Source organism: Polyangium jinanense (genome assembly GCF_028435365.1).
Genome location: NZ_JAGTJJ010000002.1, coordinates 228,793 through 286,463, shown reverse-complemented (window position 1 = coordinate 286,463; position 57,671 = coordinate 228,793). Strand labels below are relative to the sequence as shown.

Sequence of the window (57,671 nt, the reverse complement as noted above, 5' to 3'; positions counted from 1 at the left end):
TCCCCAGAGATAAATTTTATCCTCTGGGCTAGCCTCTCCTCCGGGCGCGGGCCGTCCTTGGCGAACCAGGTCACCAAATCCGCTCCGAAACGAGCCATCGTGGGGTCCAGACGGGCTTGGCACGCCGCCTGCTTCAAAGGGGAACACGAAGACGCCAGGATAGCTCAGTGGTAGAGCACGTAAAAACACCTTGGCCGGTATTCTCCGGCGACGGCAGTGATGGCCAGGGTTACTTCCATTAAAGGACGTGGTCGCGGGTTCGAATCCCGCTCCTGGTACCGCGAAGGGCTCGGGTTCCCCCTCGTTCCTTTCGCGCGCAAGCTCCTCGGGCAGTGAGGTTCGCGGTTCCTTCGTTTTGGGTACGAAAAAGACCCCGCGGCCAGTTTTCTCCCGAGGAGCGTGCGTTTTTCATGCGAGGGGCGTCAAGAACCGCGCTACAGCGGCGCCTCCGTTTTCAGTCGTCATCTCCCTCGTAGCCGCCGCTCTTTGGTCCGCAAGACGCGGCAATGTTGCGTTGCAGGTCCTCGCACTCGGACAGGCTCACCACCGCGGTCTTGACGTCCAGGCACGACTGCTGCTGGATCCGCTTCACGCACGCCTCCACGTCCACCTTCGGATTGCAATAAGCGACCTCGCTGCACGAGTCGGTCCCGTACCCGCAGACCTCGGCTTCCCCGACCGGAGGCTCGTTGCACCCTGCGAGCACGCCGTTCACCGCGTCGACGAGCTTCTGGCAAGCCTCCTTGCCATTGAATTCGTCCTCGTCGCAGCTACACCCCACGCCGATCAGGGCCGTGAGGGCGAGGGTGAACGCCAGAGCGAGCGCGTGGGTCAAGTTTTTCATTCGCATTGAAGCTCCTTACCTAAGTCCGGACTGGCCGGTGCGCCGACCCTACCCAAGAAGCCTCCGCCGGTAAAGCACGGACGCACGAATCCATCGCCGGTCAGAAACACAATGTCCGGCATTCATTTCTACCCCGACCACGTGCGCAGACATTCCGCCCGATCCTCGCAATGAGGATCGGGCGTTGTCGTTTCGAACACCCTGTCCCGGCGACGGCAGGCCCCGCCTGCGAGGAACTCGTCGAGCTCTACTGCCATGCGGGTCGTTCCACACCCCGTCCCCACGTTTGAGCATACAGGATAGTCTTTATCCCTCTGGATAATACGCCTCCCAGGCACCCGACGACCTTTGCGACCAGGACCCCAAAAATCCGCTCTGAGGCGGCTCTTTGTGGGGTCCTGGCCGGCTTGGCACGCCACCTGCTTCAAGGGGGGAACACGAAGACGCCAGGATAGCTCAGTGGTAGAGCACGTAAAACACCTTGGCCGGTTTTCTCCGGTGACGGCAGTGATGGCCAGGGTTACTTCCATTAAAGGACGTGGTCGCGGGTTCGAATCCCGCTCCTGGTACCGCGAAGGGTTCGGGTTCCCCCTCGTTTCCTTCGCGCGCAAGCTCCCCGGGCAGTGAGGCTCGCGGTTCCTTCGTTTTGGGTACGAAAAAGACCCCGCGGCCAATTTTCTCCCGAGGAGCGAGCGTTTTCAAAGCACAGTCAAGAGACGATAGATGCCAGGATAGCTCAGGGGTAGAGCGCGAAAAAACACCTTGGTCGGTATTCTCCGGCAACGGCAGTGATGATCAGGGTTACTCCGCTGTCAACGGCGAGGCCGCGGGTTCGAGTCCCGCTCCTGGCGCTTGGAAAGCTCGGAAGGAGCTTTCTGCCCGATCCCCGAGAATGGGGATCGGGCTTTGCTGTTTCGAATGGCAGCCCTCAGAGGACCTTCCTCATTCGAATCTTCTCCTCATCAAATCCGTGCCGCGCATAGAGCGCGCGAGCGCGCGTGTTCGCAGGCCACACGTGGAGCGTCAGCGCCGACAGTCCGCGGCCCCGCGCCCAATCTTCCGCCGCGGCCATGAGCGCGCTCCCCACGCCCTTCCCCTCATGCCCCGGCACCGTCGCGAGATCCTCGACGTGGCCCACCGGCTGCTGCGTGAAAGGGTCCACCGCCACCCTTACCCAAACGAAGCCAATCGCCTCGCCGGCTGCCGTCTCCGCAATCAACACGACCTCGACCGTGGTCGTTTGGGGCGGTGTGTCGGACAATGCCTGCCGTTCGAGCAGGGCCGCCGCGCTCTCGCGCTGGCGAGCGCCGAGTTCCTCGAGCGTGTACCACGCAGGAAAGCCGACACTCGTCGAGCGCTCGAAGAGGGCGAGCACGAGCCCGCGTTCGGCTTGGTTCTCGATTCGGAGAGGACGAATGGTCACGTCTGCCATGGGCTGAGCCATGCCGCCACGATACAACGTCGTGGGAGGGGTTTGGCAAGGCCGACGGCGAGGGGGACCGAAAGGAGCCGCCCGTTACGGCCGCGTCGTGGCGATCGGCCCGCGGAGCGCGGCCCCGGCGCCGAGACCAATCAAGATCATCGACGTCCCGCCGAGCAGCAGATCGATCCCGACCAGCATACCGAGCGCCCAGGCGGCCGTGCTCGGCCAGCCGGAGGCGATCAGCACACCGAGCGCCAGGGAGATGATGCCGTCGAAGAAGAGCCAGCCCCAGGCGGGGATCCGGCGGTTCTGCACGGCCCGTATGATCTTGACCACGCCATTGGCCGCGAAGAAGGCCGCGAGTGTGAGCGTCAACGTGAGCGTGCCCGTCAGCGGGAAGGCCGCGACGAGCGCACCGGCGACCACGAGCAGCGCCGAGCCCACGAGCGACCAGCCCGCGCCTTTCCAGCCGCGATTGCGGACTGCGTGAAACCCCTGGAAGATGCCGGCGATCACCATGACCCAGCCGATCACGAACGCCGTGGCCACCGAGGCGATCACGGGCATGAGGAGCAAGAGAACACCGAACACCATGAAAGCGACGCCGAGCCCGAAAAACCATGCGCGGTTTTTCCGCACCACATCCTCGACCTGCCCGACCACTGTTATGCGGGTCGTGCCAACCGGCCCTTCCGGAGGTTGCGTCATGGGAGTACCCTCCTTTTCCTGCGCGAAACAGGGTGCCACCCTCGGCGGGTGTCAAGGAGGTCGGCGCGCGTGAGGCGGCCCGGGCGATTGCAATGGCGTGCAGGCGCTCGCAAGCACGAGCCGGTTCAGGGCCCCGGAGGCGGGCCGCCGCCCGGGCCTCCCATTCCACCCGGCGCCTGACACAAGGTATCCGCGAGCGAGGAGCGAATCACGAGCGTCTTCCACGCGAGCAGCGCGCCGTCCGACATCTTCTTCGCCTGGAGCGTGTAATCGGCGGCGGCGTCGGCCGCGATCACCGTGTCGTTCTCGTTCGTCGTGTCGCGCGCGCCGCGGTCCTTGTAAATCGGCTGCGTCGCGATGATCTCGTCGCTGAGCTCGTCCGGGAAGAAGAGCTGGGACGTGACGTATTCGTTTCCGCCGACGCGCACCGTGAAGTGGATGTGGATCGTCCGGCTCGAATACCAGCCCGGGAAGCACGAATCGAAATCCACCCGACCGTTCGCGTCCGTGGTCTGCACGCCGCGGAACCAGCGGGCCGCGAGGGCCTCCGCGTCGTTGCCCGTGCACATCTCCACGGAGTCGTCGCCCGAATAAAGGCCCGTGGCGGACGTGTGCCAGACGTCGACCTCCGCGCCCTCGACAGGCTTACACGACTCGTCGACGACGCGCAGCGCGAGCCGCATCGGCAGGCCGGCGGATCCCTCGCTGATGTCTTTCCGGACGACCGTCTCGGCATAACAAGGCCCGAGCGTCATCGCGCAGACGAGCGCACACGCCGCGCCCGGGTCGTCGGTGAACGGATCCACGTAATCGCCGGACATCGAGGCCGTACCGCCCGTGGCCCATTCGCCATTCCCGGCGCCGCCCGTGCCCCCGCTGCCGCCCGCGCCGCCGGATCCGCCGGCGCCGCCGGCACCGCCCGTCCCGCCCGTGCCGCCGGAGCCTGTGTTTTCGTTCGTTCCTCCGCAGCCGGCGAACGCCGCGAGCGGCGCGGCGCAAAGGGCCGTGCCAATGCCGCGGAGAACGGCTCGGCGCGTGATGGTTTCCTGGGAGCGGTCCTTCTTCGTGTGGCGAGGCATGCGCGTTCCTCCTGGACTCGTATGTAGATCCGAAATCTTACGAATTCCTTACGTGCCGGGACACGCCTTCCGTCCTCGGCTACGATGGGGCTCGCGCCGTCGGCGAAAGCGATCCACAAGAGGGGACGATGGGAAAGAAGGTGCTCGTCATCGAGGATGATCAAGAGCTCGGCGCGCAGATCGTCAAGCGACTCCGCGACGCCGGCTACGAGCCGACCTGGTGGAAGGAGGGGCGGCGTTTGTCCCGAGAGACCTTGCTCAACGTTGATCTCGTCGTGCTCGATCTGATGCTGCCCGGAACGTACGGAATGGACATCCTGAAGGACCTGCGCGTGCTCTCCGAGGTTCCGGTGCTCGTGCTCAGCGCGCGCAACGACACGGCCGACAAGGTCCGCGCGCTCAGGCTCGGCGCCGACGACTACATGACGAAACCTTTCTGGCCCGAGGAACTCGTCGAGCGCGTGCGTGCGCGCCTGCGCAGGCCCACGCTCGGGCGCGGGGACGTCGTCGAGGTTGGCGCGCTCCGGATCGATCGCGGGCGGCGCGAGGTCTCCGTGCGCGGGGAGCGCGTGGAGCTCACGCGACTCGAATTCGAGTTTCTCGCGGCGCTCGCCGAGCGGCCGGGCGAAGCCATGACACGCGGCTCGCTCGCCGAGCGCGTGCTCGATCCGGAGCGCGACGGGACCGAGCGGACGCTCGACGTGCACGTCTCGAGATTACGCAAAAAACTCGGGCGTGGCGCGTTCGTCGAGACGGTGTGGGGGATCGGCTATCGGCTGGGCGACGGGCGCGACGAATGAAGCTCCGCGCGCGACTCGCGGTCGCCACCATTCTGGTGATGGTCCCGATGACGTTCGCGCTGTTCTGGTACGACGGCGCGGCGAAGCATCGTGCCGCGGAGCAGAACCTCACGGAATTCGTGCTCGGGCAAATGCCCACGGTGCGCGAGGCGTGCGAGGCGGCCCCGTCGTCGTTCGGCGGCGAACTCCGGCCGAGCCGGCTTCCGGGGCCTCCACGCGGCAATCGTCCTCCGCCCGGACCTCCGCGGCCCCGCGGCGCGCGGCCCGCGGTCGTACATGCCTACGACGAATCGCTTCATTCGGCGAACCCCGACGCGCCTACGATCCCCGAGGCGCTCGCGCGCGACATCCGGGAGCAAGACGTCGCCATTGTGGCGTATGTTTTGCCAACCTCGTCGGTCGAGATCCTCGCGCGCATGCCCTGGGGCACGGGCCCGTGCGCATACGTGCTCGCCCGCGGGACGACCGATCCGACCTGGGGCGCGGTGCTGCCCGAATCGAACATTTGGCTCTTGCCCACGGTCGCCGTCTTCGCGGCCATGCTCCTCGCCCTGGGCCCGGTGGTCCGACGCATTCGCAAGCTCACCGAGGCCGTGGAGCGTTCGGCGTCGGCCACGTACGCGGACGCCGTCCTGATCGAGGGCGACGACGAGATCGGCGTGCTCGGGCGGGCCTTCAATGCGGCGGGCCGCGAGATTCGATCCCAGCTCGAAGAGAAGGATCGGCGCGAGCAGGCGCTCCGCCATTTCCTGGCCAATACGACACACGACGTGATGATCCCGCTGACGGTGCTGCAGGGTCACCTCGCGACCTTGCGCGAAGATGCGGCCGCGGGAAAACCCGTCGACGTCGACGCGCTCGTCTCGGCGATGGACGAGGCGCATTACATGGCGTCGCTCGTGCACAACCTCGCGGCCACGGCGCGGCTCGAAGCGGCGGACGTAAACCTCCAGCGGTGCGAGGTCGATCTCGAAGCGCTCGTGAAGCGGGTCGTCGGCCGGCACAAGCCCATTGCGAAGCAGCTCGGGGTGTCGGTCGAGACTGCCGTGCCCGGAGAGCCCGTCACCGTCTCGGCCGACGTGACGCTTCTCGAACAGGCGATCAGCAACGTCACCTACAACGCCGTTCGTTACAATCGCCCCGGCGGCCACGTCGCGGTCATCCTGGAGCGCGTTGCGAAGGAGGGATTCCGTTTGCGCGTGGTCGACGACGGCCCCGGCATCCCGGAGGCCGAGCTGTCGCGGCTCGCGGAGCGCGGCTTTCGTGGCAATGAGGCGCGTTCACGCGCTCCGGACGGACAAGGGCTCGGACTCCACATCACGCACCGCGCCGCGGAGCTGCACGGCTTCCGGCTGACGCTCCGGCCGTCCGAGTATGGCGGCCTCGAGGTCGAGCTCGAAGGAAAGCTCGACGCTCCTGTGGGATAATGATTTATCCAACCGTCTACACGCCGCGCTCCGCTTCCTTCCCCTGACGGCCGCATTCCCACGAAACCCGCACGAACGCCGTCTTTCTCGGTCTCACGAGGCGCTGGCACGCCCGCTGCAATGCCCTCGCCCCGAGCACCCTCCTCGCGAGGGCCGCTCCCCCGAGCCCCGGGCAGTGAGGGCGGCGGTTCCTTCGATTCCAACGAAACAAACCCGCCGCCCATGGTCCTCCCGGGCTCCTCGGGCGTTTTTTTCGATCCGCGCGGCGCGTGCCGAGCGGAGAACCGGTAGGTTCGTCATGGCGTTTTTCAGCTTCATCAAGAAGGAGAAGGCTCGCGCGAAGGCGGCGTCCCAGACGCCCCCGGCCTCGGGACACCTGAATTTCATGGCCGGCGTGTCGTACGACCTCTCGTCGCCGCTCCTGCGCCTCCGCCTCGCGGCGTCGACGTGCTTCTTCGGCGAGCCTATGTATTACCATCGTGACGAGAAGGACGCGCGTCCCGTGAAGGCGGCGAGCTCGTCCCGGCTCTCGAACAAGGAGGTCGATTACCTGCGCGAGACGCTCGACGCGGTCGACCCGCAGGCGTGGCGCAAGATGTCGCCCGCGGAGCTCATCGAGAGCGCGATCGACGAAGCGCTCGAGCACGACGCCGAGGCGACGCTGGAGGAGGCGGCGCGATTGCGCAATGAGGAGCATATCCGCACGACGCCGCAGGTCATCCTCGTGCGCGCGGCGAACCACCGCGCCGTGAAGGGCACGGGCCTCGTGCGCAAGTATGCGCCGCGCATCGTGAAGCGCGCGGACGAGCCGGCGGTCGGCCTCGCGTACCAGATGTTCCGGTACGGCAAGCCGATCCCGAATGCGCTGAAGAAGGCGTGGCGTGACGCGATCACGCGTTTCGATACGTACGGGCTCGCGAAGTACCGGCTCGAGGACCACGCGGCGAAGACCGTGGACGTCGTGAACCTCGTGCACCCGAAGAGCGAGGCGGCCCATAAGCTCGTGAAGGGCGAGGCGAAGAACACGGGCCGCACGTGGGAGGCGATCGTGAGCGCGCGCGGCTCGAACCGCACGGCGTGGAAGAAGGCCATGGCGGTCATGGGCCACATGGCGATGCTGCGCAATATCCGCAACATGCTGGAGGCGGGTATCAAGGCGGACGAGATCATCCCGTCGCTCCTCGCGGGCGCGAAGGATGGCAAGCAATTGCCTTTCCGGTACTTCTCGGCCTACAAGGCCGTGGAGGACAAGGCGCCGGGGCCGCTGCTCGACGCGATCGAGAAGTGCCTCGTCACGTCGCTCGGTGAATTGCCCCATTTCCGCGGTCGCGTGATGGTGCTCGCGGACAACAGCGGCTCGGCGCAGGGGACGACGACGAGTGCGATGGGCACGATGAAGGTCTCGACGATCGGCAACCTGACAGGCGTGCTCGCGGGTATGCGCGCGGACGAGGGTCACCTCGGCGTGTTCGGTGACAAGCTGGAGACGTTCGCGATCCGCAAGGGCGCGTCGATCTTCGATCAATTGAAGCGCGCCGAGGCGCTCGCGAAGGACATCGGTCAGTCGACGGAGAATGGTATCTGGCTCTTCCTCGACCGGGCGATCCGGATGAAGGAGCACTGGGACTCGATCTTCGTGATGAGCGACATGCAGGCGGGCCACGGCGGGCTGTACGGTACGAACAAGGCGCATTACCGCGAGTACGGCTGGGGCGCGGGCGGGCAATACATCGACGTGGCGAAGCTCGTGTCGACGTATCGCAAGCGCGTGAACCCGAACGTGAAGGTGTTCCTGGTGCAAATCGCGGGCTACAAGGACACGCTCGTGCCGGAATTCTACGACCGTACGTACATCCTCGGCGGCTGGGGCGAGGGCCTGCTCCGCTTCGCCGCGGAGATGGAGAAGGCCTCCTCCGGGAAGGCCGCGTGATCGCGGGGGCGGGGCGCATCTTGTGCCTCGCCCCTCGATCTGCTCTCCTCTTTCGCATGGCTCCTCCGCAAGATCGAAGCTCCTACGTCCTCGAGCTCTCCGTCGGGCCCGGCGGTTCTCGCTGGGCCGAGCTTCACGCCTATTCCAGTCTCGATCACATCCGCGCGTGCCTCGACGTCTTCCTCGAGAATGGCGGCGGAATGAGCGCTTACCACGCGATCTGGTACGGCGCGACGCTCGGCATCTGGACGGTCCAGCGTGGGAAGGTGGTGGACTTCCTCGACCTGCATTCCTTCATTCAGGTTCGCCTCGGCGACCGACCTCCCGTGCCGCTTTCGGACACGGCCGCCGCGCGAGCCCTCGTGTACGAGAGGCGCCGGCAGCGTTATCTCGACGATGGAGAGGACGAGGAGGACATCCCCGGCGAGGACGACCATGATGATGATGATTGGACCTCCTACGAGGCGATGACGATGGAGGTCGACTGGGGCGCCGTCACCCCGCGCCTGCCCGCGCTCGAACCGCCGATCCTCGCCCCTGGCGAGCGCGCGAACATCGATTACAGCAAGTGGAGGAAATCGCCGAAACGCATGTATGCCGGTGAGGGGAGCATCCGGTTCGGTTCGTACGATCCCGAGAACGGTGAGCGGCTCGATCCCCCCTTCAAGATCGAGATGCCCGAGCCGGACGACGAGAACGAGGACGAGGATGACGACGATTGAGCGTCACTCCTCGCAGCGCGTCTGTTCCACAGAGGCGCATTTGCCGCCAATGCAGACGAGCGAGGCGCAGGCGAGGGTCAAGCCGTCGACGGCGCAAGGCTCGCCCGCGGCCGCGGGCAGCACGCAGGTGTAATCGGCGAGGATGTCGCAGAGGCCCTCGGCGCAGGCGAACGGGGTGACGTTCGCGAGCATTTGCTCCTGGCAGCTCGCGCCGAGGCTTGGCGCCGGCAGGCAACGCTTTTCGGTGCAGCCCTCGTTGTCGCAGGTGCAGGCCGTACCGAGCGGACAGGCGCCGCTCTCGACGCAGCTCTGACCCTCTTCGAGCAGCGGGAGCTCGGAGACGATCGGCGCCTCGCCCGCGCATGTCCCGTCGACGCACGTGAGCGGATGCTGGCAGGCGCCGAACGAATCGCCGCACACCGCGCCGAGCCCGCCGCGCTTCGAGCAGCGGCCCTCGTCGTCGAAGTTGCAATAGAGGCCCTCGCCGCAATCGAGCGCCATGTGGCAAGGTTCGCCCTCGGCGCGCGCGGGGCGGCAAGCATAATCGGCGTCGCTCGTGCAATTCGCGGGGTCCGCGCAGAGGCAGGCCGCGCCTTCGCCGCACGCGTGGAGGTTTGCCCCGGCGCACGACGCGCCCGCGTCGAAGTCGGCCACGCAGACGGAATCCTGACAATGGGCGCCGGCCACGCAAGGGTCGTCGTGCAGGTTCTCGAAATCGACGAGCGTCTCGTCGCACGCCTCGCCGAGCGCCGCGCGGTCCTTGCACGCGCCGTCCGAGGCGCAGAACGCATTCGGGCCGCAGGAGCCCTCGCTGCAACGCTCGGGCGCGCGCGTGCAGGTGCCCGGGCATGTGTTGCCCTCGAACACGCAGGAGAGGCCCGTGGCGCAATCGGAGACGGTGCCGCCGCGGCAGCTCTCGCCCTCGGCGCGCGTGCCGACGACGTAATGCTCGCACGAAGGGTCGATGCCGAGGCCCTGCGCGGCGAGCGCTCCGCAGCTCGCGGCCTCGATCGCCGCGGCGCAGCTCTCGACGGCGTCGGGGTCGACCACGACGTCGGGCGAGGTGAGCACGTCGGCGACCGATTCGCAGCGCTGCGCTTCGAGGCAAGCATCGACGTCGCCCGGCGTGTTGTTGACGAAAGGATGCCCGCACGCGACCTGCCGCTCGCACGCGGCGCGCATGAGATCGCAGACGAGCGCCACGGAATCGTCGGGTTTGGCGGGACCACCTCCCGTGCCGGAATCGCTGGGGCCGGGGTCCGAGCAAGCGGGAAGGAACGACGCGAGGAAGAGAAAAGCAAGCGAAGATCGCAAGGGTTTGGCTCCGCAAAAGGGTTCGTCCGGCCGCATTGCAAAGGGAAGGCCAAGGTGGAATCGTCGGCGCGCCCCGGCATTCGAGGCCCCGGTTGCGCCAGGGCTGCTCGACTTGTGCAGGGGCGGCGCCGTCGTTTCGTTCACACTCCCCCGAGCGACCCGGATCCACCGGCCCAGCGCCCCGGACGCCTCCGCACACGATCATGCGAGGCGCCTGTAAGGTTCGCCGGACGCCGCCGTTCCTTGGGCGAAACGCCACTCGGAGGAACTTCTGCCATGTTGCGCTCCCGCCCCGTCGTCGCCCTCGTCGCCCTCGTCACCCTCGCCCAGACCCTCGCCGGTTGCAGCGCCAGCTCCGCCTCGTCGGGAGGCGCCGCCGAGCCGAGGACCACCGCGACGGCGGTCAGCGATTCCTCCTACCCGCAGCAATACACGGCTGCCGAAGCAGCGCCGGCCGCGGACGAGGCCGCGCCCGTGGCCGCCGGCGCGGCCGCGCCGATGGCGCAGCAGCCCGTGGTGAACCCCTCGCCCACCATGATGGCCCCGCCCCCGCCTCCGATCGTGCCCACGGCGCCCATGAAGAAGGCCGAGGTCGAGCGCAAGGTCGCCGTCGCCACGCCAAAGCCGTCGCCGCAGCAGCCCGCCCCGATCGCCGTCGCGCCGCCCGAGCCGAAGGGCACCGAGGATTACAAGGATTACGGCGTGAACCCGGTCGTCGACCCGGCGAAGGATCGGCTCTCGACGTTCGCCATCGACGTCGACACGGCAGCGTATTCGATCGCGCGCCGAAAAATCATGGAGGGCACGCTGCCGCCGTTCGCCTCCGTCCGCGCCGAGGAGTTTTTAAATTACTTCGATTACAACTACGAGAGCCCGAAGAGCGGTCCGTTCGCCGTGCACTTCGCCGCCGCGCCGTCGCCGTTCACGAAGGGCCATCACCTCGTGCGCGTCGCCGTACAAGGCAAGCGCGTGCCGGAGAGCGCGCGCAAGCCCGTGCACCTCGTGTATCTCGTCGACACGAGCGGCTCGATGGAATCGGCCGACAAGATCCCGCTCGCCAAGCGAAGCCTGAAGCTGCTCACGAATTCACTGAAGAAGGGCGATACCGTGGCGCTCTGCACGTACGCGGGCAACGTGCGCGAGGTGCTCGCGCCGACCGGGATCGAGGAAAAGGACAAGATCTTCCGCGCGATCGACGACCTCTCGGCCGCGGGGTCGACCGCGATGGCGAGCGGGATCGAGCTCGCGTACAAGCTCGCCGAGCGGACGCTCGTGAAGGGTCACGTCAATCGCGTCATCGTGCTCTCGGACGGCGACGCGAACGTGGGCGCGACGTCGCACGAGCAGATCCTCGACATGATCGGCCGCTACAAGGAGAAGGGCATCACGCTGAGCACGGTGGGCTTCGGCACCGGCAATTACAAGGACACGATGATGGAGCGCCTCGCCGACAAGGGCGACGGAAATTACGCGTACATCGACAGCGAGGTACAGGCGAAGCGCGTGTTCCAGGACCAGCTCTCCGGCATGCTCGAGGTCATCGCGCGCGACGTGAAGATCCAGGTGGAGTTCGACCCGAAGGTGGTGAAGGAGTACCGGCTCATCGGCTACGAAAACCGGGACATCGCGGACAAGGATTTCCGCAATGACAAGGTCGACGCGGGCGAGATCGGCAACGGCCACGCGGTGACGGCGATCTACGACGTGGTCCTCAAGGACACGAAGGCCTCGCCGATCGTGCTGCGCCTCCGCCACAAGCCGGCGCTCGCCGGGGATACGGCGACGGAGAGCGAGTTCAAGATGGATCCCGGGGCGATCGCGGCCTCGTTCGACGCGGCGGGGCGCGATTTCCGGTTCGCCGCGACGGTCGCGGCGTTCGCCGAGGTGCTGCGGCAGAGCCCGCACGCACGTGATTGGTCGATGAAGGACATCGCGCGGCTCGCCGATCAGGCCGCGACGACGCAATCCGATCAGCAGGAGTTCGTGAGCCTCGTGCACCGCGCGGAGAAGCTCGCGACGGGCAATCAGGGGCCGGCCGTGGCGCGCTGAGTGGCGAGAGGCGGACCGGGGCCGTCGGGGGCGGTCCCGGCCGCATGGTTGCCCGCGCGGGGGCGTTGCGGTAGGGTGCGCGCATGCCGCGGGCAACGACGCTGGAGGACGCACGGAAGGTCCTGGATCCGAGGCCGCTCGATTTCTCGGGGAAGGTCCACGAGAGGGCGAGCGATCCGGAGTTCCACGTTCCGTTCCCCGAGCAACAGGCCGGCTCCTTCAAGCTCCCCGGCCCGATCACCCGGCTCGAGAAGCGGCTCCTCACGGGCACGCGCGACACGAAGCTGTTCCTCTCCGGCCACATCGGCAGCGGCAAGAGCACCGAGCTGAACCTGCTCATGGTCAAGCGCGAGATCACGGAGCGGTTTGCCGTGGTTCCACTGCGCTTCGAGGAGCAGGAATGGGCGACGCTCGATTCTTCGCAAGTGCTCTTCCGGATCGCAGCGGAGCTATTTCACGCGCACGCGGACAAACTGGCCAAGAACACGGACGGCTTGAAGAAGAAGCTGGCGACGCTGAACGAGCGCGTCTTCGCCCCCGTCGGGATCCAGATGAACGAGGGGACCGTCGGGCTCGAGATCAACGCGATCTTTATCAAGGTGAAGCAAGACCTGAAGCTCAGCGCGAAATTGCGCCAGCAGTTCCGCGAATTCGGTGAGACGAACCAGAGCTTCCTTCAGGACCTCATCGCGAACCTCGTCGATGACATCGAAGAGGCGCTCACCAAGGAGGACGGGCCGAACGATCTGCTCGTCGTGGTTGACGATCTCGACAAACTTCGCAGCACCGAACAGCACACGGACGTCTTCGACACGAACCTGGCGGCACTGATGGCTCCGCCCCTGCGCGTGCTCTATACGGTCCCGACAGCCGTGCGCTTCAGCGCCGACGTGCGCGCCGAGATTCGGAACAACGCCGAGGACCTCTTTCCTGTTCGCGTGCTCAAAAAGGCCGTCGACACGTGGAACCCCGAGGATGCGTTCGACGACGAACGGATCGGATTCTTCCATGCCCTCGTGGACCAGCGGGTCGCGCGTCCGCTGATCGACCGCGCGGCGATCCGGCTCGCGGCGATCTACTCGGGCGGCGTCCTTCGCGATTTCTTCCGGCTCCTGCGCGAGGGCGTGCTGCTGGCGACGTACAATGGTTTGCCGGCCCTCGACGGCACTGTGATGCGGTATGCCGTCGAGGAAGAGCGCCGCAAGGAATCGGTCGGGATGTACGCGCCCGACTACGATGCGCTCGTCCACGTGCACCGGACGAACAGCCTACGCTCGGCGGCGGATCGGCGTTATCTGGCGCTTTCCCGGGTGATCGAGGCGTTCAATGGCACCGTGTGGTTCGAGGCGAACCCGGTGCTCTGGCACGTGCTCGAAGAGCACGTGAAGAGGCACCAGCAGGCGGAAAGTGGCTGACGCGCACCTGCTGCACGCGGACGAGGAGCAGCTCGATCGGGCGTCGATCGCGTTGGGAGATGGTACGGCGTTCGTCATCGCCGTCTGTCCCACGGAGGCAAGGAACGCGGCGCTCTCGCGCCTGCGCGGACGGGTAGCGGGGCTCTCGCTGCCGGATCCGATCGAGGTGGGGACGCCGGACGAGATTCTCGCGGCGCTCGAGGAGCAAGCAGGGCGGAAGGACAGGGTTTTATCGCTGACGGTCGAGCGCGATGGGGTTGGGGCGCTCGATACGCTGAATTTGCACCGGGAAAAGCTGCTCGCCGGCGGTCCGGTGGTCCTGTGGGTCGAAGACGTGGAGGCGCTCCGACGATTGCGGGAGCGTGCGCCGGACGCGTATTCGTTCCGGACGACGATGGTGCTGGTGCAGGGGGATGGGGGTCCGCTTCCCGTCTCGGCGTCGGAAGAAACCCAAGCCGTCCTCGTCGCGAGGAAGCGGCTGAGACGGGCACGAATGCCTGCCGACAAGGCGTCAGCCGGACTCGAGCTCGCGCAGGCGCTGCACGCTGCGGGCCGACTGGAGCAGGCCGAACAGGCAGCGCGGGCAGGGCTGCTTGCACTTCCTGCAATCGCCAACGACATCGATCGCGAGCTACGCGTTTGGCTTTGCGCGACATTAGCAAGCATTCAAGCGTCTGCTGGCAAGAAGACGCAGGAACAGTATTGGCATCGGCGCGCGATGGCCGAGCTTTCTCTAGAATCGTTCACCCATGAGCTGGCTGTTCGCGTTCAGATAATGCCGCGATGCCCAGGGCCGTTTCACGGCTACGATCGGAGGGCCGTGGACGAGGCCCTTGGGCTCGTCAATCGGTACGGGCTGGGGCCAAGTGATGCTAAAGAGGCATACTCTGCAGCCACACTGCTCGCGATTGTTCAGGGCGACAGTCGTCGTGCTCGTCGCATGTCGAGCCTTATTCGCGTGGAGGATACGGCCGACTCGATGACCGTGCTAGAGCTGGAGGGCCAGCGACATCTCCTCGAAGGCAGCATCTTGGAGGCTGAGTCGTGCTTTCGTCAATGGGCCACTCTCGCAGCCGAACAATCGGTTGACCTCGACTCGATGACAGAAAATATTGCCAATTGTTTGCTGCTGCGAGGTGAATGCGAGGCCGCAGAACGGCTGCTCGAGGGCAGCAGCAAGACATCCCCCGATGCATACTCCAAACAGTTACATCACTTGCGGACCTCTACGGCCCTCGAGCGCGCCGGTCTCCGCGCGGCTCTTCCAATCTGCATAAAAGCTCTGCGGGCCGCAGAGGCAAAGCATCAAGATCAGTGGATTTTGATGCATTACGAGGCCCTTGTCCTCGCGACGGCACGCCTTGCGGATTCAACGCTTTTGAGGACCGATCTCCTCAAACGAATTCTCACCGAACTCGACCTTGCGCGGGAGATCCTCCAGACAATCACATCCGATGGCGATGGTCCGGCGTGGTTCCCTATTCAACTGCTCGTCCTCATGACCCACCTGGACGACTACGCAGACGAGACACAGGAAGCGTGCATTGTTCATGCACGGGATGCTTTCAGCCAGGCCCGCACCACGTACCCCGATCTGGTGCCTCACACGGCCCGCGTCCTCACGGATCACATGATGCACGGCAGCGACCTCGAAGAGGCCCTAACGCTCATCAAAGAGGTTGAACCCCTCGCCCTCGAAACCGGCTTCCTTGAAGAACGTGCCCTCCTCCTCGCCAACCGCATCCTCGCGCTCGTCCTGATGAACGTCCCCGCGCCGGATCTCGAACCCCACATCGCGACGTTCCGCGAAGCCCTCGCGGCCACCGAATCGAAGCGCACCACGGCCGAAACTTTGCGCGACCTCGCGAGCCGCCTTCCCCCGACGGCGACCACCCCCGATCCCTTCGCCCTCGCCGACGAGGCGCATCGTCTCTTCGTTGCCATGCCCATGCCTACCGAGGAGTCACGCTGCCTCGAGATCATGGGCGACGTCCTCGTCGCACGAGGACACAAGGACGAGGCAAGAACCCGATACCTCACGGCCCGTGCTCGCCTCGAACGGTATGGCCTCGGGCTACGAATTCCTCTGCTGAACGAAAAGATCGCCGCTCTCGGCTGAACCCTCTTTCCATGCGCGTGCTCCTCGCTCTTTCGCTCCTCGCCCTCACCGGTTGTCCCCACGAACCGGCCCCGCAAACCCCTGCGCCCGCGCCCCCACCCGCGCAGCCGATCGCCGCGGCGCCGCCGATCGAGCTCGTCGAGACCCCGCCGACCGAGACCATGCTCGATCATCCCGACGTGCCGAACGCCGCCGACGTTTGGCTCGCGATGATCCAGGGCGCGAAACGGTCGATCGACATCGAGCATTTTTACATCAGCAATGCGCCCGGCGGAAAACTCGAGCCGGTGCTCGCGGCGATCGAAGAGGCCGCCTCGCGTGGGGTGCGCGTGCGGCTCCTCGTCGACATGAAGTTTTACCAGCGATACCCCGAATCCGTCGATCGGCTTGCCTCGCACAAGGTGATCGTCCGCAAGATGGATCTTCGGGCGCGCGACGGCGTGCAGCACGCGAAATACATGGTCGTCGACGATTCGGACGCGTACGTCGGCAGCCAGAACATGGATTACCGCTCCCTCGAGCACATCCAGGAAATCGGGGCGCGGGTGCGCGTGCCCGAGGTCGTCGCGGCGTTCGCGCGGGTCTTCGAGCAAGATTGGGCGGCGTCCGGCGGAGAGCCGAATGCCGAGCCGACGAAAACGACGCCGCTTCAGCTCCCCGCGCGGGTCACGCTCGGCGGCGAGGAGGCGCGAATCCTGCCCACGGCGAGCCCCAAGGATCTCCTGCCCGCAGGCGTGCCGTGGGAGCTGCCCGAGCTGCTCGCGCGGATCGATGGCGCCGAACGCACGCTCGACCTGCAGGTCCTCACGTACCGCACGAAGATGCGAAACGGCACGCCGTGGACGGACCTCGACGACGCGCTCCGAAGAGCGGCGAAGCGCGGCGTGCGCGTGCGTTTGCTCGTCGCGGATTGGAGCAAGCGCGAGGCGTCGCTCGAAGGGCTGCGGGAGCTCGCGCGCGCGTCCGGGATCTCCATCAAGTTCATCGTGATCCCGCAGAGCTCGTCCGGCTTCATCCCGTTCGCGCGCGTGGCCCACGCGAAATACATGGTCGTCGACGGCAAGCGCGCCTGGATCGGCACGAGCAACTGGGAGGGCGACTATTTCACGGTGAGCCGGAACGTCGGGCTGTTCATCGACGGCAAGACGATCGCCGAACGGCTCGGGCGCATCTTCGAGGACGGGTTCGGCAGCACGTACACCGAGGCGCTCGATCCCGATCGGAAGTACGAGCCGCCGCGCATCGAATGAGATTGACGGGCGGGCGCATTTCGTTTTCTCATCTGCGCGTGCACGACTTCCGCCGCGTAGCCCCGCTCCTTCCCCTCGTCCTCGTCGCCGCGTGTGACCGCGGGTCGAGCGACATCACGCCCACCCCGACGCCCGCGCCCTCGGCCGCCGCAGCGACTTCCGCGGCGCCGCAAGGCTCGACCACGCCCGCCGTCGCCGCCGCGGCCACCACGGCCGCGCCGATCAAGCCCCCGGAGGGGCCGCCCGCGTGCAAGGTGGGCGAAAAGAAGGTGTGGGGCGCGGGCGCGAACAAGCTGACGGGCCTTTCGGTCGTGAACCTCGGCGAAGGCCGGCACGGCGTGGGCCTGGCGATGGGCTACGACCCGCACGTGCTCGTCGTCGAGAAGTCGGGCGAGGGTCGGCTCGTGAAGGTCGCCGTGGGCAAAAGCTCGCCCCTCGCGAAGCCGCCGAAGGCCGAGGAAGGGACGCGCAAGGTCATGCGCGTGACGCCGTCGAAGGTCGATGGCGACAAGGTCTACGCGTTCGTCGATTACCACGACGAATACAAGGACAAGCGCCGCCGCGTCGCTTGCGGCCCGGCCGATACGAGCGACGCCTGGAACCATTTCGACGGCACGCCCTGGCTCGATCGTCCGGAAAAACCCACGGGCGAGGAGCGAGCGAAGCTGCTCAAGGGCCACGATTACGATCGGGGCCACGCCGAGGATGACGCGAAGGCCAAGGTCGACGAGGCCGAGGACGAGAAGGGTTATCACGAGCTGCGCGATTGCCGCACGTTCTCGGACGGCGGCGGCAGGGCGTGGATCGTAGGCTCCGAGCTCGAAGCGGACGAGAAGGCCGAAGGCGCGCTCGAATGGAAGAGCACGCTGATGGTGGATACGGGGAACAAGGAGAACGAGGTCCACCTGCACGAGATCGTGCTCAAGGGGGATCCGCCCGCGCTCGCCTCGTTCGAGGTGCCGATCTCGCGCGCGTTCGACGACGGCTCGCTCCTGCTCGCGACGCGGTTCAGCTCGACGCTTCGCGTGGGGATCCTCGGCAAAAACAAGCGCCTGAAGAGCAAGCTCGTGAGCTACCCGGGCTTCCCGACGATCCCGTACGCCGCGGAGGACGGCGAGGATGTCGTGATCGTGACGTCCGTGGCCAAGGAGAAGGGCCATTTCGCGCTGCGGGCGCTGCGGGTGCCGAAGAGCCAGGAGCTACCGAAGAAACTCGTCGCAATCGACACGCACATGGGCGACGCGGGGCACGACCACGCGCACGGGCACGACGACGAGGCCGACCACCACGACCATTCCGAGACGGATCCGACCTTCCTGCGCGATACGCAGGGGCGACGCTGGCTCGCGTTCATCGAGGGCAAGCGCGGCAGCGGCGACCTCGAGCTCGTGCCGATCGACGAGAAGTTCCAGGCGATCGGCAAGCGCTTCTCGGTGCTCGACGACAAAGCCCTGGCCTCGGAGGTGCGCCTCTTGCCGCTTCCCGACGGGAAGATCCTCGTGGTCTCGCTGCGCGAGGGCACGGGCGGCACCGAGCTCGTCTCCGAGGAGCTCACGTGCGATATCGTGAAGGAGTGAGCGGCTAAGCGCCGGCTTGCTTCTGTTCGAGCTCTTCCCACCGCGCAAGCAACGTCGCGGCGCGGGCCTTCGCCTCGTCGAGGCGCTTTCCGAGCACCGGGACCTCCGCGCCGCGTGACGAATACAGCGTCGGATCCGCGAGCTCCTGTTCGAGCGCCGCGACCTCGCCCTCCGCCTCCTCGATCCGGCCCATGATCCCTTCGAGCTCGCGCTGTTCGGCCCAGGTGAGCCCCTTCGATTTCGGCGCGGCCGGCTTTGCGGCGGCGGGTTTGTCCTTGCTGGTCACCTTCGCAGCCGCCGCCGCAGCTTTGGCCGCCTCCTCTTTCGCCGCCTCCGCGGCTGCCTTTTGCACCAAATAATCCTGGTGCCCGCCGGCATACCGCACGACGCGGCCGTCGCCCTCGAACACGAGGAGCGAGGTCGCCACGCGATCGAGGAACCACCGATCGTGCGTCACGACGAGCGCGCTGCCGCCGTATTCGGTGAGCATTTCCTCCAGCGCCGAGAGCGTGGGCAGGTCGAGGTCGTTCGTGGGCTCGTCGAGAATCAGCAGGCTATGACTCTGCGATAACATCTTCGCCAGCACGACCCGCGCCCGCTCGCCGCCGGAGAGGGATTTTACGGGTTGTCGCTGCGCATGTCCGTCGAAGAGGAACCGTTCGAGGAACGAACGGACCTCGATCGGCTGGCCGCCGAGCTCGATCTTGTTCCCCGCCGCCGCGACGTTGTCGTAGATCGATTTGTCTTCGTCGAGCCCGCTCCGGTGCTGATCGAAATACCCCACGCGGGTGTTTTTCCCGACCACCACCTCGCCGCGCGCCGGCGCGACGTCGCCCAGGACCGCCCGGAGCAGCGTGGTTTTTCCCGTGCCATTCCGCCCCACGATCCCCACACGCTCGCCGGCCGCGAGCACGAAATCGAGATCCTTGACGAGCGTGCGGCCCCCCATGTCGAGCGTGAGCTTGCGCAATTCGAGGACGGTTTTCCCCGTAAAACTCGACTCCGCCACGAGTTTCGTGGTTTGCTCGGCGCGCGCGGGGACGGCCGCCTTCGCGGCCTCGGCCCGCTGGATCCGCGCCTTCTGCTTCGTCGTGCGCGCCTTCGGCTGGCGCCGCAGCCATTCGAGCTCGGTCCGGAGCAAATTCTGCCGGTTTTGCTCGGTGCGCGCCTCGAGCGCGAGCCGCTCCGCCTTCGCTTCGAGGTAGTCCTCGTAGCCGCCCTCGTACGAATACACCTTGCCGCGGTGGAGCTCGATCGTCCGATCGACGACGCGGTCGAGCAAATACCGATCGTGCGTCACGATGAGCAGCGCGCCCTTGTACTCCTCGACGAGCCAGCCCTCGAGCCAGTCGATCGTCTCGGTGTCGAGGTGGTTCGAAGGTTCGTCGAGCACGAGGAGCGAAGGCGGCGCGATGAGCAAGCAAGCGAGCGCGACGCGGCGTTTGTCCCCGCCCGAGAGCTCGGCCGTGGGCGCGTCGGGGCGGGTCACGCCGACATGGCCGAGGATCTCGTCGACCTTGTGGAGCTGATCCCAGCCGCCGAGGCGCTCGATCTGCGCAGCCGCCTCCGCCTGCTCGGCGAGGAGGGCATCCTGATCCCCGTCGCCATGGCCGAGGCGCGCCGAGATCGCCTCGTATCGCGCCTTCGCCGCGGCCCACGGGCCAAGGCCCTGAACGACGAGCTCGCGGCCCGTTTTCACGGGGTCGAGCGCGGGCTCCTGCGCGAGATACGCGACGTCCGCGCCGCGCCGCTGCGCGACCGTGCCCGTGTCGGGCTTGTCGAGGCCCGCGAGGATACGTGCGAGCGTGCTCTTGCCGCTCCCATTGGCTCCGACGAGCCCGACGTGTTCTCCGCTGTGGATGGAAAGCGAGACGCCATCGAGGATGCGTCTCTCACCAAAGGACTTCGTTAACTCCTGCGCAACGAGGACGGGCACGGAACCGAGCGTAGCACTGCGGCGAACTTCTGGTGCGACAGGAACGACAGACCTTCCGTCATGGAGCCTCGAACGGCGCGTTGACGACGCGAGGGACCATCGGCTAGAGTCGGGAAAATCCTCATGTCCCAGCGCTTCATCGCCGGCAAATACGAGCTCGTGCGGCAGATCGGGCGTGGGGCCATGGGCTACATCTGGGAGGCGCTCGATCAACATCTGCGCCGGCGCGTGGCGCTCAAGCTCATGTCCCCGGACCACGTAGCCTCGCCCACGGCGCGGACCCGGTTCGACCGAGAGGCGAAGGCGATTGCGCAGCTCAAGAATCAGCACGTGGTGCAGATCTACGATTACGGCATTGATGAGGGTTCGCCGTACATCGTGATGGAGCTCCTCGAAGGCGAGGACTTCGAGAGCCGACTCGAACGGATCGAGCGTATCCCGCTCGGCGCGCTCGTGCCAATCGTGACGCAGGCGGCGATCGGCCTCGCCGCCGCGCACGCGAAGGGCATCGTGCACCGCGATTTCAAGCCCGCGAACGTGTTCATGGCGCGCGGCGAAGCCGACGAGACGGTCAAGATCCTCGATTTCGGCGTGGTTTCGATGCTGACCAGCGAGGACGATCCAACGGAGGACGAGCTTCAGCTCACGTCGGCGGGCAGCATCGTGGGAACGCCGCTCTACATGAGCCCCGAGCAGATCCGCTGCGGCGCCGTGGATCTACGGAGCGATCTGTGGTCGCTCGCGGTGCTCGCCTACCGGGCCCTGACGGGGCAACACCCATTCCCAGGGCAATGGCTGGGAATGCTGATGGTGCGCATTTGCACCGATCCGTTCCCGGCACCGTCGACCCTTTTGAAGGAGCTGCCGCCGGAGGTCGATCGATTCTTCGAGCGGGCGCTGGCAAAGGACCCGGACAAGCGTTTCCGCTCGGCGCGGGAATTCGCCAGCGCATTCGCAGCGCTCGCCGAGCGCAAGGAGCAGGGGACGGCGAAAATCCTCGTCGTCGACGACGAGCCGGACGTCCCGCACCTCATCAAGCAGCGCTTTCGTCAGCAGATCAAAAAAGAGGTCTACCATTTCGTCTTCGCGACGAACGGCGAGAGCGCGCTCGAGGAGTTGCGCAAACACGGGGACATCGACGTCGTCCTGACCGACATCAACATGCCGGGCATGGACGGGCTCACGTTCCTCTCACGCGTGGGCGACGTGAACCCGATCGTCCGGACGATCATCGTCTCGGCCTACGGCGACATGACCAACATCCGCACCGCGATGAACCGCGGCGCGTTCGATTTCCTGGTCAAACCGATCGATTTCAAGGACCTCGAGGTCACGATCGAGAAGACGCTGAAGCACGTGACCGAGCTCCGCACGAACGTCCGTTCGACCGAGGAAAACAGCGTGCTGCGCATGTTCGTGAGCCCGAGCCTGGTCGATAGGCTGCGCTCGGCGTCGCCGTTCGGCGCGATCGATACCTGGCAAGGCACGGTCGTGTTCATCGACGTGGCAGGCTTCCACGCGAACTCGAAGACGCAGGCGCCGAATGAACGCGTGCGCACGCTGAACGCGAATTTCGAGGTGATCGTGCCGGCCGTGACGAACCGCGGCGGCGTGGTCGACAAGTTCCTCGGCGACGCGGTGATGGCGACGTTCCGGGGCGACCATCACGTGGCGCGCGCGCTCGAAGCGAGCCTCGACGTGCGCATGCAGCTCCGGACGCTGGCATTACGCGCCGGTCAGGATTCGCCGTTCGCGCTCGGCGTGTCGATCGGCGTGGCGACGGGGGAAATGCTGTCCGGCGAGATCGGGTCGAAGGCGTTCGGCCGCCTCGATTACACGATCCTCGGCGAGGTGCCGCGCACGGCGGCGATGCTGCAAGCCGCGGCCACGAAGAATCAGATCTTGATGAATCGCAGCGCGTTCGACGTCGCGCGCGATTCATTCGATTGCGTGCCCATGCACCCGAATACGAGCGAGCCGATCGAAGCATTCGAGCTCGTGCGGCGGGCGGGCGGGGATCTGATCGGCGGCAGGGGTGGGCCGAATTCGATGGCCGAGACGATCGACCTGTCGGGCGGCCCGTCGGGAGGGAACGCGGCGACCGGGGGCGGGTCGCCGCTGATCTGATTCACGGATGCTGGCTGCGCGCCGCCTCACGCTCCTGGCGCATGCGGCGGTGCTTGAGCTCGGGCGACTCGGCGACGGCCATGCCGATGAGGCGGAAGGCCTCGAGGAAGTGCTTGATGCCGATCCGGATGAGCTCGGGGCTCACCTCGCCGACGTCGGGGTAGCCGCGGCCCTCGGCGTCAGGCTGGACCTTGCCCCAGTTCGCGAAGAGCCGGCCCCACTCGCTCGCGAGCACGCGCTGCACGTTCTTCTGCGCGTACATCGGGTACCAGAACGCGTCGTGGTACGCGACGGACGCGACGTAGGCCCACGGCGCGAGCCACGTCTTCAGCGACCACTCGATCGGCTTCTTCAGCGGGCCCCAGTAGATCCGGTGCTGGTTGCGCGAGGCGAAGGTCATCTCCTTGAACGGGCCCTGGAAGTCCCACTTGTCGTTCAGCGCATCGACGTCGCCGACGATCTCGATGTCGCGCACGTCGCCGCAGCCGAGGCCGAGGTCGTGCGCGAGGCGGACGAACTTGAGATCACGCAGCGGGTCGAAGCCCATGAGCTTGCCCGCGACCGCGTCGATCGCGACCTGATCGGCCGACGCGAGGATCACGTTCTTCACGTGCGGGATCATGCAGCGCGGCCCCGGGCCGTCGCCGGCGAAGGTCCCGTCCATCACGGCGAAGACGCCGCGGTGGATCTTCTTCTGGATCATCAGAAGATCGACGAGCGTCTCGTGGATGACCGGGTGCGTCCAGTGGCGGTGCTCGTTCAAGAGGCCGCCGAACGCGTTCTTCATCGCGCCCGTGGTCGTGGTGAAGATGTGCGTCTTCACCGTGGGCAGGTGGATGATGTTCTCGCCGATGAAGCGCTTCGGGATGCTGAAGCCCTTCGGGTAGACCTCGTTCAAGCAGAGGAACTTCTTCGTCAGGTCACCGACGGCGTCGCGCACGTCGATCCACTCCTCGCCCTCGTAGAGGTGGACGTTGCGCAGGCCGTGGGCCTGGACGACGTCGATCTGCTTGTTCTCGCGCTCGCCGAGGTGCGCGTCGATCACGACCGTGCGGTTGTGGCAAGCGTGGATCAGATCCTTCGCGTAGCCGTCCCGCTCCATCGCGCGGATGACGCCCTCGAGCTGCCAGGGCACGGTGGACGAGCCCGGGAAGAAGAAATGCCAGGAGATGTTGACCTTGAGGGCAGTGTCCGCGTCCTTGGCGACGACGTCCTGGTAGCCCGCCAGGTTCATCAAGCGGTGGTAGTCCTCGAGGACCGTCCCGGGGGACGTTCGCAGGATCGCGACTTTCGACTTGCTCATCTAGACCTCGGCACTTTCGGGGCGTGCATATAGCATGGGGGGCGCAGCGGGCCGCCGATGCCGCCTCGGGCGTTGCAGATCGCCTCCGGGGTGAGTAGAGTCGGGGTCCAAGACGAGCCGAAGTGGCGGAATGGCAAACGCGGTGGATTCAAAATCCACTGTCCTCACGGGCTTGTGGGTTCGAGTCCCACCTTCGGTACCGAGTTCGTCGCCGCGAAGCAGGCGGTAGCAGCGCGAAGAGGCGAGTTTGAAGCGGGGAAGACGGCGTTCGGGGATGGAGCCGCTCGTCGCGGTGCTCGCCCGCGAGCACGGGATCACGCCGCCGTCGGACACGGCGCGCGCGCCGGTCCACGCACGAGACTGGGAGGCCGCTGTAGGTTCGCGCATCGCAGCGCGCGCGCGGCCGGTCAAGCTGGAGCGCGGCGTGCTTCACGTGCGCGCGGCGAGCGCGACGTGGGCGCAGGAGCTCTCGATGCTGTGCGAGCCGATCCTCGCGCAACTCAAGGCGCGCGGCATCGCGGTCGAGTCGCTGCGCTTCCGCGTGGGGCCCGTGGACCCGCCCGAGCGCGCGAAGACACGGAACGACGTGCGCACCGCGCCGCCGGCCGTGAAGCTGCCCGAGCCGCTTGCCGCGGAGATCGAGCACGTGGCCGATGAAGCGCTGCGCGAAGCGATCCGGCGCGCGGCGGCGAAGAACCTCGGATGGCAACGCATGCGCGCGAGCCGCAAGCGGACGGCGGCGCCCGAGGCCGAGACGGCTACGACGACGCGAGCCGCTCGAGGCCCTCGACCCGCTGCACCAGAAAACGCTCCGCAGGACCGAGCTGGGGCGCAATCTTCTGCAGCTCCGCGACGTACGCGCGGATCAACCTGATGTCGTAGCCCTTGGCCTTGCGCACGATCGTGTAGAGCTCGTCGATCACGGAGCCGGGCAAGGGCGCGCTGATCGTCGTATAGAGATCGAAGACGTAGTCGATCCACGAGCCCTTCGCCGTCGCCGCGGCGAGGCGCGCGGCGTAGAGCGCGGCGTACTCGGCGACGCCGCCCTTCGGGCGCTGGCCCGTCTTGGCGCGCTTCAGGATGCCCTGCAGGAGCGAGGCGAGGATGCGCTCGGCCTCGTCGGCGCGGCCCATCGCAAGCGCCTTGTCCGCGACGCCGCAGAGCAGGCGCACCGACTGGAAACGTCGCGACGTCTCCGATCGACCGCCGAGCCGGATGTCGACCTCGCCCTTCGAGTCGATCGCCGCGGCCTCGATGGAGGCATGAATCTCGGCGACCTGCATGCCGCCGATCGTCTGCATCGCGCGGCGATGTTCTTCGTCCGCGAGCGGACCCGAGCGTGGCTCGTCGGTCTTGTAGATGATGATCTCCTGGTTGCCGATGCGGATCTTGTCGCCCGGCACGAGCTCGCGCGGACCGTCGATGCGCACGCCGTTGACGAGCACGCCGTTGCGGCTGCCGAGGTCCTTCGCGATGACGCCGTTCGAGCCCACGACGAGCGCCGCGTGCTTGCGCGACACCAGCGGATCATCGACCGCGAGCTGGCACTCGGGCCCGCGCCCGACGACGAACTCCCCGAACGGGAGCTCGAGGTCATGCGCGAGGTAGCGGATCCTGAACGGCATGTCGCAACCTCACTTGAGCCCGCCGAGGCGCTCGAGGCCCTCGAGTCGTTGCTGCACGAAACGCTCGCTCGGGCCGAAGCTCGCAGAGCGGCTCCGAAGCGACTCGGTGTACGCCCGCATCTTGCCCATGTCGAGCGTCTTGACCTTGCGCACCGCCGAGTAGAGCTCGTCGACGACCGTGCCCGGCACGAGCTGATCGATGCGCGTGTAGAGATCGAAGATGTAGTCGATCCAGATGCCCCTGCCCGTGGCCGACGCGAGCTTCGCCGCGTAGATGGCGGCCGTCGACGCGAGGTCGACCGGCGGCGCATGACCATCACGCGCCTTCTGCAGCACGTCGTTCAGCGAGCGAAGCAAGATGCGCTCGGCCTCCTCGGCGCGGCCCATCGCGAGCGCTTTGTCCGCGACGCTGCCGATGAGCGAGAGCGCGTTGACGTGCCGATCGGGCTGCGCGTTCGCGGAGACCGTGGCGAGGTTCGCGCTGTTCACGCTCGGCGTCGGGGACGTGTTCTGCTGCTGCGACGCGACACCGGGCGTCGTGTAGTCGGTCCAGAAGTCCTCGCGCGTCTCGAAGCCCTCGTGGCCCGCCACGGTCGGCATGCGCGCCGAGCGCGCGACGCTGCGTGGATGGCCGAACGCGATCGACTCGGGCACACTCGAGAGACCCTCCTCGGGGATGTTCTCGAGCACCATCTCCTGACCGCCGATGGTGATGTGATCACCGTGCGAGAGCTTCTGCGGTCCCTCGATCTTCGTGCCGTTCAAGCTCACGCCGTTGCGGCTGCCGAGGTCCTCGATCGTCACGCTGTCGCCGCGCACCGTGAGGAGCGCGTGCCTGCGTGATACAAGCGGATCGTCGAGCGCGAGCTGGCAGTCTGCGCTGCGGCCGATCACGAACTGGCCCAGCGGCACTTCGAGCTCGTGCGACAGATACCGCAGTCGGACCGCCATGTTCGAGCCATACCAATGGCGCAGAACGCCGTCAAAGCGGCTCTTTTCGGTCCGGCCGATGGGCCCCCGAAAGACGGCCTACCCCCAACCCGGACCCTCCTCGGACAGAACCCGCACGAGGAAGACGAGCAGCCGCGGATGCGAGAGGAGCCCGTAAATCGTGAGCTTCTCGTCCGCCATGGCACGCGCGATATCCCACAATGTCGCACCACCCTCCGCCGTGCGCATGAACACCTTCGGGAGGCGCAACCAGCGGGAGAGGCCGACGTTCGCGAGGCGCCGCAGGACGGCTTCGTCGCCGCAGAGGGTCACCGAGGGGATGCCCACGGTGCCGTCGTGGATCGTCAGGCGGCCGTGATCGAAGCGCATCGTGAGCGTATGCGTCGTGTCCTGCGCCACGATGAGCACGGAGCCACGGAGCGCACGGAAGTCCTGCATTTTCCGGGCGGTGCGCGTGACGTTTTGCCGGATCCGGTCGGCGAGCAGGATCGCGAGGGTGTTTTCTTCCGTGCCTTCGGCGAGGTCGATGATCGGGTCCACGGTGCCGCTCGTCCCGCGCTTTGACGCGCCGGGTGAGAGGAGCATGACGAAGGCGCGCCGCGCGGTCGAGCGCTACCGCGCGCCGGGGAGGGCCGAGGCGCCGATGTCGGCGCGGAAGTGCGCGCCCGCAAAGGAGATGCGCCCCGTCGCCTCGTAGGCGCGCTCCCGCGCCTCCACGATCGAAGCCCCGACGGCCGTGACGGCAAGCACGCGCCCGCCCGCGGTGACGATCCCCTCGGCGGTCCTCTTCGTGCCCGCATGAAACACGACGACACCGGGCACCTCGGCGGCCTCGTCGAGCCCGCGGATCACGTCGCCCGCGCGTGGCGTGCTCGGATATCCGGCCGCCGCGAGCACCACGACGACCGCGCTTCGCCCCGGCGCGACACGCACCGCCGTGGGATCGAGCTTGCCGCTCGCGACCGACGCGCACATCGCGGCGAGGTCGCCGTCGAGGAGCGCGACGAGCGCCTCGCACTCGGGATCCCCGAAGCGGACATTATGTTCGAGCAGCAACGGATCGCCGGCCGGCGTGATCATGAGCCCCGCGAAGAGCACGCCCCGGAAGGCACGGCCCTCCGCGCGCATGCCGTCGATCGTCGGTCGCAAGATCTCCCGCTCGATCCGCGCAAGCAGCTCCGGCCCGACGTGCGGCGACGGCGCGAACACGCCCATGCCGCCCGTGTTCGGGCCTCGGTCGCCGTCGAAGACACGCTTGTGATCCCGGGCGACGGGCAGCACGAGGAGCGACGTTCCATCGGTGACCGCGAGGACGCTCGCCTCCTCGCCGACGAGCGCTTCCTCGATCACGACCGTGCGCCCCGCATCGCCGAAACGACGCTCGACGAGCATCGCGCGCGCCGCCTCGATCGCCTCCGCCTCGGTTTGCGCCACGACGACGCCCTTGCCTGCGCAGAGGCCATCGGCCTTCACGACCACGGGCGCGCCGCGCCGACGGATCTCCGCCTCGGCCGCGGCCATGTCCGTCACGATCTCGAAGTCCGCCGTGGGGATCCGGTGCCGCGCGGTGAACTGCTTCATGAACGCCTTCGACCCTTCGAGCCGCGCCGCCTCCGCGCTCGGCCCGAAGACCCGGATCCCCGCCGCTTCGAGCGCGTCCGACACGCCTGCGCAGAGCGGACCTTCCGGGCCCACGACGACGAGGTCCACCGCCTCGCGTCGCGCGAGCTCGACGACGTCCGCGGCATCGAGCCGCGCGCCTGGGATGGAGCGAATCGGCGCCGCGCCCGCCCCGCCCTCGTCCACGGTGCCTGCGTTGCCCGGCGCCACGAGAACCTCGGCCGTCGTGCTCGACCTCGCAAGCGCCCTGGCCAAAGCGTGCTCTCGCGCACCCGAGCCGAGCACGAGCACCCGCCGCCCCGACGACCGCTCCGATCCGGAAGCCCGCTGATTCACGGTGCGCCGGCTACCACGCGCCCCGACCTCGCGCGAACGAAAAGTGGCCCCGCGCGCCGAACGAGCAGGGACGTGCGGCCGCCCCTCGCACGCACCCCGATCTTTTTTTCGGACGGGCGCTCGACAGGCGCGTTGGGATGCAGTACGACTCTGGCCGTTCGGGACCCGTCCCGTTGTGGGTCCGCCGACAGCGCACTGTGAACCCCGCCAGGCCCGGAAGGGAGCAACGGTAGCAGGAAGCGGGTGTGGCGGGCCCTTTTGCTTTTTGTCCCTCGAAGTTCCGCGGGGGTTGCTCTCCCGACGCCTGGCCGTACGCTACGGTCGTCGTGGATTTTCTGTCCCCGGGCAACGGCGAGCCGCGCGAGAGCCGTGTCTTCCGATCGGTCGCGTTCGTCGCGTCCGCCGCCCTCGCCGCTGCAGGCTTGCGGTTTGCCCTGCACGAACCGCTCGCTGCCGTCGCCGTGATCGGCATCGTGCTCGCCGCGCTGATCGGCCGGTGGGTCTCGCGAAGGCGACTCCGGCGCGTGCTGCGATCGGGCGACGTGATCGCGGTGCTGCGGAGCTGGGCGGGCGCGCTCGAGCGGATCCCCTACCCGGCCACGATGGCGCCGCTCATGGCGGCCACGGCGTTCGCCGCGTGCGGCTGGATCGACAAGGCGCGCGCCGCGCTCGCCGCCGCCGAGCGAGGGCCCGTGTGGGAAGCGGCGCTCGAACATCGCCTCTTCCTCGACACGCTCCTCCTCACGTTCGAGGGCGACCGCGACGCCGCGCTCGAAAAAGCTCGTCGTCTCGTGCATTTGCCCTTGCCGCGTGGCCAAGGCGCGCTGCGCGATCGCGTCCTCGCTTTGCGCTCTGCGGCGTTCGCGCTCGCGCGCGCCTTCGCGCATCAGAGCGAGCCCGGCGACGACGAGCTCCTCGAACGAGCGAGCGAAAACAGCCCGCTCGTTTTCTGGGCGATGCGCTATGCCGCGGCCGTCATCGCGATCGACCGTGGCGACAACGACAAGGCCACGCGCCTGCTCGCCGGCGCGCCGCCCTGGCCAGAGGAGTCGATCTTCCGCGCCTTCCACCTGGAGATCGAGGAGCGCGCGCGGCTCTCGCCGTCCGCTTGTTCGTGAACGAACGAAGGATGCACGAGGTCGTTCGGCAGCCGAACGGCGGTCGTGCTAGAGCGAGCGCCTGATGTCCGGCCTCGAAGTCTTCAAGCACGCCGACAGCTGGGCGAGCCTCGCGACGCTCACGGGTCTCGAGGTCGTGCTCGGGATCGACAACATCGTCTTCCTGACGCTCACGACGAACAAGCTACCGCCGAAGCAGCAGCCGGCGGCGCGCTCGCTCGGCCTCGCGCTCGCGCTCTTCATGCGCCTCGGCCTGCTCTTCGGGCTGACGTGGGTGATGAGCTTGACGAGTGATCTCTTCTCGCTCCTCGGCCATGCGTTCTCCACGCGCGACCTCATCCTGCTCGGCGGCGGTCTCTTCTTGATCGCGAAGAGCACGCACGAGATGTTCGAGCGCCTCGAGGTCGAAGGCGGGAAGGACGGCAAGCCCGTCAAGCACATCTCGTTCGGCTTCGCGGTCGCGCAGATCGTCTTGCTCGACATCGTCTTCTCGCTCGACTCGGTCATCACCGCGGTCGGCATGGCGCAGCACCTGAGCATCATGGCAACGGCCGTCGTCATCGCCGTCTTCGTGATGCTGCTCTTCGCGGGTGCGATCGGCCGCTTCGTCAACCGTCACCCGAGCATGCGGATCCTCGCGCTGAGCTTCCTCCTGCTCATCGGCGTGCTGCTCGTGGCCGAGGGCATGCGCCAGCACATCAACAAGGGCTACGTCTACTTCGCCATGGCCTTCTCGCTCGGCGTCGAGCTCATCAACATGAAGCTGCGCGTGCGCCAGCAGGCGCCCGTTTCGCTGCACAACCCGTACGAGGATCGCGCGCCGTGACACGCGTCTTGCACCTCGCCGCGCTCGCCGCATCGATGTTCGCCCTCGCGGGTTGTCCCGAGGGCTCCGCCGTCGCGCAAAACGCCGACGCAGGAGCGCCCGTCGACGCGGGCGCCTCCGACGCACAGGGCACGATCCCCTGGCACGCATCGTCGTCCACGCCGTCGTCCCCGCCTGCCGAGCCGACGAGCGAACGTGCTTCGCTCGAGTTGCTTCAGCTCACGCTCACGTCCGACGTGCAGAAGAAAGAGCCCGTCGACACGCTCGACGTCGCGCCTCCGGGGACGCGCGTCTACGCGCACCTCAAGCTGCGCAACCGCTCGCAGGACAAGCGCAAGGTGCACCTCGACTTCCTCGTGAACGGCAAGCTCCGCACGCCGATCGACCTCACCGTCGAGCCTTCGTGGTCCTTCCGCACGTGGGGCTACAACACGATGCAAGCCGGCGACACCGGCGAGCTCGAAGTACGCGTGCTCGACGACGCCGGCGCGACGCTCGCCACGGCGCGGCTGCCCATCAAGGCCAAAGCGAAGGCCAAGTAGGCGCCGCGCGCGTGGCGCGCTGCTTCAGTTAGCCGCAACGCCTCCAGTGGAGCCGCAGGATCTGCACGCCCCACGCCGGCGTGAGCCGGATGCGACCCGAGCCGGAAGGGTTGCCGAGCGTGCTCACGTTCACGGCGGTGCGGATGTTGAGCGGCCGCTGCGCGCCGCACGGCGAGAACGGACCCACGGCACCTTGCGGCTCGCGCACCACGAAGCGGTCGGCGAACGGGCCGCGCAGCGTCGTCTGGATCGGGTTCTCGCCGAGTTCGCCCGTGAAGTAACGCTCGACGTCGAGCGTCGCGGTCACGCCGGCGTCGAGCTCCGCGTGGCCGCGGAAGCCGTACTCGTTCGTCACGGCGTACGAGTAGCCGGGCGTGTGATCGAGATCGAGGATGACCTGGCAAAACACGCGTTGCTCCGAGGGCGGCACGCCGGGCCCCGCGGAGGCCGAGAGCGCGCCGTCGGCGAGGGCGATGTGCTGACCATCGTTCGCGACGATCGCCCGCACCGAACCGAGCGGACATCCGGTGCCGAGCGCCGTGACCGAGCGGAGGGAGACCTCGGGCGGCACCTCAGCCTCTGCGACCGCGGGCGCGAACAACGCCGAGAGCCCGAGCCCGAACAACACCCGAGCCAACGTCTTTTTCATGGAATCCTCCCCTGGGGCCCGCGCCCCGGAATCGATGTGGGCGGCGCAAACGTGGTGCGCCGGTCGTGAGCACTTCGAGCCGATCGAGCTCGACGGCAAGGCGATCCGCGCCGGACTCGTTCGCTCTGTTCGCCACGGATTCCCGAGGAAAACCGATTCGCCTGTTCGGCGTCATCTTCGTCTTCGGCCCGGCGTACACTGCGCAGTATGAGCCGCGAGGTCGACGCACCGCTCCGCTCCGACGTCCGTTTCCTCGGTCGCCTGCTCGGCGAGGTGCTCGTCGAGCAAGAGGGCGAGGCGCTCTTCTCCGTGGAAGAGGTGATCCGCAAGCTCTCGATCCGCAGACGTCGAGGGCCACGCGCGGGGAGGGCCGAGGCGCAGAAGGAGCTCGTGCGTCTGCTCGAAGCGCTTCCGATCGAGCAAGCCGAGCCCGTGCTCCGCGCCTTCGCGATGTACTTCCGCCTCGTCAACATCGCCGAGCAACACCACCGCATCCGGCGCGCGCGGGCGCATGCGAGTAGCCCCGGCGAACCGCCGCAACGCGGCTCGCTCGCGGCCGTGATGATCGCCGCGAAGAACGCGGGCATCTCGGCCGAGGCCATGCGCGAAGCGCTCGCGCGGCTCGAAGTCACGCTCACGCTGACCGCGCATCCGACGGAGGCGGGGCGGCGCACCGTGCTCGAAAAACTCTACCGCATCGCGCGGCGCCTCGAAGAGCGCGACCGATGCCGCCTCTTGCCGCGCGAGGAGGAGGAGGCACGCGCGGCCGTCCGCGAGGAGATCACGGTCCTCTGGCAGACGGACGAGGTGCGTCGAGAAAAACCGACCGTCGGCGACGAGGTGAAGAACGTCCTCTGGTACGTCGAGGAGATCCTCTGGGACCTCTTGCCCGAGCTGCCGCAGGAGCTCGGGCGCGCGTTCGAGCGCGCGTACGGCGAGTCGCTCGGCACGTTGCCGATGCCGCTCCGCATCCACGCCTGGCCCGGCGGCGACATGGACGGCAATCCGAACGTCACGCCCGATGTCGTCGAGGACGCGATCCGCGCCTATCGCGCCCGCGGCCTCAGGCGCTGGCTCGGCGCGGCACGCGAGCTCGGCGGATCGCTCTCGCAGTCGGCGCGGCACGTGCGCGTGCCGAGCGCGCTGATCGAGTCGCTCGCGGCCGACGCGGTGGTCATGCCCGGTGTCGCGGCGCAGGAGAGCGCGCAGACCGAGGGCGAACCGTGGCGGCGCAAGCTGCGCTTCGTGGAGGCGCGACTCGCGGCAGCGCTCGAAGCCGTGGAGCAGGAGCGGCAGGTGGCGAGGCAACGCGCGCCACGCGTAGGCAGCGTGCCACCGCCGGCGCGAGGCCTCGCGGGCGCGATCGGCAGTCACGCAGAGCTCGGCGTCGCGTACACGACGAGCGACGAGCTGCATCGCGACCTCTTGCTCGTCGCCGACACGCTGCGCGAGGCGAACGCATCGAACGCGGGGGAGAAGCGGGCGCGCGCGCTCGCCGAGCGGGTACGTGTCCTCGGCCTGTCGATCGCCGAGCTCGAGCTCCGCGCGCCTGCGGAGGACGCGACGGCCGCGGCGGCGTGGCTCGCGGGCGGCGGCGAGGAGACGCCCGGCGCCGCGCGCCTACTCGCCGCGCTCCGCAAGCTCGCCGAAGCCCAGCGCCAATACGGCGAACGCTCGGCTCGCACGTTGATTCTCTCCATGACCCAGCGCGCGGAGGACCTGCTCGCGGCGCTCACCCTGGCGCGAGCCGCGGGATTGTATGACGTCGACAAACAGGCGGTCACGATTGACATCGTCCCGCTGTTCGAGACGCACGACGCGCTCGTCTCCGCGCCGACCATTCTGCGCACGCTGCTCGCGCATCCCGAGTATCGGCGCCACCTCGAGGCCCGCGGCGCGCAGGAGGTCATGGTCGGCTACAGCGATTCCGGCAAAGAAGTGGGCCTCCTTTCGGCGGCCTTCGCGCTCCGCAAAGCGCAAGCCGAGCTGACGAAGGTCTCGCGCGAGGCGGGCATTCCGCTGCGGGTCTTTCACGGCCGCGGCGAATCGGTGGCGCGCGGCGGGGGCCCCGCGCAGCAGGCCATTCTGGCGCTGCCGGCGGGGAGCGTGGCCGGGCGGTACAAGGCGACCGAGCAGGGCGAGGCGCTCGACCACAAATATGCGCGCCCCGAGCTCGCCATGCGCACGCTCGAGCTCGTGGTCGGCGGCGCCCTCTTGCATACCCTCGGCGCCGAGGAACGACCTTCCGAGGAGGACGAGCGTCGTTATGCGGAGGCCTTCGAGGAGCTCGCCGAGGAGGGGCGGCGCGTCTATCGCGCGCTCGTCTGGGAAAACCCACGCTTCGTCGATTTCTTCACCACGGCGACCCCGGTCGACGAGATCGCGCGATTGCCAATCGGCTCGCGCCCGAGCAAACGCAAGGCCGGCGGCCTCGAAGCGCTCCGCGCGATCCCCTGGGTCTTCGGCTGGACGCAGACGCGCGCCATCCTGCCCGGCTGGTATGGCGTCGGCAGCGCGCTCGATGCGTTCGCCCGGCGCGAGGGCGGCGCCGAGCTGCTCGTCGAAATGACGAAGCGCTGGCCCTTCTTCCGGACCGTGCTCGACAACGTGCAAATGGTGCTGGCGAAGAGCGACATGGAGATCGCCGCCCGGTATGCCGCCCTCGCCTCGCCCGCGACGCGCAAAGCCGTCTGGCCTGCCATCCAGGAAGAGCACGCGCGCACGGTGGAATGGATCAAGCGCCTCTTCGGCGTGAAGCGATTGCTCGACGAAAACCCCACGCTCCAGAGGTCGATCGACCTCCGCAACCCGTACGTGGACCCGATGTCGTTCTTGCAGGTGGCGCTGCTTCGGCGAAAGCGGGCGGGGGATGGGTGCTGCGACCGGGCGATCCTGCTTTCGATCAACGGGATCGCCGCGGGAATGCGAAATACCGGCTAGAAAAGACGGTTTCCGTCAAGATCGCAGCCGGGCTCGCCGGGCAGACACTTACCGCCCTGCTTCGGGCCCTCGTTTTGCCTCGGCGCGGACACCTGGCGGCCGCCGGGACGCGTCGCCGGGGCCTCGTTTGCCGCGTTCTTCGCCTCTTCGAGCTCGCGCGCCCGGCGCTTCTCCTCTTCGAGCCGCGCCGCGGTCTCGTCGAGACGTTTTCCATTCGCGTCGAGCTTCGCGCGCAGCCGCGCCGCCTCCTCGCGCGTCGCCTCGACTTCGGCCGACTGGTTCGCCAAATACGCGTCCTGGTCCGGCTTGATCTTGCCGAAATACAGGCCCATCCCGCCGCCGATGAGCGCCGCCGCGCCGATCACGGACGAGACCAGGGCGCGCTTCAGCTTCTTCTTCTTCTCGTCCTCGCGCAGCGCTGCGAGCGCCCGCTCGTGCTCGTCGGCCTTGCGCATCATCTCCATTCGCGCCTGGGCCTCGACCTCGGCGCGCGCGCGCTCCACCTCCGCGAGCCGCAGCGCCTCGAGCCGCGCTTCCTCCGCGCGCCGCGCCGCGTCTTCCCTGGCGATGCGCTCGGCCTCGGCCCGCGCCTTTTGCTCGAGCGCCTCTGCCTCGCGCCGCGCCGCCTCTTGCCGGGCGACGCGCGCGGCCTCGGCCCGCGCCCGCGCGGCCTCTTCTTCCTCGCGCATGGTCTGGTCGTGCAGAGAAAGGAGCTGGTTCAGCGAAAACAGGACGGAGTTGTCTCGCGTGGCGGACATGGGGGAATGCCTCCCGATAGGGCAAAAGATCACGACACCGACGGGCACCGCCGAGAGCGGCCATCACGTCGTGCGCATGGATTGGACGCGCATCCCCCATGGAACTTTGAACCCACCCGGTAAATTTTTCGCCGGGTGGGTTCGTGTGCGCTGGGCGCCCCGGGACGTCCTCAGTGGAGGCACATGTCGCTGGAGCGACAGGCCGCCATTTGGCTCAACGCGTCGAAGGCGGAGTCGCAATCGGCCGTGTTGATCTCGCTCAGACACTCCGAGAGCTCCTTCTGATCGATGCCCCCGGCGCATTCGTACAGGTTGATGTCCTCGCGCTCGTCTCTTCGCACGGACTGAACACACGCGTCGCGGCTCGCATAACGTTGCCCGCCGCCGATCTGGTTGCAGCGCATGGCGCGGTCGCAGCGCGCGTCGGCCAGCGATTGCAGGGCGCGGTTGACGTCGCTGCGGGGCGACTCGCCGAGGGCGCGGTTCTCTCGGCTGCAGGCGCCGAGCGCGACACCCGTGCCGAGAACCACGAACAGGAGAGCCGGAGCGTAGCGGGTGCGGGTCTTCTTCATGCCGCAAGCTCCGTGCAATCGGAGCGCCAGGCCGCGGCCACGCCGGACGGCACGGGATGTAACGAACGGACGGCGCGAACGAGTGTGGACGGATCGAGCGAGCAGGGCCACGGATCTCTTGAATGCGCAGCCTTTCGCCGCTACGGGTGGGAACATGCCCGACGTCCTTGCCCAGGCTACCTTGCCCGAGCTTTCGTTGATCGTACTCGCCTTCTTCGTGGGTTTGACGCTCTTCAACGTGCCGATCGGGTTCGCGCTCGAACGCCTGCTCCCGCGCCGCCGCATTTTCGACGTGCCCCTCGCGGAGGGTCAGTACCGCTTCGAGCTCGTGGGAAACCTCGTCTTTCTCGCGGTCACCGTGACGACGTTCACGGCGGTGCTCTCCTCGGGCCTCGTGCGCTTCGGCGAGACCTCGCTCCTCCGCGACGGCCTCACATTCTTCGTGATGGCCGCGGGCTTTCAAGTTTATTATTACTTCCTCCACCGGGCCATGCACCACCGGGCGCTCGTGCGGTTTCATCGGTGGCACCATCGCTCCCACGTGACGACGCCGCTCACGGGTCAATCGATGAGCTTCGTCGAGTCGTGCGCCTGGATGATCGGGTATGCCGGGATGCCGCTCGCCATGTCGTACGTCGCGCCGATCGGCTTCTGGGGCTGGGCCGCGTATCTCGTGGTCAACGTCGGCGGCAACATCGTCGGGCACGCGAACGTGGAGATCACGCGCTCCATCAAGGGCATCCGCTGGCGCTCGATCAACGCGAATCCGTTCGTGTATCACGCGCTCCATCACGCCCGCTGGACAGGCCATTACAGCTTCCAGTCCTCGATCATGGATCGGCTCTGCGGTACCGAATGGAAGGACTGGCCGGCCCTCGTCCAGCGCGTCATGGACGGCCGGCCGCTCCGGAGCCTCAAGGAGCGCGCCGAACCCTCTTGACCCGGACGTCCGGGTCCTCCGGTGGCGGAAAAAGCACGACCACGCCGCTTCGCTCCCTCGTGCCGGCCAAACGCAAATCGGATAGTCTGCCCCCGTGCCGGAAAGCCTTCCCCTCGACAGGAACTCCATCGAAGAGCTCGAGATCTCGGACGCGGAGATCGCCTCCCTCCGGAACGCGCCTCCTCCGCCGCCCCCCGCGGTGCGCCCCGCGCTCACCCCCGCCTCGCTCCCGGTCGTCCAGCGCACGGCCTACGCCGTGAGCGGCGCCTTCGCCGAGGGCGGGATCGGCCGCATCCTGAAGGCCCGTGACACACGGCTCGACCGCACGGTCGCCATCAAGGAGCTGCTCTCCACGGACGCGGCCGAGGCCGAGCGCTTCGTGTACGAGGCGATCATCACGGCGCGCCTCCAGCACCCGTCGATCGTCCCCGTGCACGAGGCCGGCCGCTGGCCGACGGGCGAGCCCTTCTACGCGATGAAGCTCATCACGGGCAAGCCCCTCGGCGACGTGATGAACGATGCACACTCGCTCGAAGAACGCCTCGCCCTGCTCCCGCACCTGCTCGCCGTGGCCGACGCGATGGCGTATGCGCATAGCCAGCGGATCGTCCATCGCGACCTCAAGCCGGCGAACGTTCTCGTGGGTCGGTTCGGCGAAACCGTCGTCATCGATTGGGGCCTCGCGAAGGACCTGAACGACGAATCCGCCGAGCCGCTCTCCGGCAAACCCCGGCCGCCGGCGTCCGAGGAGAAATCGGTCAGCAGGAGCGCGCATTTGACGTCCGTCGGCGCGATCATGGGCACACCCGCGTACATGCCCCCGGAGCAGGCCATGGCCAAACCCGTGGACGAACGCGCGGACGTGTATGCGATCGGCGCGCTGCTTTATCGCGCGCTCTCCGGCGTGGCCCCGTACGATGTCCCGGGCGGGGACGTGATCGACGTGGCCCTCAAGGTCCTCGAAGCGCCGCCCGTGCCGCTCGCCGAGCGGCAAAAAGGGATCCCCGAGGACCTGCTCGCCATCGTGGAAAAAGCGATGGCCCGCGACGCAGCGAAGCGATATCCGACGGCGAAGGAGCTGGCGGACGACCTGCGCCGTTTCCAGATGGGCCAGTTCGTCGCGGCACACACGTATTCGCGCGGCGAGATCGTCCGCCGCTTCATCAAGCGCCGCCGCACGCCGCTGCTCGTGGGCCTGGTCGGCGTCGTGGCCCTCTCGGTCGTCGGCATCTTGAGCCTCACCCGCATCATCCAGGAGCGCAATCGGGCGCAGGCGAACGAGGTCGAGGCGCAAAGGCAGAAGGCCGAGGCCCAGGCGCAGCGCCTCGAAGCCCAGCAAAAGCACGCCGAGGCCACGAAACGCGCGGACGAGCTCACGATCTCGCAGGCCCGCGGCCTCATGGATCGGGACCCGAGCCAGGCCATTGCGTGGCTGAAGACGCTCTCGCCGAACAGTCCACGTTTCCCCGCCGCGCGCACGCTCGCGGCCGACGCGCTCTCGCGTGGCATCGGAAAGGTCTTCCGGGCGCACGGCGGCGGCATCAATGCGGTCGCGTTCGCGCCCGACGGCAGCACCATTGCCACGGCGAGCGACGATCGCACGGTGCGGGTCTGGGACCTCGAAACGGGCACGCACAAGGTCCTCACGGGCCACGGCGACGAGGTCTGGGCCGCCGCCTTCTCGCCCGACGGAAAACGCCTCGCCACGGGCGGCAAGGACAAGTCCGTCCGGATCTGGGACCTCGCGACGGGCACCTCGCGTGTCCTCGCGGGCCACGAGAAATGGATCACGAGCATCCGGTTCTCCGCGAACGGCCAATGGCTCACCTCGCAGGGCTTCGGCGACGGCGTCTTCCTCTGGAACGTCGCGGCCGGCACGGGAAAGCGGGTCGCCGAGAACAGCGGCGTCGAATTGAGCCGCGGCGCGGTCTTTTCGGGGGACGGCCGCACGCTCGTCCTCGTCGAGAAGGGAAAACTCGTCGTCTGGGACCTCGCGACCGACAAGAGCCGTGATTTTTCCGGCCAAACCTCGACCTGCTCCAGCATCGCGGCTTCCTTCGACGGCATGTTCGTGGTCACGGGCGGCGTCGACGGCTCGCTCCGGCTGTGGAACACCTCGAAAGGCGCGCTCCGCACGTTCCCCGGCCACACGAAGGAGGTCACGGCGCTCGCGTTCTTGCCGAATGGCACCGCGTTCGTCTCCGGGGCGAAGGACCGCGCCGTTCGTTATGCCGATCTCTCGAACGGCGCGACCCGGCTGCTCGGCCAGTATGGCGGCGAAATCAAGACGCTCGCGCTCTCGCCCGACGGGAGCCGCGTCGCCGTCGTCGGACAGGATCGCAACGTCGTCTTGTGGGACGTCGCCAATGGCCAGCGCCGCACGCTCGGCGGGTTCCAGGACTGGCTCGGGCTCCACGGCGTCGCGTTCTCGCCCGATGGAAAACGCCTCGCCGCGGCGGGGTTCGACCAGACGATGCGCGTCTGGGAGCTCGGCACGCAGGTCGATCGCGTGGTCGGCGAGCACGACGGCGCGTCGACGACCGCGGCCTTCCTGCCCGACGGAAAACGCGTCGTTTCGGCCGCGGACGACGGCACGGTGCGCCTCTTCGACCTCGCCTCCGGCGCGCCGCAGATCGTCGATCGGCATGGCGCCAAGGTCAGCGACCTGCGGGTTTTTCCGGATGGAACGGCCGTCGCCTCCGCCAGCGAGGACGGCGCCGTGCGAATCGCCTCGCTCGCGGGCGAACCGCCCAAGGTCCTCCGGGGCCATAAGGGGCGCGTGGCACGTCTTGCCATTGCACCCGACGGAAAACACCTCGCCTCCGGCGGCGCCGACAAGAAGGTCCGGCTCTGGGACGTGGCCACGGGGCAAGCCGAGGTCCTCTTCGAGCACGAAAAACCCGTCGAGACGCTCGCGTTTTCGCCCGACGGCGCGGTCCTCGCGACGGGCAGCGCCGACAAGACCGTGCGCATCTATCGATTCGCGACGAAAGAAGCGAAGACGCTCGGCACCTACGAGCTCCCGGTCCGCGCCGTCGCGTTTTCGCCGGATGGAAAGACGCTCGCCTCGGGCAGCGCCGACCATACCATCGGGCTCTGGGACCTCGCGACGGGCCAGGGTCGGGTGATCGACGCGAGCGGCAATGGCGTCACGCAGATCGTGTTTTTCCCGGACGGCGCCACATTCGCCTCGCTCGGCTCGGAACCCTCGGTGCGGCTCTGGGAGACGGCCACGGGCAAACCCCGCAACATCCTGCGCGGGCACGGCAAAACCGTGGCGAGCATTTCCGTCTCCTCCGATGGAAAACGTATCGCCTCGGCGAGCCTCGACGGCAGCGTCCGCATCTGGGACCTCGAGAGCCACGAGGATCGGCCGCTCGCCGGGCATGCGGGCGGCGTCTCGTTCATCGCATTCTCGCCGGACGGCAGCGCGCTCGTCTCGACGGGCCAGGACCGGACGGTGCGGCTCTGGGGCGACGACCTTCCCGCGGACGAGGCGGGCCTGCGGGCCTGGCTCGACGCGGCGACGAAGGACGTCGTGCACCTGGACGATCGCCCGGCGTCGCCCGAGCCCACGCGCTGACATCCTCCCCTACCGCCGCGCCGCGGGAGCCCTAGCCTCAAGGCGGGGGTTTTCGTGGCGCATTGCGCTTCACATCGACGTCGCGTCTGGGTCCTCGTGCTCGCTTCATGGGCGCTCTTGCTCTGTGCGTTCGCGCGCGGGCAAGCGGCGCGGCCCATCGTGTATGTCGCGCCCATTCGCGGGGAAATCGACAATGGCCTCGCGCCGTACGTGCAGCGCGCCGTACGCGCGGCCGAGCAAGCCGGCGCGGCCGCGCTCGTCTTGCCGATCGATACCCTCGGCGGGCGCGTGGATGCGGCGCTCGTCATGCGTGACGCCCTGCTCGACGCGCGGATCCCCACGATTGCCTTCGTCGATCCGCGGGCGATCTCGGCGGGCGCGCTGATCGCGCTCGCGGCCGAGGACATCGCGATGGCCCCGGCCGCGACGATCGGGGCCGCCGCGCCCGTCCTTGCCGGGCCCCAGGGGCGACCGGAGCCCGCCGGCGAAAAGGCGACATCGTTCGTACGCAAAGAATTCCGGGCCACGGCCGAAGCGCGCGGCCGCCCGCCCGCGCTGTTCGAGGCCATGGTCGACGCGGACGTGGAAATGCCGGGCGTCGTGGCGAAAGGCAAACTGCTCACGCTGACGACCGAGGAGGCGCTCGCGCTCGGCGCCGCGAGTTACCGCGCCGAGACCTTGGACGACATCCTGGCCAAGCGTGGTTTGTCCGGCGCGGAGATTCGCACGCTCGCGCCGAACTGGGCGGAGGAGCTCGTGCGGTTCGCGACCTCGCCCATCGTCAGCTCGCTCCTCCTCGGGCTCGGCTTGATGGGCCTCTTCGTGGAGATCCGCACGCCTGGGTTTGGCGCGCCAGGCATCGTTGGGCTCGTTTGCCTCGCGCTCTTCTTCTGGTCGCACGCGATCCTCGCGCTCGTGGGCTGGGAGGAGGTCGTGCTCGTGGGCGGCGGGGTCGCGCTCCTGCTCCTCGAAATCTTCGTGATCCCAGGGTTTGGCCTGGCAGGCGTCCTCGGCGTCGCGGCCATTCTCGCGGGGCTCGGGATGAGCTTCGTCGGGCCCGGCGTGACCACGGCGGGCGCGGTGCAGGCGGCGGCCGAGGTCGCCGTCGCGCTCGTGGTCACGCTCGTCGGGGCGGCCCTCCTTTTGCGGTTCTTGCCTCGATTGCCGTTCGCCCGCAGCCTCATCCTCGAAACCGGGCGGCCCGAGCGCGCGCTCCCATTCGCGGCCTCGCCCCTCGACGCGATCCTGCCCGGCGACCTCGGCACGGCGGCCTCGCCGCTCCGGCCCTCGGGCATCGCGGAGATCACGGGCGCGCGGGTCGATGCGCTCTCCGAGGGAGAATACATCCCGGCCGGTACGCCGCTCGAGGTTTTGCGTGTGGAGCGGAGCTACGTGATCGTGCGACCGGCGGGTCAGAAGGAAAAAGGGTGAATGGACATGTTCGGCGTGGAGCTCGGGATCATCGGGATCGTCGGCCTCGTGCTCGTGGGCCTGTTCGTGGTCCTCTATCTGATCCCCGTGCCGCTCTGGATCGCGGCGTGGGCTTCGGGGGCGTACGTGGGACTGTCGTCGCTCATCGGCATGCGGTTTCGCCGGGTGCCGCCGGGCGTCATCGTGAACGGTCGCATCAGCGCGGTGAAGGCCGGGCTCGACGTGTCGACGAACGACCTCGAAGCGCATTACCTCGCCGGCGGCAACGTGACGCGCGTGGCCAATGCGTTGATTTCGGCCGACAAGGCGAACATCCATCTGCCGCTCAAGCGCGCCGCCGCGATCGACCTCGCCGGGCGAGACGTGCTCGACGCCGTAAAAATGTCCGTGTTGCCGAAGGTGATCGAGACGCCGCGGGTCGCCGCGGTCGCGAAGGACGGCATTCAGCTCATCGCGATCGCGCGCGTCACGGTGCGGGCGAACCTCGATCGGCTCGTCGGCGGCGCCGGGGAGGAAACGATCATCGCGCGCGTCGGCGAGGGCATGGTGAGCACGATCGGCTCGGCCGCGAACCACAAGGAGGTCCTCGAAAACCCCGATCACATCTCGAAAAACATCCTCGCGCGGGGGCTCGACGCGGGGACGGCGTTCGAGATCCTGTCGATCGACATCGCGGACGTGGACGTCGGCGCGAACATCGGGGCGAAGCTCCAGATCGACCAGGCGAACGCAGACAAACAGATCGCGCAGGCGAAGGCGGAGGAGCGCCGCGCGATGGCCGTGGCACTGGAGCAGGAGATGCGCGCGCGGGTCGTGGAGGCGGAGGCGGACGTGCCGCGCGCGATGGCCGAGGCGTTCCGGTCGGGCAACCTCGGCATCCTGGATTATTATCGAATGCGGAACATCGAAGCGGACACGGCCATGCGGCATTCGGTCGCGAACGACGTTTCGACCGACGTGAGGCCGGCGATCGGGCAAGGACAAAGGTGAGGCCGTGGACGGGCTCGTCTCCCTGCTCGTCGTGATCCTGTTCTTGATGATGCCGATCGTGCCGGCGCTTCTCGACCGAGTCGCCCGCAAAGCCCAGCAGCGCGCCGTGCAAAAGCTCGCGGCGCGCCGGCAAGTTTTGCTTGGAATGGCAAAGGACTCGGCGCTTTCAGCGCCGTCGCGCCCGCTGCCCGATCGTCGCTCCCCGGTGGAATATCGTTCGCTGGAGGAAATCCCCGCGCGCCCGGTCTCGCTCGAAGAGACGCGCTTTGCGCTCCCGAGCCCGCTCGAAAGCTCACGCGCCGCGCCGCGCCCAAGGCGCACGTCCCGGGTTCTTCTGGAAAAACCCGAGGACGTGCGTCGTGCGATCCTGCTTGGTACCCTGCTCGGCCCGCCGCGCGGCGCCGATTGAGATCACTCCGCCGGGGGCGGCTCGGGCGCCTTCTTGATGCCGAAGATGACCTCGATCGAAGTCGAGTACGTCACCTCGCCCATCGAGAGCGGCGGGCCGCCGCCAAATTTCGCCTCGGCCGTGGCCATCATCGGCATCGGGCCGATCGGGCCACGCCCGATGACCTCGCTCACGCTGATCACCGGCCCGAGCTCGAGCCCCGAGAGCTTCGCCAGCACCTCGGCCCGCGCCTTCGCGTCCGCGACCGCCTTTTCCCGCGCCGTCGCTTCGAGCGCCTTCGTGTCGTCGATCCCGAAGTTCACGTTCCACACGTTGTTCGCTCCCGCGTCGACCGCCGCCTGCACGACGCGGCTCGCCTTCGACACGTCGCGGATCGTGACCTCCACGGTGTTGCTCACCCGGTATTTCAAGGACGGCGGCGGCGGCACCATGGGGGCCGCCGCCCCCGCCGTCGTGGCCGCCGCGGCCTTTCCGCCCTTCGTCGCGGGGAGCGCCTCGGGCATGGGCATGGCCATGGGCACGGGACCCTCGAAGGGCCGCTCGATCGAGATCGAGAAATTGGCCGTCTGGATGTCCTTCTCCTCGAGGCCAAGCTTCTTCAGCGCGTCGAGGATTGCCTTCATCCGCGCGTTCGTCTGGTTCATCGCCTCTTCGACCGTCGGCGCCGAGGCCTCGACGCCGAGGCTCGTCCGCGCGATGTCGGGTTTGCCCTGGGCCTCGCCGTGGCCGACGACCGTGATGTGACGGACCGCCTCCTGCGAGGCGCGCGCGCCAAAGCCGCCCCCATGATGCGGACCGCCACAGCCGATGAGCCCGAACGAGGCGGGGACGAGCAAGACGAACGCGAGCACAGAACCGAAGCGCATACGAAAGATCCTCCTGACGAAGAAGATAACGCCGAACGACCGCCCAACTTACAGGCGGCGGCCCCGACTCTGGCAGATGGTCCGGCGGGTGTCGAGTTCTCCCATTGTTCCCGAGACCGCTCGATCCGAGTGGAAGGGATCATGCAACAGGGATGAACCGTCCCCCCCGCGCGCAATGTTCGTACCCGACACGCACGGGGGCCGCTGAGCGACGAAACACGAGCGTCGCCAAACTGCACCATGTTAGGGCGATCCAAGCATCACGAGCGAAGGCAGCCCCCGCGAGCGTGCGCCGACGGGCGGAACGGGGCATCCTGCCCAGCCACCGCCTCCCGGACGAGCGAGCCCGATTTCCGCGCGCTCTTCGAGTCCGCGCCCGAGAGTTACCTCGTCCTCGACCCGGACTTCCAGATCGTGGCCGCGAGCGACGCTTTCTTGCGGACGAGGCTGGTCTCGCGCGAGGCGACCGTCGGCCGCAACCTGTTCGATGTCTTTCCCGATAACCCGGACGATCCGAACGCCACGGGGACGCGCAACCTCCGCGCCTCGCTCGAGCGCGTCTTTTCGACGGGGGTCGCCGACACGATGGCCGTGCAGAAGTACGACATTCGCCGGCCCGCGTCGGAGGGCGGGGGCTTCACGGAACGCTACTACAGCCCGACGAATACCCCGGTCCTCGACGAGAACGGGACGGTCACGCACGTCATTCACCGCGGCGAGGACGTGACGGAGTTCGTGCTCCTGAAGAAGCTCGGCGGCGAGCAGAGCCGGCTCGTCGAGGAGGAGCGGACGCGCGCGGAGCGGATGGAGTCGGAGCTCTACCATCGCGCGCAGGAGATCCAGCGAGCCAACGAGCAGCTACGTATCGCGAACGAAAAGATGAGCCGCCTCGACGAGCTCAAGACCCGCTTCTTCTCCAACGTGAGCCACGAGTTCCGCACGCCGCTCACGCTCATGCTGGGCCCGGTCGAGGAGCTTATCCGCGGCGCGCACGGCCCGTTGAGCGACGAGCAACGGCGCGAGCTCGACGTCGTACGGCGCAATGCGCGGCGCTTGCTCAAGCTCGTCAATACATTGCTCGATTTCTCCCGGATCGAGGCCGCGCGCATGCAAGTGGCCTACGAGCCGACCGATCTCGCGACATTCACCGCGGAGCTCGTCAATACGTTCCGCTCGGTCGTCGAGCGGGCGGGGCTCCGGCTCGTCGTCGATTGCGCGCCGCTGCCGGAGCTCGTCTACGTCGACCGCGAGATGTGGGAGAAGATCGTCCTCAACCTGATCTCGAACGCCTTCAAGTTCACGTTCGACGGGTCGATCGAGGTTTCGCTGCGCTGGACCGGCGATAGCGTGGCGCTCTCGGTCCACGACACCGGCACGGGCATTCCCGAGGAGGAGCTGCCGCGGCTCTTCGAGCGTTTTCATCGCGTGCAGCGTGCCCGCGGGCGTACGTTCGAGGGCTCCGGCATCGGTCTCGCGCTCGTCCGCGAGCTCGTGGGGTTTCACAAAGGAACGGTCTCCGTCACGAGCACCGTCGGTCAGGGCAGTACGTTCACGGTCAGCATTCCGGCGGGCGCGGCGCACCTGCCCGCCGAGCGCATCGGCGCCGAGCGCGAGCTCGGACTCTCGGCGACGAACGCCGCGGCTTTCGTGGAGGAGGCGGAGCACTGGGTCGAGGCGCCCGCGCGGGTTGCGAGCGAGGGCCCGCCGTCGTCGTGCCCCGCGCCCGAAGGCGAGGGCGGCGTCCGCGCCCGCGTGCTGCTCGCCGAGGACAACGCCGACATGCAGCGCTACATCCGCCGCCTGCTCGAGCCATACCACGACGTCGACGCGGTCTCGGATGGGATCGAGGCGCTCGACCACGCCCGCGTCCATGTGCCCGATCTGATCCTCACCGACGTGATGATGCCGGGCCTCGACGGCTTCGCCCTCGTCCGCGAGCTGCGCGCCGATCCACGGACGCAGACCGTGCCCATCGTGATGCTCTCGGCCCGCGCCAGCGAGTCGGCGCGCGTGGAGGGGGCCGCGTTCGGCGCCGACGATTACCTGGTCAAACCCTTTTCGCCGCGGGAATTGCTGGCCCGGGTCGAGGCGCGGATCGAGCTCTCGCGGCTGCGCCGGCAGGTGGCGAAGGAGACCGACCGCCTGCGCGAGAGCGAGCAGCGCTTTCGCACGCTGGCCGACAACGCGCCGGTCATCATCTGGATGACGGACGTGGCCGGGTCGTGTGTTTACATCAATGCGACCTGGCAGCGGCTCACGGGCCAATCGTACGACGAGGCGCTGGGCAGGGGCTGGCTCGCCCCGCTTCACCCCGAAGATCGCCCGCGGGTCCAGAGGATCTTCGAGGCTGCCGTGGGCGCCCACGAGCCCTTCACCTTCGAGTATCGCCTGCGGATGCCGGACGGCTCGTACCGGTGGTTCCTCGATTACGGCGTGCCGCGGCGGAGCGAGGAAGGCTGCTTCCTCGGCCACATCGGCTCGTGTACCGACATCACCGAGCGCAAGCAGGCCGAGGAGATGCAAGCCGAGGCGGACCGCCGCAAGGACGAGTTTCTGGCCATGCTCGCGCACGAGCTCCGCAATCCCCTCGCGCCGATGCGCATGGCGCTGCACATCATCCGGGCGCGGCACGCGAATGCGGGGACGGATCGGCACCTGCAGATCCTGGAGCGCCAGACCGACAACCTCGCGCGCCTCGTCGACGACCTGCTCGACGTTTCGCGCCTGACCCGCGGCAAGATCGAGCTCCGCAAGGAGCGGCTCGACGTCGCGACCGTGGTCTCGCGCGCCGTCGACGCGACGCGCGGGCTCATCGAGGGGCGGCACCACACGCTCACGATCGAGCTGCCGGACGAACCCGTGCCCGTCTTCGCGGACGCCGTCCGCCTGGAGCAGATCCTCGTCAATTTGCTCACGAACGCGGCGAAATACACCGATCCGGGAGGGCACATCACCCTGCGCGTGACGCGGATCGGAGCGCGGGTGGAGCTCTGCGTGCACGACAATGGCGTGGGGATCGCGCCGCAGATGCTCGACCGGGTGTGGCACATCTTCGAGCAAGCGGAACGCACGCTCGATCGGGCCCAGGGCGGGCTCGGAATCGGGCTTTCCATCGTGCGCCACCTGGTCGAGATGCACGGCGGCACCGTGGAGGCGCGAAGCCCGGGTCTCGGGCAGGGCAGCACGTTCTTCGTGTGGCTGCCCCTTGCGCCGGAGGAGCCGGCGTGCGCCGAGACCGAGCCTTCGCTGCCGGCACGGATTGGCCCGCCAAACCATGTGCATGCAGGCCGCAGGCTCCGTGTTCTCGTGGTGGACGACAACGTCGATGCCGCGATCATGATCGGCGAGCTCGTGCGGGAGCAGGGCCACGAGGTGCGGATCGTCCACGATGGGCTCAGCGCGCTCACGGCCGCGGGTGAGCAGCGCCCCGAGGTCGTGTTCCTCGACATCGGATTGCCCGGCATGGATGGCTACGAGGTCGCCCGGCGCCTGCGCGCCTCGGGGCACAGGCCGGCCAGGCTCGTCGCATTGACGGGGTATGGCCAGGACTCGGATCGCCGCCTGGCCGCGGCGGCCGGTTTCACGCAGCACCTCGTGAAGCCGGCCGAACCCGATGTGGTCCTGGGGCTGCTCGACGCGGTCTCGGCCGCCGCCGCTTGAAGCTTACTTCGGCGAATTGCAGGCGCCGCTCGCCGGAGCGGACACGTTGTTGTCGGTACGGCACTCGGTCCAGGCCGGGTGCGGCACGCTCGTGTCGTCGACGACGGCGTAGATCGGCGCGGCCCCGTTCGTGACATCGCCCGGCGCACCGGGGAGCGGGAGCAGGACGGACTCGGACTCCGCCGCATAAAGCACCTTCGAGGTCGTGCCCTGCCCGAGGAGCTCGCCATTGGGGTGGTTTCCCTTGTAAAACCCGACGACGACGCCCGCGGGCAAGGACGCCTCGCCCACGTTGCGCACGACCGCGACGAGCCCGTAAGGCCCGACGCAGACGGGCACGAGCGAGACGACGGCATCCGGCGCGGCGAACTCGCTGCCCGGCTGCTTGTTCTGGCGGAAATTGTTGAGGCCGGGCTGGAGGTAGTTCGGCAATTCCTTCGTGGGGATCGTCCCGTCCTCCTCGACGTTCGTGATATGGTAGGCGTGCTCGTTCCACACCCGCCGCGTGCGCACCCACTTGCCCGAGGTGTCGCCGAAGATCCGCACGCCCGATTGCGCGATGCTCACGCCGTCGTCGCATTGCAAGCTCGCGCTCGCCTGCCCGTAGGCGTTCGACACGGCCACGATGTCGGCGTGCCCGTCGTTGTCCACGTCCGCCACGACGGGATTCTCGATCAAGGTCGCGGTCGTGTTGCAACGCTCCCAGAGCACGTTCCCCGTCGGCCCCTCGTACACGCGAAGGCGCTGCTGATCCGAATACACGACCTCTGCCTTGCCGTCGCCGTCGAAATCGAACACCGTGCTGCCCGTCGAGGCGCTCGAGCAATCGGACGTCTGCTTGATCCACAAGAACGCCTCGCTCCCGGGCACGGCCGCGTCGACGAGCTTCTTGCCGTCGAGCACCGCATACCCCACGCCGCCCGCCATCGCCACGTCCGGCGTCCCATCCCCATTGAAATCGGCAATCGTGGGCGGTCCACCGCCGTGCGTGTTGCCCCAGCTCCCCGCGGGGCAGAGCGAGGGCGAGAGCGTGCCATTGATGTCGAGCGCGGGACGCACGATCGTGAACTTGCCCGGCGCCGCCGCGTCGTACCGCCACACGACGAGCGCGTGGTTCAGGTTGTCGACGACGACCACCTCGGGTTTGCCGTCGGCGTCAAAATCGGCGACCGCCGGCCAGGGGCTCTTCCAGTCCTGCGTCGCGTAGAAGTTGCTCTGGTTCGCCGTGCCCGTGTCGAGCAGCAGCATGCCAGCCGCGTCGAAGACCTGGCTGCCCGTCACGATGTCGAGCACGCCGTCGCCCGTCACGTCGCTCACGACGAACGAGCTCGAGAGCTCCGCCGAGAACGAGGCCTTCACCGCGCCCGTCACGCCGTCGAGGATACCGCCCTCGACCACGACCTCCACCGTGCCGTCGCCGTCGAGGTCCGCGACCGTGGGCATGAAGCAACGCATCGGCGCCGTCGCCCAGAGCAGGCTCCCGTCACCCTTCAGCGCACGCACGCCCGCGTCCGCGCCCTCGGCGCACGCGACGACCTCGTTGCCCGCCGCGCCGTCGATGTTGCCCGCCGCGAGCTGCTTCGTCGGGTGAATGCCGGCCGCAGCCCACTTCTCCACGACCTGCCCGCCCACGACGCTGATCGCGTGCAGCATCCCAGCACCCTGGTAGGCGCCGCCCGTGAAGGTCGCGAACACGATCTCCGGGATGTCCTTGGCCGTGACCTTCCCGTCGCAGTCGTCGTCGTCAAGCTCGATCACGATCGGCGACATCATCACGTCCGTCGAGAAGGGCGCCGAGAGCTGTCCGCCCCAGGCGAACTTGAGCTCGGGCGCGAACGTCGACGCCGCGGGCTTGTATTGGCAGGACTCGAGGCACGTGAGCGGATCCCCCGGCTTCGGCGGGGGCATGCCCGGCGCGCACGTCGGCGGCTTCGGCAGACACTTGCCCGAAGGCACCTGCGCCCCGCCCATGCACCCCGCGTCCACGCCGCCGTCCATGCCCTGCGGATCGCCGAGCGAGAGCTCGCAATACTCGCCGGCCGCGCAGTCGCCCGACTCGGCGCAGCTCGCCCCCGGCGTCACGCACTTCTGGAACGAGCAGACCTCGCCCCCGCCGCAACACGCCTCGCCGCACGCGAGCTCCACCGCGCAGCACACGCCGCCCGCGCAGACGCCGCCGTCACACGCCTCGCCGGTCGGGCAGCTCCCCGCGTCGAACAGCGTGTCGTCGCCGCCCGTCCCCGACGACGACCCACCCATGCCGCCGGTCCCGGTCGTGCTGCCCGAGCCCGCCGCGCCCGTTCCGCCCGAGGACGACGATCCTCCGCCACCGCACCCTTGACCCAGCGCCGCGAGCAGCGTCGCGGCCGATGAAGAAAGCACCAGGAACGCAAACCGTCGTCGCATCCCTGGAGGAATGGCACTGGGACGCACGGGCGTGAAGGCCAAATCTCTGACACGCCCCCTTCCAGGCTCCGGCGATGCCCGAGATCTGCGTCGGGGTTCGCTTGACCAACCTCATCCCCCCATCCTAGGCTCGTGGTCCCGGATCGTCGGGGGGAACTCCATGCCTCAAGCCGAGCGGATCAGAACCGCCCTTTTCGTCGATTTCGACAACATTTACCTCGGGCTCCATCGGGTCGATCCGGAAGCGGCAGAGGTCTTCGCCACCGAACCAACGCGCTGGCTGGCGTGGATGGAGCGGGGCCTCATCGGCAAGTCGCAGAGCGACAGCGAGCCGGGGCACACGCCCCTCTCCGTGCTCGTCCGCAAGTGCTACTTGAACCCGAAGACGTTCCACAAGTACCGGCCGTACTTCACCCGCGCCGCGTTCGAGGTCGTCGATTGTCCGCCCCTCACGTCGCTGGGCAAGACGAGCTCCGACATCCGCATGGTGATGGACATCCTCGACACGCTCGGCCACCCGACGCGCTTCGACAAGTTCGTCATCATGTCCGGCGACGCCGACTTCACGCCCGTATTGCTGAGGCTCCGCGCACACGACCGGCGCACCGTGGTCGTGGCCGTCGGGTATGCGGCCTCGGCGTACATCGCCGCGTGTGATCGGCTCATCACGGAGGACCGGTTCATCGAGGATACGCTGCGCGTCCCGGGCGAGGGCGAAGGGTTCGAGCCGCCGGCGATCTCGCCGCCGCAGCGCGACCGGTCGTTCTCGATGTTCCCCTCGGCCTCGATCATGCCCCCGCCGGCCTCGCTGCCCGCGGGCGACGCGGGCGCGGAGCTACTCTCGCAGATGGCGGCGGCCGTCGTGGGCGCCGCGCGCGCGGGCGGAAGCCTGCCCGCCGCGAGTCTGCCGCGTGTCTACCGCCGCTTCCACGAGTTCTCCGCGGCGAGCGACTGGCTCGGCTTCAAGAGCCTGCGCGCCCTCACCGAGGAACTGTGTCGGCGCGACGTACGCCTGCGCATCGTCGACGACGAGGCCGAGAGCTGGCGCGTCACGACCGACCTCCCGCCTGCGCCTTCGCTCGCCGTGCCCACGGCGCCCACGCAGGGCCTCGTCCCGCCGCCGCCGTCGGTGCCCATGCCGATGTCGAGCCCAGCGCCGAGCATCCCCCTGCCGCCGAACCCGAACCCGAACATCCAGCTCTCGACCGTGATCGAGCCCTCGCCCGACACGCTCGCGCGACCCTCGGATCTACGCGCCGAGATCGTCCGTGTCCTGCGCGATTACGTGTCGAGCTCGCCGCGCCCCGTGACCATGGCCTCGGCCTCGCAGGAGGTCATCCGGCGGCTCGGCAACGTGGTCGTCGACAGCCGCTGGGCCGGGACCGGGAGCTTCAAGGATCTCTTGCTCCACGCGAGTGATCCCGGCTTCGTCGTGCACACGGCGAGCCCGGGCCACCTCTTCGATCCCACGCGGCACGAGCCTCCGGAGGCCGAGAGCGAGGACTGGCCGCCGCCCTCGCGCGACGAGTTCGGCGTGCTCCGGCGCGTGCACGAGATCACGGGCGTGCCCGTCCTCCGGCCGCCGGAGTTCGGCCTGCTCTTCCGGACGATCGCGGACATCCTCGGCCGGAGTTCCTTCCAGGTCACGGCGACCTCGAAATCGGTGCGGGATGCTCTGCTCGCCGAGGGCCATTCCGTGTCGCGATCGGCGGTGACGTTCGTCCTGCGTGGCATCATGTACGGCGGGCTGCCGCTGCACGAGGCGCCCAAACCCTGGGGCGCGCGCCTGCTCGCCGAGGCGTTCCAGCGCAACGTGCTGGCGATGTGCGAGGACGCCGAGCTGAACCTCTCCACGGCGGAGCGCGCGGCGATCGAGCGCTGGCTCATCGGCGCCATCGAGGAAGTGCCCGCCGTGGAGACGACCGACGTGAGCGGGACGGCGCACGAAGCCAAAGCCTGAACCTCGACTCGAAAGGAGCGTTTGCCATGGGCCTCGCTGAAGACCTTCTCCTCGCGCTCGACAAGAAGAGGCCGAGGCCCCGCGCGTTCCGGCCGAACCCTTACCTCGAAGGCAATTTCGCGCCTGTGGGCCGGGAGAGTGATGCGCCGTCGCTCGAGGTCCTCCGGGGCGAGGTCCCGCGTGATCTCCGCGGCACCCTTTATCGCATGAGCCCCGGCCCCCGGTTCGAGCCGCCGAACCCGGACCTGTATCATTGGTTCGACGGCGACGGGATGATCGACGCGTTCGTGATCGAGGGCGGCCGCGTCTCCCACAAGAATCGCTGGGTCCGCACGGAAAAACTGGCCCTCGAAGAGCGCGCCGGGCATGCGCTCTTCGGCGGGATCCGCGACCTCGCGCTCTCCACGACGATCGAAGGCTGGCTCGCGCTCGGCTTCTCCGGGACGGAGCTCATCACCCTGCAGGCGCAGGCGCTCCTCGGCAAAGGGCCGAGCGAAGAGCAATTCGAGCGCATCTTGCGCGCCGTCGACCGCAGCAACACGAGCATCCAGAGAATGGCCGGCCGGCTGCTCTCGCTCGTCGAGGGCTCACCCGCGCACGAGATCGACCCGGTCACCCTCGCGACGAAAGGCCGCTTCGATTTCGGCGGTACCGTGCGTTCCGGCAAGGGCGGCATGGTTGCGCACCCCAAAATCGAGCCGGGCACGGAGACGATTTATACGTTCGGCTACTGGGGCGGCCGCGGCGGGCTCACGTATCACGTGTTCGAAAAGGACGGCGCTGTGCGGCTCTCGCGCGACATCGAGGCGCCCTTCCCCGCCATGATGCACGATTTCAGCGTGACCGAGACGCGCGCCGTCTTTTATCACCTGCCGGCCGTGCTCCACATGGACGACATGAAGAGCCCGAACTCGGTCCGCTGGCAGCCCTCGCGCGGCGCGCGGATCGGCGTGGTTTTACGGGACGACCCCGCGGCGCCCGTGCGCTGGTACGAAATCCCGCCCTGCTACGTGTTCCATCCGATGAACGCGTTCGATGACGGGAATGCGGTCGTCCTCGACATCGTCCGTTACTCCCGCTTGCCGCTCTTCGATCCGGGCGGCGAGACGATGAACCCGCACATCGAGGAATACCCGCCGGGGCTGCTCGTGCGACTTCGGCTCGACCTCGACACCGGCAGGATCAGCGAGACGATCCTCGATGACGCGCCCTGCGAGTTCCCCGTGGTCAACCCGCGCTTCGCGACGCGCCGCCATCGGTATGGCTGGGTCGCGGCGCGGATCGCCCCGACGTGCGGCCGCGGCATCATGAACGCGATCGGCCGCGTCGATTTCGAGACCGGCGAGGTGCGATATCGCAACCTCGGCCGATCGACCTACACGAACGAGGCGCTTTTCGTCCCGCGCACGGAAACCGCGCCCGAGGGCGATGGGTACCTGATCACCACGGTCTACCACGCCGACGAGGCCGCGAGTGACCTCTTGATCCTCGACGCGACGAACCTCGACGCCGAACCTGTCGCCGTCGTCCGCGCCCGCCAGCGCGTCCCCTTCGGCTTTCACGGCACGTGGGTGCCCGCCTCGGACTGATCAGGCGAGCGCGCCCCAGAGCTCGCAGAGCTCTTCGGTCGAAAGCTCGTGCCGATAGTCGTCCGGGTCTTTCCCCTTCCCCGCCTCGAACGCCCGCACCCACCGCGCGGCCGTGGCCGCACCCACCCGGGTGATCTGGACAATCTCCTCGTCGGAAAAACCTTTCTGGTGCAGCCGGACGACGAGGTGGGGCCGCCCCTTTTTCGTCCGCGCCGGCTCGGTCGTGAATCGATACGGCCGCCCGAGAAAGGCCCGCCGTTCGGGCGTCGCGCCCTTCTTCAAGGTCAAACCCACCCGCGGCGAATCGAAGACCTCCGCCGCGCCGCCCCGGGGATCCTCGTGTGCGAGATACAGCGGCGAACCCTGCCGCGGATCGATCGACCCCTCGAACGAGCCCGCGAGCGCCGCGACGCTCTCCTTGCCGGTCCGCAAAAGCACGTGATCGACACACGTGCACGAACCTTCGATCAACGTCCCGCTCGCCGGGTCCACGATGCTGCGAATCAGAATGCCGATGTACGTATCGGGCTTTCGCCCCATCGCGATGTCGACGCCTTTGTACGTCCCGCCCTTGTACGTCCCGCCTTGCCGATGAAAATACCAGACCCCCGCGTTGACCTGGATCGGATCTCGATGCGCGAAAGGATCCTGATGCCCTGGGCCGTACCAATAAAACTCGATTTCGGCCAGGCGATGAGGTGTTCCGGCAATAAAAAGCGTCGCGTGATTGAGCAGGACGTGCGCCGCCCGGCGAAAGGCCTTTGCGTGCTCTGCGTCCGAGGCGCCCGGCCCGGGCAGCATCGACGCGAGGACGGGCGTGAGCGGGGCCGGGCTCGGCATGTCACGTCCTCGGGCTCGACCGCCCCTGGCCTTGGCCCGCTTTCGCGGCGTGCCGGCGCCGCCGCCCCTCCGCCGCCGCCCGCATGCCCGCCCGGAGGTCCCCATACGTCACGAGCGCGCCGAAATCGACCCCGAGGTCCACAATCGTGCGCGCCACGTCCGGAGATACCCCCACGAGCGCGGTCTCCGTGCCGAGCAGGCCCGCCGCGCGCGTGGCCCGGAGGAGCTGCTCGGCCACGGATGCGTCGATCGAAGGCACCCCCGTGATGTCGATGAGCACCGTCTCGGCCTGGTGATGCTGGATTCCCGCGAGCAGCGCCTCCATGAAATGCTGCCCCCGCGCCTCGTCCATCTGCCCCACGAGTGGCGCCACGAGCACGCCCTGCGAAAGCGGCAGGAGCGGCGTCGAGAGCTGCCGGACGAGCTGCATCAACTTCGTCTGCGTCTCCAGCAACACGAGCTCGCGCCGCTTCGCGTCCTCGGCCGATTTCCGGTCCGTGATGTCCTCGCTCATTCCGATCAGGAAGAGCGGCTGCCCCGCCTCGTCGTACAGCGGGATCTTGCGGGTATGGCAAACGCGCATGCCCACGCCGCGGATCGGGACCTCTTCCGCGGGAATGTCCACGATGACACGGCCCTCGAAGACGGCCCGGTCCGCCTCGACGAACCCGTCGGCGATCTCCTTGGAAAAAATGTCGTAATCGGTGTACCCGATCCAGCCGACCGGCGACGAGAAGCGCTCCTCCATGTATTTGTTGATGTGGACGTACCGGAGCGCCTTCGCCTCCTTGATGAAGATCATCATCGGGATGTTGTCGAGAATCGAGTCGAGGAACTGCGACGTGCTGCGGAGCGATTGCTCGGTCTCCCGCTGCTTCGTGACGTCCTCGAAGATCGAGCCCACGCATTGCCCCGAGAGCGGGAAGGCCTTGATCGCCCAGGAGACGTCCTTGCCCGTCCTCGCGTCCGTCACCGTGTAATCGATGTCGACCGTCTTCTTCTCGTGGACCACCTCGACGTATCGGTCGATGAGCCCCTTTTGCCGCGGGACACTGCTGACCTCGTCGAGCAGTTTTCCCACGAACTTCGCCGTGGGCCTTTGCGTGAGCTGCTCGGCGGCGGGATTGCCGTACACGCAGCGCAGCGCCGCCTCGTCGCCTTTTGATTCTTCGAGCCGGTAGACGTAAAGCCCGAGCTGCATGGCCTCGACCACCTCGGCGCAGCGTGCGCGATGCTCCTCCTCGGCCGTACGCAGGCGCACCCGCACGAGCGCGCCGCGGCCGCCGTCGACCGCACACGCAATCGCAAGCAGCGAGCTTCCCGGGGCCCCGAGGTCGAGCTCGAGCCGCTCGCGCGCCCCCGCGAGCACGTCCTCGATCCCCCGCGCGGCCGCGAGCGCCGCGCCGTCGAGCACGCTCGTCGGCAGGAGCCGAAACGCGCCGTGACGCTCGAAGAACGGGAGAAAACGCGTGCCCTCCTCGGAGGCGAACAGGCGGTCCATGCGCGGGTTCGTGAGGCGAACGCGGCCGCGGCCGTCGACGAGTGCCGTCGCGTCGTCGAGGACCGACAGCAGGAGATCCGGGTGGATCGAGAACGAGGCTGGCGCTCCGTCGGGGGTTGCCATGACTTTACCGGGGACGATAACACGACCCGGCAAGTTGGGCGACGGCGCGCAAGGAGCGGGCACGGCTCGGACGAGGGTGCCCGCACTTCTGCGTCATCTTCCTGTCACGGAACGACGAACACCGCGCCGTTCATGCCGAGCGTCGCGTGCGGCACGCAGTAGAAGGGATACGTCCCCGGGTCCACCATCCCGAAGTCCTTCATGGTGCCCGAGTCCGTCACCGTGGCGAACGGGCCGCTCGCGGTGGGCGTCGCCGTGCCGTTCACGACCACGCCGCCCTGCAGCGGATGGGTGCTGAAGTTGCTCGAGAACGTCACGGTCGACCCCGCCTTCACCTTGATGCACTTCGGGCTGTAGGCCAGGCCGCTGGACGTAATCGACGTCGCCCCCTGGGCGGTGAGATCCACCGCCGACGCGGGCGTGCAACCATTGACGCTGGCCACGCACTGGCCGCCGTTGCAGATGCCGCTCTGGCATTCGTTATCGGCCGTGCAAGCGTCGCCATTGCACTTCGGGCAGGTCCCGCCGCAATCAACGCCCGTCTCGCCGCCGTTCTGGATGCCGTCGTTGCACGTCGCGGGAGCCACGCACTGGTTTCCGACGCACGTGGAGCCGCTCATGCAATCGCCGTCGACGTTGCACTCGACGCACGCGCCCGTGGCGCTGCAGACCTTGCCGCCGGACTCCATGCACGTGGTCCCCTCCGCCAGGGGGGTATACAGGGGCGAACCATTGTCACAGGTATCGGTCGTGCAGGACTTGCTGTCGTCCGGGAGGTCCAGGTCGTCGTTCTCGACCGTCGCGGCGCCGCTACCGTCGCAGACGTGCTTCTTGCAGTCGCCGGCCGTTTCCCCCGAGGTCGGCGTGCCGGCCATCTTGGGTTCCGCGCCGCACATGCCATTCGAGCACGCCGCCTGCTCGCACTCGTTCGGCGGGGTCGGACAATCGGCCGGCGTGAGGCAGACGTTGGTCATGCCACCGGTGCCGCCCATTCCACCAACGCCGCCCATTCCACCGGCGCCACCAGCACCACCCATGCCGCCGACGCCCATTCCACCGGCACCGCCCATTCCACCGGCACCGCCCATTCCACCAACGCCGCCCATTCCACCGGCGCCGCCCATTCCACCAACGCCGCCCGTGCCGCCGGTCCCGCCACCGACACCGCCCATGCCGCCGGTCCCGCCGCCGACGCCGCCCATGCCGCCGGTCCCGCCGCCGACGCCGCCCATGCCGCCGGTCCCGCCACCGACGCCGCCCATGCCGCCGGTCCCGCCACCGACGCCGCCCATGCCGCCGGTCCCGCCGCCCGTGCCTCCCGGGCCCCCCTGGTCGATCTGGGATCGATCGACGGTCGCGATGAGCTCGCAGCCCGAAGCGAAAGAAACGAGCCCCGCGACGGCAAGCACGGCG

42 protein-coding genes, 3 tRNA genes, 1 other RNA gene and 1 pseudogene (1 of these 47 running past the window's edge) are annotated in these 57,671 nt (G+C 68.0%); 28 read left to right on the top strand and 19 right to left on the bottom strand.

Features of this window, described 5'->3' with window-relative positions; translation table 11 throughout:
• The first annotated feature begins 153 nt into the window (after positions 1-153).
• Positions 154-278: transfer RNA gene (locus tag KEG57_RS06190), tRNA-OTHER, on the top strand.
• A 176-nt stretch (positions 279-454) separates the two neighbouring features.
• Here the strand turns inward: KEG57_RS06190 and KEG57_RS06185 are convergent.
• Positions 455-850, bottom strand: a complete 396-nt coding sequence (locus KEG57_RS06185) for a hypothetical protein (RefSeq protein WP_272417102.1) — start codon at positions 848-850, stop codon at positions 455-457.
• A gap of 439 nt (positions 851-1,289) precedes the next feature.
• Between KEG57_RS06185 and KEG57_RS06180 the strand changes: the two genes are divergently transcribed.
• Both KEG57_RS06180 and KEG57_RS06175 read left to right on the top strand, forming a co-directional pair.
• Positions 1,290-1,413: transfer RNA gene (locus KEG57_RS06180), tRNA-OTHER, on the top strand.
• 156 nt (positions 1,414-1,569) lie between these two features.
• Positions 1,570-1,695 (top strand): annotated as a pseudogene (locus KEG57_RS06175).
• Positions 1,696-1,772: 77 nt separating this feature from the next.
• On the opposite strand, the gene KEG57_RS06170 reads toward KEG57_RS06175, so the two are convergent.
• From KEG57_RS06170 to KEG57_RS06160, 3 genes are all read right to left on the bottom strand, one after another.
• Positions 1,773-2,288 carry a GNAT family N-acetyltransferase gene (locus KEG57_RS06170; protein ID WP_272417101.1) on the bottom strand — a complete coding sequence of 172 codons (516 nt, stop codon included), beginning with the start codon at positions 2,286-2,288 and terminating at the stop codon, positions 1,773-1,775.
• Positions 2,289-2,360: 72 nt separating this feature from the next.
• Positions 2,361-2,975 carry an HdeD family acid-resistance protein gene (locus KEG57_RS06165; RefSeq protein WP_272417100.1) on the bottom strand — a complete coding sequence of 205 codons (615 nt, stop codon included), beginning with the start codon at positions 2,973-2,975 and terminating at the stop codon, positions 2,361-2,363.
• A gap of 125 nt (positions 2,976-3,100) precedes the next feature.
• Positions 3,101-4,054 carry a dioxygenase family protein gene (locus tag KEG57_RS06160; protein ID WP_272417099.1) on the bottom strand — a complete coding sequence of 318 codons (954 nt, stop codon included), beginning with the start codon at positions 4,052-4,054 and terminating at the stop codon, positions 3,101-3,103.
• Between the two features lie 128 nt (positions 4,055-4,182).
• Between KEG57_RS06160 and KEG57_RS06155 the strand changes: the two genes are divergently transcribed.
• From KEG57_RS06155 to KEG57_RS06140, 4 genes are all read left to right on the top strand, one after another.
• On the top strand, positions 4,183-4,854 hold the full coding sequence (locus KEG57_RS06155; RefSeq protein WP_272417098.1) for a winged helix-turn-helix domain-containing protein: 672 nt from the start codon (positions 4,183-4,185) through the stop codon (positions 4,852-4,854).
• Complete coding sequence (locus KEG57_RS06150; protein ID WP_272417097.1) at positions 4,851-6,281, top strand: sensor histidine kinase; 1,431 nt, start codon at positions 4,851-4,853, stop codon at positions 6,279-6,281. Before KEG57_RS06155 ends, KEG57_RS06150 begins: the two co-directional genes overlap by 4 nt.
• Before the next feature lie 298 nt (positions 6,282-6,579).
• Positions 6,580-8,211, top strand: a complete 1,632-nt coding sequence (locus KEG57_RS06145) for a TROVE domain-containing protein (protein ID WP_272417096.1) — start codon at positions 6,580-6,582, stop codon at positions 8,209-8,211.
• Between the two features lie 56 nt (positions 8,212-8,267).
• A complete protein-coding gene (locus KEG57_RS06140; protein ID WP_272417095.1) occupies positions 8,268-8,933 on the top strand; it encodes a hypothetical protein in 666 nt (221 codons plus the stop codon).
• Between the two features lie 3 nt (positions 8,934-8,936).
• Here the strand turns inward: KEG57_RS06140 and KEG57_RS06135 are convergent, their stop codons facing one another.
• On the bottom strand, positions 8,937-10,136 hold the full coding sequence (locus KEG57_RS06135) for a hypothetical protein (protein ID WP_272417094.1): 1,200 nt from the start codon (positions 10,134-10,136) through the stop codon (positions 8,937-8,939).
• Positions 10,137-10,523: 387 nt separating this feature from the next.
• Here KEG57_RS06135 and KEG57_RS06130 point away from each other — a divergent pair, with 387 nt between their 5' ends.
• The 5 genes from KEG57_RS06130 (at position 10,524) to KEG57_RS06110 (ending at position 18,657) form a co-directional block, all read left to right on the top strand.
• The gene (locus KEG57_RS06130) at positions 10,524-12,296 is read left to right on the top strand and encodes a vWA domain-containing protein (protein ID WP_272417093.1); all 1,773 of its coding nucleotides are present in this window, start codon (positions 10,524-10,526) and stop codon (positions 12,294-12,296) included.
• 83 nt (positions 12,297-12,379) lie between these two features.
• Positions 12,380-13,711 carry a P-loop NTPase fold protein gene (locus KEG57_RS06125; RefSeq protein WP_272417092.1) on the top strand — a complete coding sequence of 444 codons (1,332 nt, stop codon included), beginning with the start codon at positions 12,380-12,382 and terminating at the stop codon, positions 13,709-13,711.
• On the top strand, positions 13,704-15,830 hold the full coding sequence (locus tag KEG57_RS06120) for an ATP-binding protein (RefSeq protein ID WP_272458265.1): 2,127 nt from the start codon (positions 13,704-13,706) through the stop codon (positions 15,828-15,830). The genes KEG57_RS06125 and KEG57_RS06120 overlap by 8 nt, the downstream gene beginning before the upstream one ends.
• A gap of 11 nt (positions 15,831-15,841) precedes the next feature.
• Entirely contained in the window at positions 15,842-17,080 is a 1,239-nt protein-coding gene (locus tag KEG57_RS06115; RefSeq protein ID WP_272458264.1) for a phospholipase D-like domain-containing protein, read from the top strand.
• Entirely contained in the window at positions 17,077-18,657 is a 1,581-nt protein-coding gene (locus KEG57_RS06110) for a hypothetical protein (RefSeq protein ID WP_272458263.1), read from the top strand. Before KEG57_RS06115 ends, KEG57_RS06110 begins: the two co-directional genes overlap by 4 nt.
• Before the next feature lie 4 nt (positions 18,658-18,661).
• On the opposite strand, the gene KEG57_RS06105 is transcribed toward KEG57_RS06110, so the two are convergent.
• The gene (locus KEG57_RS06105) at positions 18,662-20,593 is read right to left on the bottom strand and encodes an ABC-F family ATP-binding cassette domain-containing protein (protein WP_272458262.1); all 1,932 of its coding nucleotides are present in this window, start codon (positions 20,591-20,593) and stop codon (positions 18,662-18,664) included.
• Between the two features lie 123 nt (positions 20,594-20,716).
• On the opposite strand from KEG57_RS06105, the gene KEG57_RS06100 reads away from it, so the two are divergent.
• Positions 20,717-22,720: a protein kinase domain-containing protein gene (locus tag KEG57_RS06100; protein ID WP_272417087.1), complete on the top strand. Its 2,004-nt coding sequence runs from the start codon at positions 20,717-20,719 to the stop codon at positions 22,718-22,720.
• 1 nt (position 22,721) lies between these two features.
• On the opposite strand, the gene KEG57_RS06095 is transcribed toward KEG57_RS06100, so the two are convergent.
• Entirely contained in the window at positions 22,722-24,023 is a 1,302-nt protein-coding gene (locus KEG57_RS06095) for a DUF362 domain-containing protein (RefSeq protein ID WP_272417086.1), read from the bottom strand.
• Positions 24,024-24,139: 116 nt separating this feature from the next.
• On the opposite strand from KEG57_RS06095, the gene KEG57_RS06090 reads away from it, so the two are divergent.
• Both KEG57_RS06090 and KEG57_RS56045 read left to right on the top strand, forming a co-directional pair.
• A tRNA-Leu gene (locus KEG57_RS06090) sits at positions 24,140-24,222 on the top strand.
• Between the two features lie 75 nt (positions 24,223-24,297).
• On the top strand, positions 24,298-24,897 hold the full coding sequence (locus tag KEG57_RS56045; protein WP_372518153.1) for a DciA family protein: 600 nt from the start codon (positions 24,298-24,300) through the stop codon (positions 24,895-24,897).
• Here the strand turns inward: KEG57_RS56045 and KEG57_RS06080 are convergent.
• The 4 genes from KEG57_RS06080 to purD form a co-directional block, all read right to left on the bottom strand.
• Positions 24,782-25,648 (bottom strand): FHA domain-containing protein, encoded by an 867-nt coding sequence (locus KEG57_RS06080; RefSeq protein WP_272417084.1) that lies wholly within the window; start codon positions 25,646-25,648, stop codon positions 24,782-24,784. The two genes, KEG57_RS56045 and KEG57_RS06080, sit on opposite strands and share 116 nt — an antisense overlap.
• Positions 25,649-25,657: 9 nt before the next feature.
• A complete protein-coding gene (locus KEG57_RS06075; RefSeq protein WP_272417083.1) occupies positions 25,658-26,599 on the bottom strand; it encodes an FHA domain-containing protein in 942 nt (313 codons plus the stop codon).
• 78 nt (positions 26,600-26,677) lie between these two features.
• A complete protein-coding gene (locus tag KEG57_RS06070; protein WP_272417082.1) occupies positions 26,678-27,184 on the bottom strand; it encodes a hypothetical protein in 507 nt (168 codons plus the stop codon).
• Between the two features lie 27 nt (positions 27,185-27,211).
• Entirely contained in the window at positions 27,212-28,555 is a 1,344-nt protein-coding gene (purD, locus tag KEG57_RS06065) for a phosphoribosylamine--glycine ligase (RefSeq protein WP_272417081.1), read from the bottom strand.
• 174 nt (positions 28,556-28,729) lie between these two features.
• Here purD and ffs point away from each other — a divergent pair.
• The 4 genes from ffs to KEG57_RS06045 all read left to right on the top strand — a co-directional run bounded on the left by ffs (position 28,730) and on the right by KEG57_RS06045 (position 31,041).
• An RNA gene (ffs, locus tag KEG57_RS06060) (signal recognition particle sRNA small type) lies at positions 28,730-28,817 on the top strand.
• Positions 28,818-28,881: 64 nt separating this feature from the next.
• A complete protein-coding gene (locus KEG57_RS06055) occupies positions 28,882-29,673 on the top strand; it encodes a hypothetical protein (RefSeq protein WP_272417080.1) in 792 nt (263 codons plus the stop codon).
• Positions 29,674-29,737: 64 nt separating this feature from the next.
• Entirely contained in the window at positions 29,738-30,499 is a 762-nt protein-coding gene (locus tag KEG57_RS06050) for a TerC family protein (protein ID WP_272417079.1), read from the top strand.
• Complete coding sequence (locus tag KEG57_RS06045) at positions 30,496-31,041, top strand: DUF2914 domain-containing protein (protein ID WP_272417078.1); 546 nt, start codon at positions 30,496-30,498, stop codon at positions 31,039-31,041. Before KEG57_RS06050 ends, KEG57_RS06045 begins: the two co-directional genes overlap by 4 nt.
• A 28-nt stretch (positions 31,042-31,069) precedes the next feature.
• Here the strand turns inward: KEG57_RS06045 and KEG57_RS06040 are convergent, their stop codons facing one another.
• Entirely contained in the window at positions 31,070-31,690 is a 621-nt protein-coding gene (locus KEG57_RS06040; RefSeq protein ID WP_272417077.1) for a DUF4360 domain-containing protein, read from the bottom strand.
• Between the two features lie 207 nt (positions 31,691-31,897).
• Between KEG57_RS06040 and KEG57_RS06035 the strand changes: the two genes are divergently transcribed.
• Complete coding sequence (locus KEG57_RS06035; RefSeq protein WP_272417076.1) at positions 31,898-34,630, top strand: phosphoenolpyruvate carboxylase; 2,733 nt, start codon at positions 31,898-31,900, stop codon at positions 34,628-34,630.
• On the opposite strand, the gene KEG57_RS06030 is transcribed toward KEG57_RS06035, so the two are convergent.
• Complete coding sequence (locus tag KEG57_RS06030; protein WP_272417075.1) at positions 34,627-35,388, bottom strand: hypothetical protein; 762 nt, start codon at positions 35,386-35,388, stop codon at positions 34,627-34,629. The two genes, KEG57_RS06035 and KEG57_RS06030, sit on opposite strands and share 4 nt — an antisense overlap.
• A 170-nt stretch (positions 35,389-35,558) precedes the next feature.
• Positions 35,559-35,960, bottom strand: a complete 402-nt coding sequence (locus tag KEG57_RS06025; protein WP_272417074.1) for a DUF6184 family natural product biosynthesis lipoprotein — start codon at positions 35,958-35,960, stop codon at positions 35,559-35,561.
• A gap of 154 nt (positions 35,961-36,114) precedes the next feature.
• Here KEG57_RS06025 and KEG57_RS06020 point away from each other — a divergent pair, with 154 nt between their 5' ends.
• The 5 genes from KEG57_RS06020 (at position 36,115) to KEG57_RS06000 (ending at position 43,313) form a co-directional block, all read left to right on the top strand.
• A complete protein-coding gene (locus tag KEG57_RS06020) occupies positions 36,115-36,900 on the top strand; it encodes a sterol desaturase family protein (RefSeq protein WP_272417073.1) in 786 nt (261 codons plus the stop codon).
• Between the two features lie 94 nt (positions 36,901-36,994).
• Positions 36,995-40,483: a WD40 repeat domain-containing serine/threonine protein kinase gene (locus tag KEG57_RS55470; protein ID WP_272417072.1), complete on the top strand. Its 3,489-nt coding sequence runs from the start codon at positions 36,995-36,997 to the stop codon at positions 40,481-40,483.
• A 96-nt stretch (positions 40,484-40,579) separates the two neighbouring features.
• Positions 40,580-41,914, top strand: coding sequence for an NfeD family protein (locus KEG57_RS06010; RefSeq protein WP_272417071.1), 1,335 nt, complete (start codon positions 40,580-40,582; stop codon positions 41,912-41,914).
• Entirely contained in the window at positions 41,915-42,904 is a 990-nt protein-coding gene (gene floA, locus KEG57_RS06005) for a flotillin-like protein FloA (protein WP_272458261.1), read from the top strand.
• Between the two features lie 4 nt (positions 42,905-42,908).
• On the top strand, positions 42,909-43,313 hold the full coding sequence (locus tag KEG57_RS06000; RefSeq protein ID WP_272417069.1) for a hypothetical protein: 405 nt from the start codon (positions 42,909-42,911) through the stop codon (positions 43,311-43,313).
• 2 nt (positions 43,314-43,315) lie between these two features.
• Here the strand turns inward: KEG57_RS06000 and KEG57_RS05995 are convergent, their stop codons facing one another.
• The gene (locus tag KEG57_RS05995) at positions 43,316-44,179 is read right to left on the bottom strand and encodes an SIMPL domain-containing protein (protein WP_272417068.1); all 864 of its coding nucleotides are present in this window, start codon (positions 44,177-44,179) and stop codon (positions 43,316-43,318) included.
• Between the two features lie 240 nt (positions 44,180-44,419).
• Here KEG57_RS05995 and KEG57_RS05990 point away from each other — a divergent pair, with 240 nt between their 5' ends.
• The gene (locus tag KEG57_RS05990; RefSeq protein WP_272417067.1) at positions 44,420-47,839 is read left to right on the top strand and encodes an ATP-binding protein; all 3,420 of its coding nucleotides are present in this window, start codon (positions 44,420-44,422) and stop codon (positions 47,837-47,839) included.
• Positions 47,840-47,842: 3 nt separating this feature from the next.
• On the opposite strand, the gene KEG57_RS05985 is transcribed toward KEG57_RS05990, so the two are convergent.
• Positions 47,843-50,245, bottom strand: coding sequence for an FG-GAP repeat domain-containing protein (locus KEG57_RS05985; RefSeq protein ID WP_272458260.1), 2,403 nt, complete (start codon positions 50,243-50,245; stop codon positions 47,843-47,845).
• Positions 50,246-50,405: 160 nt separating this feature from the next.
• Here KEG57_RS05985 and KEG57_RS05980 point away from each other — a divergent pair, with 160 nt between their 5' ends.
• The gene (locus KEG57_RS05980) at positions 50,406-52,205 is read left to right on the top strand and encodes an NYN domain-containing protein (RefSeq protein ID WP_272417065.1); all 1,800 of its coding nucleotides are present in this window, start codon (positions 50,406-50,408) and stop codon (positions 52,203-52,205) included.
• 26 nt (positions 52,206-52,231) lie between these two features.
• Positions 52,232-53,794: a carotenoid oxygenase family protein gene (locus tag KEG57_RS05975; RefSeq protein WP_272417064.1), complete on the top strand. Its 1,563-nt coding sequence runs from the start codon at positions 52,232-52,234 to the stop codon at positions 53,792-53,794.
• Here KEG57_RS05975 and KEG57_RS05970 read toward each other — a convergent pair whose 3' ends face one another.
• The 3 genes from KEG57_RS05970 to KEG57_RS05960 form a co-directional block, all read right to left on the bottom strand.
• On the bottom strand, positions 53,795-54,634 hold the full coding sequence (locus KEG57_RS05970) for a helix-turn-helix domain-containing protein (RefSeq protein ID WP_272417063.1): 840 nt from the start codon (positions 54,632-54,634) through the stop codon (positions 53,795-53,797).
• Between the two features lies 1 nt (position 54,635).
• On the bottom strand, positions 54,636-56,258 hold the full coding sequence (locus KEG57_RS05965; protein ID WP_272417062.1) for a PAS domain-containing protein: 1,623 nt from the start codon (positions 56,256-56,258) through the stop codon (positions 54,636-54,638).
• Positions 56,259-56,362: 104 nt separating this feature from the next.
• On the bottom strand, positions 56,363-57,671 hold the 3' portion of the coding sequence (locus tag KEG57_RS05960) for a plastocyanin/azurin family copper-binding protein (protein WP_272417061.1). It continues 32 nt past the right edge of the window; 1,309 of the gene's 1,341 nt are visible here — the last part of the coding sequence; its start codon lies off the right edge, out of view — the gene reads right to left on this strand; its stop codon occupies positions 56,363-56,365.

Coding starts and splice junctions, on each gene's coding strand:
- KEG57_RS06125 (WP_272417092.1), top strand. CDS start 12,380: ATGCCGCGGGCAACGACGCTGGAGGACGCACGGAAGGTCCTGGATCCG.
- KEG57_RS06145 (WP_272417096.1), top strand. CDS start 6,580: ATGGCGTTTTTCAGCTTCATCAAGAAGGAGAAGGCTCGCGCGAAGGCG.
- KEG57_RS05980 (WP_272417065.1), top strand. CDS start 50,406: ATGCCTCAAGCCGAGCGGATCAGAACCGCCCTTTTCGTCGATTTCGAC.
- KEG57_RS06040 (WP_272417077.1), bottom strand. CDS start 31,690: ATGAAAAAGACGTTGGCTCGGGTGTTGTTCGGGCTCGGGCTCTCGGCG.
- KEG57_RS06080 (WP_272417084.1), bottom strand. CDS start 25,648: ATGCCGTTCAGGATCCGCTACCTCGCGCATGACCTCGAGCTCCCGTTC.
- KEG57_RS05995 (WP_272417068.1), bottom strand. CDS start 44,179: ATGCGCTTCGGTTCTGTGCTCGCGTTCGTCTTGCTCGTCCCCGCCTCG.
- KEG57_RS06025 (WP_272417074.1), bottom strand. CDS start 35,960: ATGAAGAAGACCCGCACCCGCTACGCTCCGGCTCTCCTGTTCGTGGTT.
- KEG57_RS56045 (WP_372518153.1), top strand. CDS start 24,298: ATGGAGCCGCTCGTCGCGGTGCTCGCCCGCGAGCACGGGATCACGCCG.
- KEG57_RS06095 (WP_272417086.1), bottom strand. CDS start 24,023: ATGAGCAAGTCGAAAGTCGCGATCCTGCGAACGTCCCCCGGGACGGTC.
- KEG57_RS05965 (WP_272417062.1), bottom strand. CDS start 56,258: ATGGCAACCCCCGACGGAGCGCCAGCCTCGTTCTCGATCCACCCGGAT.
- KEG57_RS06150 (WP_272417097.1), top strand. CDS start 4,851: ATGAAGCTCCGCGCGCGACTCGCGGTCGCCACCATTCTGGTGATGGTC.
- KEG57_RS06155 (WP_272417098.1), top strand. CDS start 4,183: ATGGGAAAGAAGGTGCTCGTCATCGAGGATGATCAAGAGCTCGGCGCG.
- KEG57_RS06185 (WP_272417102.1), bottom strand. CDS start 850: ATGCGAATGAAAAACTTGACCCACGCGCTCGCTCTGGCGTTCACCCTC.
- KEG57_RS06100 (WP_272417087.1), top strand. CDS start 20,717: ATGTCCCAGCGCTTCATCGCCGGCAAATACGAGCTCGTGCGGCAGATC.
- KEG57_RS06115 (WP_272458264.1), top strand. CDS start 15,842: ATGCGCGTGCTCCTCGCTCTTTCGCTCCTCGCCCTCACCGGTTGTCCC.
- KEG57_RS06075 (WP_272417083.1), bottom strand. CDS start 26,599: ATGGCGGTCCGACTGCGGTATCTGTCGCACGAGCTCGAAGTGCCGCTG.
- KEG57_RS06030 (WP_272417075.1), bottom strand. CDS start 35,388: ATGTCCGCCACGCGAGACAACTCCGTCCTGTTTTCGCTGAACCAGCTC.
- KEG57_RS05990 (WP_272417067.1), top strand. CDS start 44,420: ATGTTAGGGCGATCCAAGCATCACGAGCGAAGGCAGCCCCCGCGAGCG.
- KEG57_RS06160 (WP_272417099.1), bottom strand. CDS start 4,054: ATGCCTCGCCACACGAAGAAGGACCGCTCCCAGGAAACCATCACGCGC.
- KEG57_RS05970 (WP_272417063.1), bottom strand. CDS start 54,634: ATGCCGAGCCCGGCCCCGCTCACGCCCGTCCTCGCGTCGATGCTGCCC.
- KEG57_RS06130 (WP_272417093.1), top strand. CDS start 10,524: ATGTTGCGCTCCCGCCCCGTCGTCGCCCTCGTCGCCCTCGTCACCCTC.
- KEG57_RS06165 (WP_272417100.1), bottom strand. CDS start 2,975: ATGACGCAACCTCCGGAAGGGCCGGTTGGCACGACCCGCATAACAGTG.
- floA (WP_272458261.1), top strand. CDS start 41,915: ATGGACATGTTCGGCGTGGAGCTCGGGATCATCGGGATCGTCGGCCTC.
- KEG57_RS06070 (WP_272417082.1), bottom strand. CDS start 27,184: ATGCTCCTCTCACCCGGCGCGTCAAAGCGCGGGACGAGCGGCACCGTG.
- KEG57_RS06050 (WP_272417079.1), top strand. CDS start 29,738: ATGTCCGGCCTCGAAGTCTTCAAGCACGCCGACAGCTGGGCGAGCCTC.
- KEG57_RS05985 (WP_272458260.1), bottom strand. CDS start 50,245: ATGCGACGACGGTTTGCGTTCCTGGTGCTTTCTTCATCGGCCGCGACG.
- KEG57_RS06110 (WP_272458263.1), top strand. CDS start 17,077: ATGAGATTGACGGGCGGGCGCATTTCGTTTTCTCATCTGCGCGTGCAC.
- KEG57_RS06020 (WP_272417073.1), top strand. CDS start 36,115: ATGCCCGACGTCCTTGCCCAGGCTACCTTGCCCGAGCTTTCGTTGATC.
- KEG57_RS05975 (WP_272417064.1), top strand. CDS start 52,232: ATGGGCCTCGCTGAAGACCTTCTCCTCGCGCTCGACAAGAAGAGGCCG.
- KEG57_RS06170 (WP_272417101.1), bottom strand. CDS start 2,288: ATGGCTCAGCCCATGGCAGACGTGACCATTCGTCCTCTCCGAATCGAG.
- KEG57_RS06035 (WP_272417076.1), top strand. CDS start 31,898: ATGAGCCGCGAGGTCGACGCACCGCTCCGCTCCGACGTCCGTTTCCTC.
- KEG57_RS06140 (WP_272417095.1), top strand. CDS start 8,268: ATGGCTCCTCCGCAAGATCGAAGCTCCTACGTCCTCGAGCTCTCCGTC.